Origin of the sequence: Aliiroseovarius sp. S1339 (assembly GCF_023195695.1) — a bacterium.
Classification (GTDB): Bacteria; Pseudomonadota; Alphaproteobacteria; order Rhodobacterales; family Rhodobacteraceae; genus Aliiroseovarius.
This window is the reverse complement of the sequence record NZ_JALPQG010000004.1, coordinates 1-54,967: the sequence shown is the minus strand read 5'-3', so window position 1 is coordinate 54,967 and position 54,967 is coordinate 1. Positions and strand designations below refer to the sequence as shown.

At 56.7% G+C, this 54,967-nt stretch carries 59 protein-coding genes and 2 pseudogenes (1 of these 61 cut by a window edge); 33 read left to right on the top strand and 28 right to left on the bottom strand.

Annotation, left to right across the window (positions count from 1 at the left end):
* Positions 1–276 carry the 5' portion of a GlxA family transcriptional regulator gene (locus tag MUY35_RS06915; protein WP_248364985.1) on the bottom strand. It extends 714 nt beyond the left edge of the window, so only the first 276 of its 990 coding nucleotides appear in the window; it begins with the start codon at positions 274–276; the stop codon falls past the left edge of the window.
* A gap of 238 nt (positions 277–514) precedes the next feature.
* Between MUY35_RS06915 and MUY35_RS06910 the strand changes: the two genes are divergently transcribed.
* Complete coding sequence (locus MUY35_RS06910; protein ID WP_248364984.1) at positions 515–1,888, top strand: 3-deoxy-7-phosphoheptulonate synthase class II; 1,374 nt, start codon at positions 515–517, stop codon at positions 1,886–1,888.
* Between the two features lie 104 nt (positions 1,889–1,992).
* Here MUY35_RS06910 and MUY35_RS06905 read toward each other — a convergent pair whose 3' ends face one another.
* Positions 1,993–2,877 (bottom strand): PAS domain-containing protein, encoded by an 885-nt coding sequence (locus tag MUY35_RS06905; RefSeq protein ID WP_248364983.1) that lies wholly within the window; start codon positions 2,875–2,877, stop codon positions 1,993–1,995.
* Positions 2,878–3,046: 169 nt separating this feature from the next.
* On the opposite strand from MUY35_RS06905, the gene MUY35_RS06900 reads away from it, so the two are divergent.
* From MUY35_RS06900 to MUY35_RS06890, 3 genes are read left to right on the top strand one after another with little or no spacing between them, the layout of a single operon-like run.
* Entirely contained in the window at positions 3,047–3,940 is an 894-nt protein-coding gene (locus MUY35_RS06900; RefSeq protein WP_248364982.1) for a YicC/YloC family endoribonuclease, read from the top strand.
* Between the two features lie 4 nt (positions 3,941–3,944).
* On the top strand, positions 3,945–4,601 hold the full coding sequence (gene gmk / locus MUY35_RS06895) for a guanylate kinase (protein WP_248364981.1): 657 nt from the start codon (positions 3,945–3,947) through the stop codon (positions 4,599–4,601).
* Entirely contained in the window at positions 4,598–5,125 is a 528-nt protein-coding gene (locus tag MUY35_RS06890; protein WP_248364980.1) for a gamma carbonic anhydrase family protein, read from the top strand. Before gmk ends, MUY35_RS06890 begins: the two co-directional genes overlap by 4 nt.
* A 10-nt stretch (positions 5,126–5,135) precedes the next feature.
* Here the strand turns inward: MUY35_RS06890 and MUY35_RS06885 are convergent, their stop codons facing one another.
* From MUY35_RS06885 to MUY35_RS06875, 4 genes and pseudogenes are all read right to left on the bottom strand, one after another.
* Entirely contained in the window at positions 5,136–5,846 is a 711-nt protein-coding gene (locus tag MUY35_RS06885; protein ID WP_248364979.1) for a hypothetical protein, read from the bottom strand.
* A 114-nt stretch (positions 5,847–5,960) separates the two neighbouring features.
* On the bottom strand, positions 5,961–6,506 hold the full coding sequence (locus MUY35_RS06880) for a peroxiredoxin (RefSeq protein WP_248364977.1): 546 nt from the start codon (positions 6,504–6,506) through the stop codon (positions 5,961–5,963).
* A gap of 174 nt (positions 6,507–6,680) precedes the next feature.
* The gene (locus MUY35_RS17165; protein WP_348984506.1) at positions 6,681–6,977 is read right to left on the bottom strand and encodes a catalase-related domain-containing protein; all 297 of its coding nucleotides are present in this window, start codon (positions 6,975–6,977) and stop codon (positions 6,681–6,683) included.
* A gap of 6 nt (positions 6,978–6,983) precedes the next feature.
* Positions 6,984–8,120 (bottom strand): annotated as a pseudogene (locus MUY35_RS06875) (catalase); the annotation flags it as partial.
* A 109-nt stretch (positions 8,121–8,229) separates the two neighbouring features.
* Here MUY35_RS06875 and MUY35_RS06870 point away from each other — a divergent pair.
* Together MUY35_RS06870 and lipA are read left to right on the top strand one after the other, a co-directional pair.
* Positions 8,230–9,165, top strand: a complete 936-nt coding sequence (locus MUY35_RS06870; protein ID WP_248364975.1) for a hydrogen peroxide-inducible genes activator — start codon at positions 8,230–8,232, stop codon at positions 9,163–9,165.
* Between the two features lie 80 nt (positions 9,166–9,245).
* Positions 9,246–10,196: a lipoyl synthase gene (lipA, locus tag MUY35_RS06865; protein ID WP_248364974.1), complete on the top strand. Its 951-nt coding sequence runs from the start codon at positions 9,246–9,248 to the stop codon at positions 10,194–10,196.
* A 12-nt stretch (positions 10,197–10,208) separates the two neighbouring features.
* Here the strand turns inward: lipA and MUY35_RS06860 are convergent, their stop codons facing one another.
* Together MUY35_RS06860 and hpt are read right to left on the bottom strand one after the other, a co-directional pair.
* The gene (locus MUY35_RS06860) at positions 10,209–10,382 is read right to left on the bottom strand and encodes a hypothetical protein (RefSeq protein WP_248364973.1); all 174 of its coding nucleotides are present in this window, start codon (positions 10,380–10,382) and stop codon (positions 10,209–10,211) included.
* A gap of 3 nt (positions 10,383–10,385) precedes the next feature.
* Complete coding sequence (hpt, locus tag MUY35_RS06855) at positions 10,386–10,931, bottom strand: hypoxanthine phosphoribosyltransferase (protein WP_248364972.1); 546 nt, start codon at positions 10,929–10,931, stop codon at positions 10,386–10,388.
* Positions 10,932–11,000: 69 nt separating this feature from the next.
* On the opposite strand from hpt, the gene MUY35_RS06850 reads away from it, so the two are divergent.
* Positions 11,001–11,465 (top strand): type II toxin-antitoxin system RatA family toxin, encoded by a 465-nt coding sequence (locus MUY35_RS06850; RefSeq protein ID WP_248364971.1) that lies wholly within the window; start codon positions 11,001–11,003, stop codon positions 11,463–11,465.
* A gap of 48 nt (positions 11,466–11,513) precedes the next feature.
* Here MUY35_RS06850 and MUY35_RS06845 read toward each other — a convergent pair whose 3' ends face one another.
* From MUY35_RS06845 to MUY35_RS06830, 4 genes are all read right to left on the bottom strand, one after another.
* Complete coding sequence (locus MUY35_RS06845; RefSeq protein WP_248364969.1) at positions 11,514–13,499, bottom strand: DEAD/DEAH box helicase; 1,986 nt, start codon at positions 13,497–13,499, stop codon at positions 11,514–11,516.
* Between the two features lie 170 nt (positions 13,500–13,669).
* Positions 13,670–14,608, bottom strand: a complete 939-nt coding sequence (locus MUY35_RS06840; RefSeq protein WP_248364968.1) for a site-specific tyrosine recombinase XerD — start codon at positions 14,606–14,608, stop codon at positions 13,670–13,672.
* Complete coding sequence (locus tag MUY35_RS06835) at positions 14,605–16,206, bottom strand: hypothetical protein (RefSeq protein WP_248364967.1); 1,602 nt, start codon at positions 16,204–16,206, stop codon at positions 14,605–14,607. The genes MUY35_RS06840 and MUY35_RS06835 overlap by 4 nt, the downstream gene beginning before the upstream one ends.
* Before the next feature lies 1 nt (position 16,207).
* Entirely contained in the window at positions 16,208–16,477 is a 270-nt protein-coding gene (locus tag MUY35_RS06830) for a hypothetical protein (RefSeq protein ID WP_248364966.1), read from the bottom strand.
* On the opposite strand from MUY35_RS06830, the gene MUY35_RS06825 reads away from it, so the two are divergent.
* Both MUY35_RS06825 and aroB read left to right on the top strand, forming a co-directional pair.
* A complete protein-coding gene (locus tag MUY35_RS06825; RefSeq protein WP_248364965.1) occupies positions 16,461–17,006 on the top strand; it encodes a shikimate kinase in 546 nt (181 codons plus the stop codon). The two genes, MUY35_RS06830 and MUY35_RS06825, sit on opposite strands and share 17 nt — an antisense overlap.
* A 1-nt stretch (position 17,007) precedes the next feature.
* Complete coding sequence (gene aroB, locus MUY35_RS06820) at positions 17,008–18,120, top strand: 3-dehydroquinate synthase (protein ID WP_248364964.1); 1,113 nt, start codon at positions 17,008–17,010, stop codon at positions 18,118–18,120.
* A 47-nt stretch (positions 18,121–18,167) separates the two neighbouring features.
* On the opposite strand, the gene ssb is transcribed toward aroB, so the two are convergent.
* Entirely contained in the window at positions 18,168–18,659 is a 492-nt protein-coding gene (gene ssb / locus MUY35_RS06815; RefSeq protein ID WP_248364963.1) for a single-stranded DNA-binding protein, read from the bottom strand.
* Between the two features lie 216 nt (positions 18,660–18,875).
* Between ssb and MUY35_RS06810 the strand changes: the two genes are divergently transcribed.
* Positions 18,876–19,484 carry a transglycosylase SLT domain-containing protein gene (locus MUY35_RS06810; protein WP_248364962.1) on the top strand — a complete coding sequence of 203 codons (609 nt, stop codon included), beginning with the start codon at positions 18,876–18,878 and terminating at the stop codon, positions 19,482–19,484.
* A gap of 37 nt (positions 19,485–19,521) precedes the next feature.
* On the opposite strand, the gene MUY35_RS06805 is transcribed toward MUY35_RS06810, so the two are convergent.
* The 4 genes from MUY35_RS06805 to miaA all read right to left on the bottom strand — a co-directional run bounded on the left by MUY35_RS06805 (position 19,522) and on the right by miaA (position 22,572).
* A complete protein-coding gene (locus MUY35_RS06805; protein WP_248364961.1) occupies positions 19,522–19,869 on the bottom strand; it encodes an antibiotic biosynthesis monooxygenase in 348 nt (115 codons plus the stop codon).
* 50 nt (positions 19,870–19,919) lie between these two features.
* Positions 19,920–20,465: a VOC family protein gene (locus MUY35_RS06800; protein ID WP_248364960.1), complete on the bottom strand. Its 546-nt coding sequence runs from the start codon at positions 20,463–20,465 to the stop codon at positions 19,920–19,922.
* Positions 20,466–20,662: 197 nt separating this feature from the next.
* Entirely contained in the window at positions 20,663–21,469 is an 807-nt protein-coding gene (locus MUY35_RS06795; RefSeq protein WP_248364958.1) for an AraC family transcriptional regulator, read from the bottom strand.
* Between the two features lie 203 nt (positions 21,470–21,672).
* Positions 21,673–22,572, bottom strand: a complete 900-nt coding sequence (gene miaA, locus MUY35_RS06790; RefSeq protein ID WP_248364957.1) for a tRNA (adenosine(37)-N6)-dimethylallyltransferase MiaA — start codon at positions 22,570–22,572, stop codon at positions 21,673–21,675.
* Between the two features lie 215 nt (positions 22,573–22,787).
* Here miaA and pyrH point away from each other — a divergent pair, with 215 nt between their 5' ends.
* From pyrH to lpxB, 13 genes are all read left to right on the top strand, one after another.
* Positions 22,788–23,477: a UMP kinase gene (gene pyrH, locus MUY35_RS06785; protein WP_248365688.1), complete on the top strand. Its 690-nt coding sequence runs from the start codon at positions 22,788–22,790 to the stop codon at positions 23,475–23,477.
* A gap of 155 nt (positions 23,478–23,632) precedes the next feature.
* Complete coding sequence (gene frr, locus MUY35_RS06780) at positions 23,633–24,199, top strand: ribosome recycling factor (RefSeq protein WP_248364956.1); 567 nt, start codon at positions 23,633–23,635, stop codon at positions 24,197–24,199.
* A 49-nt stretch (positions 24,200–24,248) separates the two neighbouring features.
* A complete protein-coding gene (locus MUY35_RS06775; RefSeq protein WP_248365687.1) occupies positions 24,249–24,998 on the top strand; it encodes an isoprenyl transferase in 750 nt (249 codons plus the stop codon).
* Positions 24,999–25,109: 111 nt separating this feature from the next.
* Positions 25,110–25,925 (top strand): phosphatidate cytidylyltransferase, encoded by an 816-nt coding sequence (locus MUY35_RS06770; RefSeq protein WP_248364955.1) that lies wholly within the window; start codon positions 25,110–25,112, stop codon positions 25,923–25,925.
* A 16-nt stretch (positions 25,926–25,941) separates the two neighbouring features.
* Positions 25,942–27,126: a 1-deoxy-D-xylulose-5-phosphate reductoisomerase gene (gene dxr / locus MUY35_RS06765; RefSeq protein WP_248364954.1), complete on the top strand. Its 1,185-nt coding sequence runs from the start codon at positions 25,942–25,944 to the stop codon at positions 27,124–27,126.
* Positions 27,127–27,161: 35 nt separating this feature from the next.
* Positions 27,162–28,502, top strand: a complete 1,341-nt coding sequence (gene rseP / locus MUY35_RS06760) for an RIP metalloprotease RseP (protein WP_248364953.1) — start codon at positions 27,162–27,164, stop codon at positions 28,500–28,502.
* Between the two features lie 132 nt (positions 28,503–28,634).
* On the top strand, positions 28,635–28,763 hold the full coding sequence (locus MUY35_RS17105) for a hypothetical protein (RefSeq protein WP_282569209.1): 129 nt from the start codon (positions 28,635–28,637) through the stop codon (positions 28,761–28,763).
* Between the two features lie 265 nt (positions 28,764–29,028).
* Positions 29,029–31,383 (top strand): outer membrane protein assembly factor BamA, encoded by a 2,355-nt coding sequence (bamA, locus tag MUY35_RS06755; RefSeq protein WP_248364952.1) that lies wholly within the window; start codon positions 29,029–29,031, stop codon positions 31,381–31,383.
* Positions 31,337–32,107, top strand: coding sequence for an OmpH family outer membrane protein (locus MUY35_RS06750; protein ID WP_248364951.1), 771 nt, complete (start codon positions 31,337–31,339; stop codon positions 32,105–32,107). Before bamA ends, MUY35_RS06750 begins: the two co-directional genes overlap by 47 nt.
* 84 nt (positions 32,108–32,191) lie before the next feature.
* Complete coding sequence (fabZ, locus tag MUY35_RS06745) at positions 32,192–32,656, top strand: 3-hydroxyacyl-ACP dehydratase FabZ (RefSeq protein ID WP_248364949.1); 465 nt, start codon at positions 32,192–32,194, stop codon at positions 32,654–32,656.
* Between the two features lie 3 nt (positions 32,657–32,659).
* Positions 32,660–33,469: an acyl-ACP--UDP-N-acetylglucosamine O-acyltransferase gene (gene lpxA / locus MUY35_RS06740; RefSeq protein WP_248364947.1), complete on the top strand. Its 810-nt coding sequence runs from the start codon at positions 32,660–32,662 to the stop codon at positions 33,467–33,469.
* A gap of 10 nt (positions 33,470–33,479) precedes the next feature.
* Positions 33,480–34,295 carry a UDP-2,3-diacylglucosamine diphosphatase LpxI gene (gene lpxI / locus MUY35_RS06735; RefSeq protein WP_248364945.1) on the top strand — a complete coding sequence of 272 codons (816 nt, stop codon included), beginning with the start codon at positions 33,480–33,482 and terminating at the stop codon, positions 34,293–34,295.
* The gene (gene lpxB, locus MUY35_RS06730; RefSeq protein ID WP_248364943.1) at positions 34,292–35,467 is read left to right on the top strand and encodes a lipid-A-disaccharide synthase; all 1,176 of its coding nucleotides are present in this window, start codon (positions 34,292–34,294) and stop codon (positions 35,465–35,467) included. Before lpxI ends, lpxB begins: the two co-directional genes overlap by 4 nt.
* Before the next feature lie 25 nt (positions 35,468–35,492).
* Here lpxB and MUY35_RS06725 read toward each other — a convergent pair whose 3' ends face one another.
* Both MUY35_RS06725 and mnmA read right to left on the bottom strand, forming a co-directional pair.
* Positions 35,493–35,981, bottom strand: coding sequence for a DUF2059 domain-containing protein (locus MUY35_RS06725; protein WP_248364942.1), 489 nt, complete (start codon positions 35,979–35,981; stop codon positions 35,493–35,495).
* Positions 35,982–36,084: 103 nt separating this feature from the next.
* Positions 36,085–37,239: a tRNA 2-thiouridine(34) synthase MnmA gene (gene mnmA / locus MUY35_RS06720; protein WP_248364941.1), complete on the bottom strand. Its 1,155-nt coding sequence runs from the start codon at positions 37,237–37,239 to the stop codon at positions 36,085–36,087.
* A gap of 125 nt (positions 37,240–37,364) precedes the next feature.
* On the opposite strand from mnmA, the gene MUY35_RS06715 reads away from it, so the two are divergent.
* Entirely contained in the window at positions 37,365–37,643 is a 279-nt protein-coding gene (locus MUY35_RS06715; RefSeq protein ID WP_248364940.1) for a DUF1153 domain-containing protein, read from the top strand.
* A gap of 99 nt (positions 37,644–37,742) precedes the next feature.
* The gene (gene ctrA / locus MUY35_RS06710; protein ID WP_248364939.1) at positions 37,743–38,456 is read left to right on the top strand and encodes a response regulator transcription factor CtrA; all 714 of its coding nucleotides are present in this window, start codon (positions 37,743–37,745) and stop codon (positions 38,454–38,456) included.
* A gap of 30 nt (positions 38,457–38,486) precedes the next feature.
* On the opposite strand, the gene MUY35_RS06705 is transcribed toward ctrA, so the two are convergent.
* Complete coding sequence (locus MUY35_RS06705; protein ID WP_248364938.1) at positions 38,487–39,395, bottom strand: pseudouridine-5'-phosphate glycosidase; 909 nt, start codon at positions 39,393–39,395, stop codon at positions 38,487–38,489.
* Positions 39,392–40,288 carry a PfkB family carbohydrate kinase gene (locus MUY35_RS06700; protein ID WP_248364937.1) on the bottom strand — a complete coding sequence of 299 codons (897 nt, stop codon included), beginning with the start codon at positions 40,286–40,288 and terminating at the stop codon, positions 39,392–39,394. The genes MUY35_RS06705 and MUY35_RS06700 overlap by 4 nt, the downstream gene beginning before the upstream one ends.
* 306 nt (positions 40,289–40,594) lie before the next feature.
* On the opposite strand from MUY35_RS06700, the gene rpsB reads away from it, so the two are divergent.
* A complete protein-coding gene (gene rpsB, locus MUY35_RS06695; RefSeq protein WP_248364936.1) occupies positions 40,595–41,401 on the top strand; it encodes a 30S ribosomal protein S2 in 807 nt (268 codons plus the stop codon).
* Between the two features lie 115 nt (positions 41,402–41,516).
* Positions 41,517–42,392: a translation elongation factor Ts gene (tsf, locus tag MUY35_RS06690; RefSeq protein ID WP_248364935.1), complete on the top strand. Its 876-nt coding sequence runs from the start codon at positions 41,517–41,519 to the stop codon at positions 42,390–42,392.
* Between the two features lie 464 nt (positions 42,393–42,856).
* Here the strand turns inward: tsf and MUY35_RS06685 are convergent, their stop codons facing one another.
* Positions 42,857–43,612 (bottom strand): LuxR family transcriptional regulator, encoded by a 756-nt coding sequence (locus tag MUY35_RS06685; RefSeq protein WP_248364934.1) that lies wholly within the window; start codon positions 43,610–43,612, stop codon positions 42,857–42,859.
* Entirely contained in the window at positions 43,613–44,062 is a 450-nt protein-coding gene (gene aroQ / locus MUY35_RS06680) for a type II 3-dehydroquinate dehydratase (RefSeq protein ID WP_248364933.1), read from the bottom strand. It lies immediately after the preceding gene.
* A gap of 1,091 nt (positions 44,063–45,153) precedes the next feature.
* Here aroQ and MUY35_RS06675 point away from each other — a divergent pair.
* Together MUY35_RS06675 and MUY35_RS06670 are read left to right on the top strand one after the other, a co-directional pair.
* A complete protein-coding gene (locus MUY35_RS06675) occupies positions 45,154–46,098 on the top strand; it encodes a LysR family transcriptional regulator (RefSeq protein ID WP_248364932.1) in 945 nt (314 codons plus the stop codon).
* Positions 46,099–46,222: 124 nt separating this feature from the next.
* On the top strand, positions 46,223–47,044 hold the full coding sequence (locus MUY35_RS06670) for a DUF481 domain-containing protein (protein ID WP_248364931.1): 822 nt from the start codon (positions 46,223–46,225) through the stop codon (positions 47,042–47,044).
* Between the two features lie 442 nt (positions 47,045–47,486).
* Here MUY35_RS06670 and MUY35_RS06665 read toward each other — a convergent pair whose 3' ends face one another.
* From MUY35_RS06665 to MUY35_RS06655, 3 genes are read right to left on the bottom strand one after another with little or no spacing between them, the layout of a single operon-like run.
* On the bottom strand, positions 47,487–48,533 hold the full coding sequence (locus MUY35_RS06665; protein WP_248364930.1) for a TniQ family protein: 1,047 nt from the start codon (positions 48,531–48,533) through the stop codon (positions 47,487–47,489).
* Positions 48,530–49,399: a TniB family NTP-binding protein gene (locus MUY35_RS06660; protein WP_248364929.1), complete on the bottom strand. Its 870-nt coding sequence runs from the start codon at positions 49,397–49,399 to the stop codon at positions 48,530–48,532. Before MUY35_RS06660 ends, MUY35_RS06665 begins: the two co-directional genes overlap by 4 nt.
* A complete protein-coding gene (locus MUY35_RS06655; RefSeq protein ID WP_248364928.1) occupies positions 49,396–50,994 on the bottom strand; it encodes a Mu transposase C-terminal domain-containing protein in 1,599 nt (532 codons plus the stop codon). The genes MUY35_RS06660 and MUY35_RS06655 overlap by 4 nt, the downstream gene beginning before the upstream one ends.
* A gap of 701 nt (positions 50,995–51,695) precedes the next feature.
* Between MUY35_RS06655 and MUY35_RS06650 the strand changes: the two genes are divergently transcribed.
* On the top strand, positions 51,696–51,980 hold the full coding sequence (locus MUY35_RS06650; RefSeq protein WP_248364927.1) for a hypothetical protein: 285 nt from the start codon (positions 51,696–51,698) through the stop codon (positions 51,978–51,980).
* Between the two features lie 50 nt (positions 51,981–52,030).
* Here MUY35_RS06650 and MUY35_RS06645 read toward each other — a convergent pair whose 3' ends face one another.
* Both MUY35_RS06645 and MUY35_RS06640 read right to left on the bottom strand, forming a co-directional pair.
* Positions 52,031–52,276, bottom strand: coding sequence for a type II toxin-antitoxin system prevent-host-death family antitoxin (locus MUY35_RS06645; protein WP_248364926.1), 246 nt, complete (start codon positions 52,274–52,276; stop codon positions 52,031–52,033).
* 86 nt (positions 52,277–52,362) lie between these two features.
* On the bottom strand, positions 52,363–52,935 hold the full coding sequence (locus MUY35_RS06640) for a recombinase family protein (RefSeq protein WP_248364925.1): 573 nt from the start codon (positions 52,933–52,935) through the stop codon (positions 52,363–52,365).
* Between the two features lie 245 nt (positions 52,936–53,180).
* Here MUY35_RS06640 and MUY35_RS06635 point away from each other — a divergent pair, with 245 nt between their 5' ends.
* The 3 genes and pseudogenes from MUY35_RS06635 to MUY35_RS06625 all read left to right on the top strand — a co-directional run.
* Complete coding sequence (locus MUY35_RS06635) at positions 53,181–53,807, top strand: LysE family translocator (RefSeq protein ID WP_248364924.1); 627 nt, start codon at positions 53,181–53,183, stop codon at positions 53,805–53,807.
* A complete protein-coding gene (locus tag MUY35_RS06630; RefSeq protein ID WP_248364923.1) occupies positions 53,788–54,336 on the top strand; it encodes a hypothetical protein in 549 nt (182 codons plus the stop codon). The genes MUY35_RS06635 and MUY35_RS06630 overlap by 20 nt, the downstream gene beginning before the upstream one ends.
* A 359-nt stretch (positions 54,337–54,695) precedes the next feature.
* Positions 54,696–54,967 (top strand): annotated as a pseudogene (locus tag MUY35_RS06625) (IS30 family transposase); the annotation flags it as partial.

Below are 54,967 nucleotides of genomic sequence, written 5' to 3'. Positions count from 1 at the left end.
GATTTGCACATCAACGCCAGAGCAAATTATGACCGTGTCGTCGCGCCGAAGCTCGTCAAGATCGCTGTCCAGATGAAAGGATGGTCCTGCCGAGGATGTGACGGTCTGGCCGCCTTCACCCATAATGACCCAGTCATAGACCTTGCGACCGGCGGCGCGGTTGGCGATGCGCAAAGCGTCGACCGCGCCGGCAAAGCTAAGCAGCGTAAACCCTTCGACCAAAACAAAAACAAAGCGTCGCGGTGCGGCGCTTGTCAATGTGGGTTGTTCTGTCATCCGAGTCACCTCGTTTCGGTGGTGTGCACTGTGGTTGGCGGTGACCACAGCAGGTTTGTGCGCCTGCGACAAGGGTGAAACTACCTCTGGTATGCACCGCATGACAGGACTGGCACATCAAGACAGTATCCGACCACACGCCGGTCACATAACTGTATTTGCACGTTAGCGCTGACCGCGCTATTAGGAAGGCCCATAACCCGCGCGTGCGGGACACCATGATTTACGGAGCAAAGACATGACCGAGTGGGACAAGTCGACCTGGCGCAAGAAGCCTCGGGTGCAGATGCCTGACTATACTGACGCGGCCGCACTGGCTGAGGTTGAGGCACAGCTTGCAAAGTATCCCCCGCTGGTCTTTGCGGGCGAAGCGATGCGCCTGCGTGAACAGCTTGGTCGCGCCTCGCGCGGGGAAGCCTTTTTGTTGCAGGGCGGCGATTGTGCCGAAAGCTTCTCGGATTTCTCGGCAGATGGTATTCGCGACACGTTCAAAGTGATGCTGCAAATGGCGATGGTGCTGACCTTTGGTGCGAAGGTGCCGGTGATCAAGGTTGGTCGCATGGCCGGGCAGTTCGCCAAGCCGCGTTCCGCTCCCACTGAAACCGTGGGCGGGGTCGAGCTGCCCAGCTATCGCGGTGACATCATCAACGAACTTGATTTCACCGAAGCCGCGCGCTTCCCTGACCCGCAAAAGATGTTGCAGGCCTATACGCAGGCGGCAGCGACGCTGAACCTGTTGCGTGCCTTTTCGACCGGTGGTCTGGCGGATGTGCATCAGGTGCACGGCTGGACCCTTGGTTTCACTGAAACGGACGAGGCCGAGAAATATCGCGCCATGGCTGAACGCATTCAGGATACGCTTGATTTCATGCGTGCCGCTGGCGTGGATAGTGATCGGGCACATACGTTGCAGACCGTGGACTTCTACACTTCACACGAAGGTTTGTTGTTGGAGTATGAAGAGGCGTTGACCCGACTTGATGCAACCACGGGCAAAACCGTTGCGGGTTCTGGTCACATGTTGTGGATCGGTGACCGCACCCGTCAGCCCGACGGTGCGCATGTCGAATTCTGCCGTGGCGTGGTGAACCCGATCGGCCTGAAATGCGGCCCGACAACGACAGCGGACGATCTGAAGGTTCTGATGAACAAGCTGAACCCGAACAATGACGCTGGGCGTTTGACCCTGATCGCGCGTTTCGGGGCAGGGAAGGTGGCCGAACACCTGCCGCGCCTGATCCAGACCGTGAAGGAAGAAGGTGCCAATGTCGTCTGGTCCTGCGATCCGATGCATGGCAACACCATCAAATCGGCCACCGGCTATAAAACCCGACCCTTTGATGCGGTGCTGAAAGAGGTGCAGGAGTTCTTTGCTGTCCACAAAGCCGAAGGCACAATCCCCGGCGGTGTGCATTTCGAGATGACGGGCGCAGACGTGACCGAATGCACCGGCGGCGTGCGGGCCGTCACGGACGAAGATCTGTCAGACCGGTATCACACCGCCTGCGATCCGCGTCTGAATGCCAGCCAATCGCTTGAACTGGCTTTCTTGGTGGCAGAAGAACTGTCTTCGATGCGCAGCGAAGATGCTGCCGCAGCAAAGGCAAGCTGAGCCATCTGCCAGTGCTGACAAAAAGAAACCCCGGTCCAATTGGCCGGGGTTTTTTCTCGCATTGCTTGAGCGTTGCTGCGCAAGCGCCGGTCCAGCGCTACATGCTAGTCCTGCGGAACGATGCGTAAATGACCGCCGGGTCGCGCCAACGGACCCGCCCGCATGGAATCTGGCGTGCCGTGAAAGCTCGCCGCAAGTTCAGCCATGCCGGGCACCGGAATGCCTCTGTCGCCCGCGTCACCCGATGGACGCATGATATGCCCGTCTGTCTTGCGGTTTTGCCGGTCACCTGTTGGGCGGATATCGACACGGGTGACATCTGGTATTGTGCGATCGGTCGCCTCTGAGGTCGGCGCGCCGCGCATATCCCAATATCCGGGCCGTTTCATCTCCTGTTGTTGGCGATGTTCAGCGTCGCGGGTTTTCTGTGCGGCGGTCTGGTCGACCGTCAGCGGGCGCGCATCAAGCGTGCGGATGTTGAAACGAAGCGGCGCACGCGTCAGTTTGCCGTCGACCTGAAACGCGCCGAGCACGCGGGTGACGCGGCCTTCGCGATCCTTCAGGGGCAGCAGGATCATCTGCGCATCCAGAGATTTCTGGAATATACCAGACTCGCTTTGCAGGGTCAGATTGACCTCGGCGGGCATATCAAACACGCTTTCCAGCGCGTCCTGCACCTCTTGGCGGGCTTGTGGCGTGAAAAACGCGCTGATCGGCATGCCGCGCACTTCCATCGACAAAATGTCACTGACATGCTGACCGGCCAGACGAATGCGGGCATGGCCCGGTGCGATACGTTCCAGAATAAAGGCGTGGGCTAGATTGTCTCCGATACCACGCGGGTCCACATCGTGGCGCGTTGGCATCAGTCGCCCATTGCGCAACCCGTGCCAATAGGCTTCGATCTGTGCGATGGCAGGAAATTTCCGGTCGCGCCGGGCCGAAGCCAGAGCGACCACATTGCCATCTTTTAGGTATTCAATTTTCATTTTCGCGTCCCAGATTTTGAAACGATTTTAATAAAATAGGATGTAAGTAGCGAGCTTGTTCAAATTGTGACCGTTTGTTAACGATTAAAAGTGTATTCCTTACTGAAGTCTTAATATGCCACATTGTAACTGAAATTGGCATAAAAACTTAGCAAATGGTTAATTCGACATGCCAAATTCCATGACAGGCTTTGCCAGCGCCTCGGCCGAAGAAGCCGGATACAGCTGGTCTTGGGACTTACGATCGGTCAATGCGCGCGGCCTGGACATCAAAATCCGGGTGCCTGACTGGCTGGATGGACTTGAAGATACGCTGCGCAAAACCCTGAAATCATCGGTGGCGCGGGGCAACGTCACCGTAAGTCTGAAAATCACCCGCCGGGAAGAGTCGGGATCGCTGTCGATCAACCCCGACGGGCTGGCCCGTGCACTTGGCCAACTGGCCGCCATCGCCGCCGAGGCGGAAACGCGCGGGCTGCAAGTTGCATCGGTGCAACCCACTGAAATTGCTGGTATGCGCGGCGTTTTGGAACAACGCGCCATGACAGACGAAGACGCCGCCCCAGTTTTGGCGGCGCTTACAGCGCAGGTTCCAGCGTTGGTCGATCAGTTCCTATCCTCGCGCGCCCTGGAAGGGGCCGCGATGATGCAGGTTTTGTCTGATCAGATCGACGAGGTGGCGCGCCTTGTGACGGCTGCCGAAGCGCTGGCGGATGCGCGCCAAGAGGCTCAGGTTGCAGGGCTGCAATCGGCCTTGGCGCGGGTGATGGATAACACCGACGGCGCCGACCCCGACCGGGTTGCGCAAGAACTTGCCATGATCGCCGTGAAAACCGACATCCGCGAAGAAATTGACCGCCTGAAGGCGCATATCGACGCCGCAAAACAGCATCTGACCTCGGATCAACCTGTGGGCCGCAAGCTCGACTTTTTGATGCAGGAATTTAACCGCGAGGCCAACACCCTGTGTTCAAAGGCGCAATTCAAAGAGCTGACCGCCATTGGGCTTGACCTGAAGCATGTCATAGATCAGATGCGCGAACAGGTTCAGAACGTGGAGTAGAGACATGAGCGCCCAGAACAATCAGCGACGCGGCCTTCTTATCATCCTGTCTTCGCCATCGGGCGCAGGCAAATCCACTCTGGCGCGGCGGCTGATGGACTGGGATCCGACGCTCAGCTTCTCGGTCTCGGCCACCACCCGCGCGCCGCGTGAGGGCGAGGTGGACGGGCAGCACTATCATTTCGTGGACGAGTCCAAGTTTAGGGACATGGTCATTCAGGGCGAGATGTTGGAGCACGCCCACGTTTTCGGCAATTTCTACGGCTCGCCGTCTGAACCCGTACGCAAGGCAATCGAAACCGGCCGTGACGTGCTGTTCGACGTGGACTGGCAGGGCGAGGTGCAGATCCGAAACTCCTCGCTTGCCTCGCATTCGCTGTCGATCTTCATCCTGCCGCCCTCAATCAAAGAGTTGCGCGCACGGCTTGAGGGGCGCGGGCAGGACGACCCGGCCACGATCGCCAAGCGGATGCAGAAAAGCTGGGACGAGATCAGCCATTGGGGCAGCTATGATTACGTGCTGATCAACGACGATCTGGAAGAAACGGCGCAAAAACTGATCACAATCGTTGAAGCCACACGCCAACGCCGCAACCAGCAACCCGGATTGTTGAACCATGTCCGTAAGTTGCAGGCCGAGTTTGAAGAGGGAAATGAATGATCTACGACTTGGACGGAGTTTCACCTGACATCGCCGACGACGCGTTCATCGCGCCGGATGCCAACCTGATCGGCAAAGTGCGCATTGGCGCACGCGCCTCGGTCTGGTTCGGAAGCACGTTGCGCGGCGATAACGAGTTGATTGACGTGGGCGCGGGCACAAACGTGCAGGAAAACTGCGTCTTTCACACCGATATGGGCTTCCCGCTGACCATCGGTGAAAACGTTACGGTCGGCCACAAAGTGCTTCTGCACGGCTGCACCATCGGCGACGGCAGCCTGATCGGCATGAACGCGACCGTGATGAACGGCGCGGTGATCGGCCAGAACTGCCTGATCGGGGCAGGGGCTTTGGTGACAGAGGGTAAAGTGATCCCCGACGGGTCAATGGTTCTGGGCGCACCGGGGAAAGTTGTGCGGGAGCTGGACGAGGCCGCGATCAAGGGGCTTGAGGCGTCGGCTGTGCACTATCAGGAAAACGCGGCGCGGTTCTTGAAGGGGTTGAAGGTGGGTGGCAGCAAATAGACATCGAAGCCTAAGCGATGCCTTTCATCAATTTGGCCAGCTTCTCAGCGTTAGTAAAATCGTCAAGCCGTTCAACGTCTTTGAACACGAAGTTCGGGTATTCGTTCATGTGTAGTATGATGTTTCTCTTGATCTTTAGATAACGTGGTCGCCGTTTATGTGTGTTGTATGAAATCAACGCTTCTAGTGTCCCATTGTAAGTCGATCGTTCTTTTAGAGGCTCATCAATGATGATTTCAGCATCGACGAAGTCGTGGATCGTTCTTCCTCCTATTTCGCCTCCACGGTTTTCATAGGTTGGTGCAGGATTAACCCGTCCTGCGAAAGATGTTCGAATATACTCGACTTTATATCGAAACAAATGATCGGAGGCGTTTTCGATAAAAAAGCCAATGTTGACGGACTGGAGAATCTTAGGTCCATCTGAGGCGGTTTTCACACCTAAACGTACAATCACTTTATGGAAATAGAGACGCGAGAACTGCCGATAAGTTTTAATAAGGGAATTTGCGAACCAGATGATTCCTAAAGACAAGAAAACTGTGAAAATAGCAATCAACCAAATCTCTAAAGCTGTAGAGTCTTGCAAATACGCAAGAACTGCCGACGTTGCTGTCAACATAACAGATATGATTAATGTGGTGGGCCACCAATCCCACAACCCTTGAAGCATCTCCAACAAGGTGTAGTTCTTGAATAGCTTTCTAAACAAGCGGAGCATTTAAGCTTCCTATAGACTTGGCCGTATGTTGCCCAAACCTTCGTTGAAAGGGGTCGATTAGAAAACAAAAAAAGAGTCGCCCATGGGCGACTCTACTTCCTACAAGTCGGTTTTTTACGCGACCTTTTCGCCAGCCTCTTTCAGCCAGGTCAGCACGTTTTCCGGGGCGCTTTCGCCGTATGGGTCTTCGCCGTGGTTGTCGCAGCGGCCCGGCTCTTCGAACCATGCCTCGACCACACCGTCATTGATGACAGCGGCATAGCGCCACGAGCGGGCGCCGAAGCCCAGGTTGTCCTTGTTGACCAGCATGCCCATGCCGCGCGTGAACTCGCCCGAGCCATCGGGGATGACTTTGACGTTTTCCAGTTCCTGGTTGCGGGCCCACGCGTTCATGACGAAGCTGTCGTTCACGGACATGCAATAGATCTCGTCGATGCCTTGGGCGCGGAAATCGTCAGCGCCGTTTTCATAGCCGGGAAGCTGATAGGTTGAACATGTGGGCGTGAACGCACCGGGCAGCGAGAACAGAACAACGCGTTTGCCGGCAAAATAGTCGGCGGTTGTCATGTCCTGCCAGCGAAATGGGTTCGGACCCTCGATGCTGTCGTCACGGACGCGGGTTTTAAAGGTGATATTGGGAACGCGAACGCCAGTTTGCATGTTGAAAATCCTTTTTATTGAGGTGCGCGCAGAGAATCGCGCGACGCTGTTGCGACACTGGTTAGAACGATTCCAGATCGGTCTCAACGAGGATTTTGGAAGGGTGGCAAAAGGGCGCATGGGTCGGGGCGCGGCGTGGACCGCACCCCGATTGGTTTTCGACGATACGGACCTTTACGCGCCGCTGGCCAGTGCCGCGCGCGCCGCACGAATACCATCGCCATAGGCCTGACTGATAAGGTCGTAATGGACCAGCACGCGGTCAATCACGTCATCTGGCACACCGTGCATGGCAGCCGCCGTGTTGCTGTAAAGACGGGCCTGTTCAGCAGCGTTCATCAGGTCGTGCAGAGCACGCGGCTGGGAATAGTCGTCATTGCCCACCCGGTGATCATACCGCGCCGCATCGCCGGATATGCGCAAGGGCGGCTCCAGCGTGGTCGGATCTTCACGCGCGGCGTCCTCATACATGTTCGGCTCGTAATACGCGTCGGGATGGCCCGTTTTGGGCCCCATGAAGTTCATCTGGCCGTCCTTGTGATAGTGATGCATTGGGCAGCGCGGGGCGTTCACCGGCAAGGCCTCGTAATGGGTGCCCAGACGATATCGGTGGGCATCGGCATAGGAAAAGACGCGCGCCTGCAGCATCTTGTCGGGGCTGTGGCCGATCCCCGGAACGGTGTTGGACGGGCTGAAGGCGGCTTGCTCGATCTCGGCGAAGTAATTGTCCGCGTTGCGGTTCAGTTCAAATTCACCCACGTCGATGACGGGGTAGTCGCCATGCGGCCAAACTTTGGTCAGGTCAAACGGGTTGTAGGGCGTCTTTTCCGCGTCCGCTTCCGGCATGATCTGCACCTGCATTTTCCAGCGCGGGAAGGTGCCGGCCTCGATCGTGCCAAACAGTGCCTCTTGATACCCCTCGCGGGTCTGACCGATCAGGGCGTTGCCTTCTTCGTTGGTGTAATGCGCGTGGCCTTGCTGGGTTTTGAAGTGGAACTTCACCCAGAACCGTTCACCCGCGTCATTCCAAAGCGAATAGGTGTGGCTGCCATAACCGTTCATGTTCATCGGCGTTTGCGGCAGGCCGCGATCCGACATCAGGATCGTCACCTGATGCAGCGCCTCCGGGCTTTGCCCCCAGAAATCCCACATCGCCGTAGGGCTGCGCATGTTGGTGCGCGGGTGGCGTTTTTGGGTGTGGATGAAGTCGGGAAACTTCAACGGGTCGCGCACAAAGAAGACCGGAGTGTTGTTGCCAACCAAATCCCAGTTGCCTTCTTCGGTATAAAACTTCAGAGCGAAGCCGCGCACGTCGCGTTCGTGGTCCGCAGCCCCCAATTCGCCCGCCACGGTCGAAAACCGCGCCAACATCGGCGTCTCAGTGCCGGGTTGCAGGGCTTTGGCACGGGTGTATTTTGACAGATCGCCCGTGATTTTCAGTGTGCCAAACGCGCCCCAGCCCTTTGCGTGCACCACACGTTCGGGGATGCGTTCGCGGTTTTGGTGGGCCAATTTTTCGATCAGTTGATAGTCCTGCATCAAAACCGGACCGCGTTCACCTGCCGTGATGGAATTTTGGTTATCGGGAACCGGAGCACCGGCAGAAGTGGTCATGCGTGTCTTGGACATATCAGTCTCCCTTTCATAATATCTGGGGGCAGTTTGCCCATTGCTGTCGATAAAGAGAAATTGTAATTACTTTGCGTGGTGATAACGTCAGATTATGAATATTACTTTGCGGCAACTGTCATATGTCATCGCACTGGCCGAAACGCGCCATTTCGGGCGGGCGGCCGATCAGTGCCACGTCACGCAACCCGCCTTGTCCAACCAGATAAAGGAGTTGGAAGTGCGGCTGGGCACGCCGCTTTTCGTACGCGAGCGGAAGGGGGTCGAACTGACGTCGTCAGGCCAGGATGTCTTGGCGACCGCCAAACGGATCATGGCCGAACTGGAACGGATGGAGGATGCAGTCCATTGGCAACGCGGCCTGACCGGGCGGTTGCGCCTTGGTGTCATCCCGACCGTTGCGCCCTATCTGCTGCCCGTTGCCTTGCCGCTGATCCGGGGGCAGACGACGGGGTTGGATCTTAGGTTGCGCGAGGCGCAAACCGCTGATCTTATTTCGGATTTAGAGGATGGCCGCTTGGACGCCGCCATTATTGCACTGCCGTCCGGTGTGTCGGGAATGGTGGAAACACCTCTGTTTCGCGACCGTTTCTTGTTGGCTGGAACCGCTGAACATATTGTCGACATTACCCAAAACCACCCGGTACTGCGCCCGGATGTAATCGACCCCGATCAGTTGCTCTTGTTGGATGAAGGCCATTGCCTTGCTGATCAGGCGTTGGAGGCCTGCGGATTTCCACGTGGCGGTCGGCGGGTTGATCTTGGCGCGGCCTCGCTTGGCACATTGTGCCGTCTGGCGGCAGGCGGGCTTGGTGTGACCTTCCTGCCGGAAATGGCGCGCCATGATGAACAGAAGGCAACACCTGATCTGTCTGTTGCCCGATTTGCTGACCCGCAACCCAGCCGACAGATCGGTTTGGTGCGCCGCAACCTGTCGCCGCATATCGAATGGTTCAACACGTTGGCGGGGCTGTTGAAGACGGCGGGCAGAGCGGTTGCAAGCCCTTCGGGCCATGCGTCAGGCTCATAGCAGCGTTGCGGCTTTCAAGGTGACTTGCTTGCCAGATGACGTTATATATTGCTGAACCGATTTTGGCGCGGAGGAAAGCCATGCGTGATCTGAAAATTCCGGAAAGCCGCCACCCTGAAAAGGCGCATCGTCCGGACAATGCCCAGCCGAAAAAGCCCAGCTGGATTCGGGTGAAAGCGCCCGGCGGCAAGGGCTATGCGGAAACGCATAAGATCATGCGCGAAAACAACCTGTCCACGGTCTGCGAAGAAGCGGCCTGTCCGAACGCCGGTGAATGCTGGAGCCAAGGCCACGCCACCATGATGATCATGGGCGACATCTGCACACGGGGCTGCACCTTCTGCAACGTGGCCACCGGCCGTCCCGACGATCTGGATGCGTTCGAGCCGGGGCGCGTGGCAAATGCGGTCAAAAAATTGGGTCTGAACCATGTCGTGATCACCTCGGTTGACCGCGATGACCTGAAAGACGGTGGGGCCGACCATTTCGCCCAGACCATTCGCGCCATTCGCCACCAGTCGCCAGACACGACAATCGAGATTCTGACGCCGGATTTCCTGAAATGTGATCCATCCGTGCTGGAAACTGTGGTCGAGGCGCGCCCGGACGTGTTCAACCACAACCTTGAAACGGTCCCCGGCCTGTATCCACAGGTGCGCCCCGGCGCGCGGTATTTTCATTCGCTGCGCCTGTTGCAGCGGGTGAAAGAGATGGACCCCTCGATGTTCACCAAGTCGGGCATCATGGTTGGGTTGGGCGAAGATCGTCAGGGCGTATTGCAGGTTATGGATGACATGCGCGCCGCCGACATTGATTTTCTGACCATCGGTCAATATCTGCAACCCACGCCGAAACACCATGCGGTCGAACGGTTCGTGCATCCTGATGAATTCAAGGATTACGAGACGGCAGCCTATGGCAAGGGCTTCCACATGGTGTCGTCAACGCCGCTGACGCGTTCGTCTTATCACGCCGGTGATGACTTTGCGCGGTTGCGTGCGGCACGTGAAGCTAAGCTTGCAAGCCTTTGATCAAGAATACAATTAAGGTCTGAAGCGCAATCGCTCAAGTTGCATCCAGTCTGGCGTTCCGAACAGCTTTTCGATCGCGACCAGCACCAGACAGATCGCGATGACCGCAAAAACCAACCTCACCCGGCTGGCCGAAGGCGGTTTTCGTGCCCATTTGGACATGCGCATGAACCAACGGGGGTTCATGACTTAGCTTTCGTCTAGAAACCGAACCTTGCCAATATGGGGCAGGTTGCGGTCGCGTTGCGCGAAGTCGATGCCGTAGCCCACGACAAATTCGTCGGGGATCTCGAACCCGATCCAATCCGCGCGGATGTTCACCTCGCGCCGCGATGGCTTATCAAGCAAGGCGATGGTCTTCAGTTTGCGCGGTCTTTTGGCTTTCAAAAGGCCGACAACATGCTTCAGCGTGAAGCCCGTGTCGACGATGTCTTCCACGACCAGCACATCGCGCCCACCAATTTCGCCTCGTAAGTCTTTGAGAATGCGTACTTCCCGGCTGCTTTCGGTGGAATCACCGTATGAAGACGCCTCAAGAAAATCGACCTCGACCGGCAAATCGAGCTCTCGCACAACGTCGGCGATGAACACAAATGATCCGCGCAGGAGCCCGACGACGACCAGCTTATCGGTGCCGTTGAACTCGTCATGGATTTCCTGCGCAAGCTCTTCGACCCGGGCCGCGATCTGTTTGGCCGAGATCATCGTGTCGATGACATATGGACGCTGTGCCATGTCTTCCCCCTTGATTTCCGGTCGTATTCCTAGGACATGTGCAGGCAAGTTAGAAGGGAAAACGTCGTCATGCCGACACATGGGGAAAAACGCATCCTGCCATATACGGCCGAACAGATGTATAATTTGGTCGCAGATGTTGGCCGTTATCCCGAATTTCTGCCATGGAATTCAGCCGCCCGCGTGCGCCGTGTGACGCCGCTACCGGACGGGCGACAGTTGATGGACGCCGATCTTGTGATCAGCTTCAAAGTGTTTCGCGAACGTTTCGCCAGCCGTGTTTGGCTTGACGAGGCCGGACGCCGGATTGACACAGAATATCTTGATGGACCTTTCAAGTATCTGAAGTCACACTGGATTTTTCACCCCAATGACACCGGATGCGAAGTGGAGTTCTTTGTCGATTTCGAATTCAAAAGCGCGATCCTGCAAAAGGTGATCGGCCTAGTGTTTAATGAGGCGATGCACCGCATCGTCGCGGCATTCGAAAAACGCGCCGAACAGCTTTATGGAACGCAACAACCAACCAGCTGATCGTTCAGGGCGCGCAATATGATCCGTTCGCCTGCACGCCCTTGTGCCTTACCCCTTGCGGCGCTTCGGAGCGGAATCGCCGCCCTTGGCCTTTGCCACGACTTTCGCCGCCGCGCGGGCGCGGTTTTTCTTGCTAGAGGTCTTGCCCTTGGGTGGGGGCGGCCCCTTTGTTGCGTCGTCAGCCGGGCGTTTGGCTCTGGGCTTGTCGCCCGCAGGTTTCGGGCCCTTGCGCGGCTTGCGGTCGTCGTCTTTTTGCTTAGCATAGGCTTTAACCGGACGATCACTGTCTTTGTCGTCCTTCCACTTATGCTTCGGGTTTGGCTTACGTTCGCTGGGCGCATCCCCTTTGGGCGGACCCTTGCGGTGCGGTTTGCGCTCGCTTCTGTCGTCGTCATGCCGGGGGCGGTTGCTGGGCTTGTCAAACTGACGCGGCTTGCCACGTTGTGGCGGCTTGCTGCTGCGGGCCAGATCAGGGGCGGTCGCAAGTTGCTCGACAGCAAATTTTTCGATTGTCATGCCATTGCCGAGGGATTTAAGGAACCCGTCGAGTTTTGCGGCCTTCACCTCAAAATACGACTTGTCATCCTGAAGGCGGATCGCTCCGATATCAGCGCGTGTGATGTTACCGGCCTTGCACAGCATCGGCAGAAGGTGACGCGGGTCAGCCCCTTGATTGCGCCCTTTGGCAAGGGTGAACCAAACGCTCGCTCCAAAGGGTTCGCGCTTTTCGGGTTTGGCATTGGCCGCCGACAGCTCTTCCGGCGCAGCGTGCGCGGTGTGATAAAGCTGTAGGTAGGCGGTTGCCAGTTGCGCCGGGGTGAATTTCGCGACCAGTTCTTCGGCCAGTGCGGCCTCGTTCGCGGTTGGCTCTTGTGTCCACACCTCGTCGGCCAGAATGCGTTTCTGGTCTTCGGCCTGAACCTCTTGCGCCGAGGGGGCGGGGGCCCAAACGGCGGTCAGTTTGGCAAACCGCAGCAGGCGCTCGGCCTTATTGCGTGCCGATGGTGGCACGATCAGAGTGCTGACGCCCTTGCGTCCTGCGCGCCCTGTACGGCCTGACCGGTGCAACAATGTCTCATGGTTGTTGGGCAGTTCAGCATGGATCACAAGATCAAGCTTTGGCAGGTCGATCCCGCGCGCCGCGACATCGGTCGCCACACAAATCCGCGCACGCCCGTCGCGCATGGATTGCAGCGCGTTGGTGCGTTCGTTTTGGGTTAGCTCGCCTGATAGGGACACAACCGAAAAGCCTCGGTTGGACAAGCGTGTTGCCAAGCGGTTGACCATCGCACGGGTGTTGCAAAAGACAAGGGCGTTCGGTGCCTCAAAGAACCTGAGCACGTTGATGATCGCGTTTTCCCCGTCGCGCGGAGCCACGGACATCGCGCGATATTCAATATCGATGTGTTGGCTCTTTTCGGCGACTGTGGTGACGCGCTCGGCGTTTTTTTGATAGCGGGCGGCAAGGGATGCGATGCTTTTCGGGACTGTCGCGGAAAATAGCAGCGTTTGGCGATCCTTGGGCGTTTCATCCAGAATGAACTCAAGGTCCTCGCGAAAGCCCAGATCCAGCATTTCGTCCGCTTCGTCCAGAACCACACTGCGCAGTGCCGACAGGTCGATCGATCCGCGCATCACGTGGTCACGCAGGCGACCCGGTGTTGCGACAACGATATGTGCGCCGCGCGCCAAGGCACGCCGTTCGTCGCGCATGTCCATTCCGCCCACGCAGGACGCAACGACCGCGCCGGTTTTTGCAAACAGCCAGATCAGTTCGCGTTTGACCTGCAGCGCGAGCTCGCGGGTTGGGGCGATGACCAGACCCAGCGGGCTTTGCGCGGGGCCAAACTGGTCCTCTTCGCCCAACAGGACAGGGGCAATGGCAAGACCGAAACCCACCGTTTTGCCAGATCCGGTCTGCGCTGACACCAGAAGGTCGGCACCTTCAAGTTCGGGTTTGGACACGGCGGTCTGGACTTGGGTCAATGTTTCATATCCGCGCTCGGCGAGCGCGTCAGAGATAAGCTGTTTCACGGGCGATCAATTCTGTTGTTTCGATGGGCACGCACACCCACGCTCTGACCTTTAGGGCCGAAAACCGTCAGGCCAAACGCGCCTTTGCGTTTCGTGCCTGTGGGGATGCATCAAGATAGGGGGCAATAGCCTGCCTGAAGCAAAATGTATAGCGCAATAACGCATAGCCGCTAGTCAGTGTCCGCCAAGGGGTGGTGGGTCAGAACAAGGTCTTTCAGGCGTTCTTCCAGCACATGGGTGTAAATCTCGGTGGTCGAGATGTCGGCATGGCCCAGAAGCGTCTGGATCGAGCGTAGATCGGCCCCATGCGCCAGCAGATGCGTCGCAAACGCATGGCGCAACCGGTGGGGTGTCACCACCGAGGGCGAGACGCCGGCGGCCACGGCAATCTCTTTGATCAGCCCATAGAAACGATGCCGGGTTAGATGGCCACTTTTTCCGGTAGATGGAAACAAAAAAGGCGACGGCTTGGTGCCTTTGTTGGCGCGCGCGCTGTCCTCGGCACCGTCGCGCGCTTCAAGCCACTCAACCAGCGCATCGCGGGCGGGGCCGGACAGGGGCACCATGCGTTCTTTGCCGCCCTTGCCTTTGACCAGCAGCATATGCGGATCACCACGGGTGGCTGCAACGGGCAGGGTGACAAGCTCGCTGACCCGCATCCCGGTGGCATAGAGCAGTTCCATCAGGCAGGTGTTGCGCAACCTGCCGGCGGCGCTTCGCCCCTGGGTGCGGGCCGTGGTCAGCAACGCGTCAACCTGATCTTCGCTGAGAATCTTTGGCAGCGATTTTGACCGTCCGGGGCCTTTGATTTTCAGGGCGGGGTTGTCCTTGCGCCACGTCTCTTCATAGGCAAAACGGTACAATTGTTTGATTGCCGACAGGCGGCGCGCGCGCGTGGATTGGGCCAGCCCCATTGTGTCGCAATCGACCATGAAGGTTTCAATGTCCGCGCGGGTGACGTCCTCAAATGCCAACCCTTTGTAATCCGCGAATTCGGCAAAGCCTTTCAGGTCGCGTCCATAGGCCAGCAACGTATTTTCGGACGCATCAAGTTCCGCCGCCTGTGCTTCCAGAAAGGTCGAAATCCAGCGGGCGTGATCGGCGTTCATCCGCGCCTCTCAAGGATCAGGAACTCAATTGCTGCTTGGCGCGCGACCTGTTCCAGCCCGACTTGCCGGAAAAACGCAAGCGCGTCGGTCAGCTCGTCCAGATCGCCATTGCTGCCGCTGGTGAACAGGGCGACGGCGCGCAAGATCGCCTCGCCCAACCGGTCCTGTTCGACAAGCGAGTGCAAACGTACGGGCAGGGAGTTCGCTGTGAAGCCTTCCAGAACCGCGCGGGTGCGGTCATCCATTGGCGTCAATTCTTCAGTTTGGCCGCGCGCGATACCAAGAAGGAGATTGGTCAGCGGGTCATCGGGGTCCGCGCTGGCGGCTTCTGCCACGGTCTCATATTGTTCAGACAGCAGTCCCAACCGAAGCCCGATGTCGCCCGCGGTGCCCGGCAGGTTGCGCGCAGCAATATCTGAGCCGAAGATCTGTGCGAACACCACTTCCAGCCCGCTTGCCTCCAGATGGGCCCAAAGGTCTTCGACTGTGCGCGCAAGTTTGGCGTCGTCGCCCGACGCGAGCGCCTGTTCGACAGCTTTCACCGCGCTCATCCGGTCCCAGATACCACCAGAGGCGGCTGGTTTGCGTTCGGAGTAGAGGCCCAATAGCTGGTTTTCGGTCACAGCCCCCACACGGGCCAGCCGCTCGCCCGCCTCGGCGCGGGCTTTCCAGCCGATATTGGCGCGCAGATCAGATTGGGCGAAGGCCAGCGGCAAGGATGACGTGTTGATATGCAGCCCGATGGCTTCGAACATGCGAAATGTCAGGGGCGAGGGATGATCGGGGCGTTGCAGCTCCGGCTCATCCTCAAACAGGTCAGGATCAAGGAACCGCGCCAGCAGGGCGTCGTCTTCGTCGCTGATATATCCAAGCGCCCGGCCGGTTTCGAGTGTCAGAACGGCGGCGTCCCAATCGCCACTGCGCGCCAGACAAAAGACGCGGGCGGTGAAGGTCGGGCTCAGGTCGGGTGTGGCGCGCAGGGTCGTGCATTGCTGGTCTTCGTTGCCCAACAGCAAGGCGGTGTCAAAAGCCCGGCGAAACACGCGTGGGTTCACCGACCCGGCGCGGGCCAGAAGGGCTTCGGCCTGATCCAACGCGCCCAGCGACAACAGTCGGTCAACGCGCGCCAGAAACAGTCGATCCTCGGCGGCGCTCGACCCTTTGGGGGGATCAAGCTCGGCCAGCATCAGGCGCAACAGAAAGTTTTGCATGGCGGGCAACAGGTCCAGTTCAAGCGCCGAAATGCGCCGCGCCAGATCGTCGGGCCGTGACATGCCCCAAAGATTGCGTGGCAATCCGGTCACGATATGCGGCAGCAGACCGACCGCATCCAGAACGGGCGTTTCCAGCAGCGTCATCGTGACCTCGGCAACCGAGGCCCCGGTGCTGGTCGCGGGCTCATTCAGTGCAGGCGGAAGAATCGCGCTGTCAGCCGACGGCGGCGGCAACGCGATGCTGTCGGACAACCAGTCGATTGCCGACAAAGGTCTTGTCCCCTGCGCAGACTGCGCATGGGCGGCGGGCACCAACCCACCCAGAACACACAAAACCGCGCCAGCCAGACAGGCCACGCGTTTTTGTCGTCTGCGCAATGGCATATCAGCCGCCATCTAACGTCACGGTGCTGCTTTGCGGCGCGGTTCGCGGTGCCATATCACCGAAAAACGAAAAGCCGGTCAGGCCGATCAGGCCTACAACTGCCAAGAAAAGTACGAGCTTGATCAAGCGGATCAGCATATCATTCCACCTATTTTCTGCCTCAAGTGGTATTTTGTCTGATTTATATATGGCATTTCCCGTAAGATCACGCCATTCAGGAAAGAAATCTTTATTTGGGCAGGTGAGCGCCGCTTTGGCATTCAAGGTCAAGAAATCCATCGTCATGGTGGGCATGATGGGTGCGGGTAAAACCGCGGTCGGGCAGGCTGTTGCCAACCGGCTGCAAGTGCCGTTTCTGGACAGCGACGATGAAATTGTGCGCGCCGCCAACATGTCCATTGCCGAGATATTCGCGCGTGACGGCGAAAACTTCTTCCGCAAACGCGAAACGGAGGTGATCGGCCGTCTTCTGGACACCAAACGCGCCGTTCTATCCACCGGTGGCGGCGCGTTCATGTCAGACCGCAATCGCGAAATGATCGCGGCGCGGGGCGTTGCGGTGTGGCTTAAGGCTGACCTTGACCTGCTGTGGGCGCGCGTAAGGCACAAAGACACGCGCCCTTTGCTGCGCACCCCTGATCCAAAAGCCACGCTGACCGAAATTTACGACGCCCGCGTACCGATTTATGCAACGGCGGATTTGTCGGTCGAGGCTCAGCGCGAATTCTCGATTGCCGATATGGCCGATGCGGTGGTGCGGGCGCTTCTGACCCGCTCCGATGTGCTAGAGGAGATTTGAGATGACCACTGTCCATGTGCCGCTGGATGACCGCGCCTATGATGTGCGCATCGCGCCGGGTCTTCTGGCGCGGGCAGGGGTCGAGATTGCCCCTTTGCTGAGCCGCCCCAAGGTTTGGATCGTGACGGAAGAAACCGTGGCAGGGCTGCATCTGACCACACTGCAAGACGGTCTTGCGGCTGAGGGCATCACGTCCGAGGCGCTGATATTGCCGCCTGGCGAGTCCACCAAAAGCTGGCCGCACCTGATGCACACGGTTGAATGGTTGCTGGAAGAACGGGTCGAGCGCAAGGATGTGGTGATTGCCTTCGGAGGCGGCGTCATAGGTGATCTGGTGGGCTTTGCGGCTGCAATGTTGCGCCGTGGCGTGCGGTTTGTGCAGGTGCCAACGTCGCTTCTGGCACAGGTCGACAGCTCGGTCGGGGGCAAGACGGGCATCAATGCGCCGCAGGGCAAGAACCTGATTGGCGCGTTTCACCAACCCTCGCTGGTGCTGGCGGATATCGACGTGTTGGGCACGCTTGCCCCTCGCGATTTTCTAGCCGGCTACGGCGAGGTCGTGAAATACGGCGGACTGGGTGACGGCGCGTTTTTTGAGTGGCTTGAGGTCACCGGCCCCGCGCTGGCGGCCGGTGACATGGTGCTGCGAGAAGAAGCCGTGCGCCGCTCGGTCCAAATGAAAGCCGACATCGTCGTGCGGGACGAGACCGAACAGGGCGACCGTGCCCTTTTGAACCTTGGTCATACCTTTGGCCATGCGCTAGAGGCGGCAACCGGCTATTCTGATCGTCTGCTCCACGGTGAAGGGGTCGCGATTGGTTGCGCGTTGGCGTTTGAAACCTCGGCCCGGTTGGGGTTGATCAGTCAGGAAAGCCCCTCGCGCTTCCGTCAGCACCTGTCAGCGATGGGCATGAAGAAAGACCTGTCCGACATTGCAGGCGATCTGCCCGACACCGATGGGCTGATGGTCCTGATGGGGCAGGATAAGAAGGTTGAACAGGGCAAGCTGCGGTTCATTCTGGCCCGCGCCATTGGTGATGCCTTTGTGGCGGACGACGTGGATATGGGTGTGGTGCGGTCGGTTCTGGATGAAGCACTGGCAGGGCGGAAATAAAACAGCCGCCCAATCGGACGGCTGTAATCGTTGAATTTCTTGTTTTCTCAGAACGGGATTTCGTCGTCGAAACCGCCGCCGCTGCCACCAGCGGGCGCCGGGCCAGAATCGCCGCCACCATAACCACCTTGGTTGCCGCCACCGTAGCCACCGCTTTGACCGCCGCCGCCTTGGCCGCCGCCATCGCCACGCCCGTCAAGCATGGTCAATGTGCCGTCAAATCCTTGCAGCACAACCTCGGTTGAATAGCGATCCTGGCCTGACTGGTCTTGCCATTTGCGGGTTTGCAGTTTGCCTTCAACAAAAATCTTGGAGCCTTTGCGCAAATATTGTTCGCAAATGCGCACCAAACCTTCTTGGAAGACAGCAACCGAATGCCATTCGGTTTTTTCACGCCGCTCGCCCGTTTGCTTGTCTTTCCAAGTCTCTGACGTTGCGATGCGCAGGTTGCACACCTTGCCACCGTTCTGGAATGTGCGCACTTCCGGGTCAGCGCCCAGATTGCCGATGAGCATGACCTTATTAAGCGAACCCGCCATCCGTCGTCCTTCCGATTCTGTAATTCGACCCCATGGTTACACCATGTGGTGGGCCAGATGAAATCGGAAAAACCAGTCGTCCCAGCCAGGTGAGGCAGGCCAGAGACTACAGTTTTTTCTGGCCCGGCGCGCACGCTTGCTGCGAAATTCATGCACCCTCTTTCCCAAAATCGGGAACTTGCGTATATTGCAGGCGAGGGTTTTCGGGGGACAGGCATGTTGCGCAAGTTTTTTTCGACCACATTGGGCTGTATTTTGGGCCTCGCGACAAGTGTCGCACCGATTGGGGGGGCTGCTTTAGCGGATAACCTCTTTTCAAGCTCTGGTGGACGTGCCGCTTTCGCATCGCAGACACGTGTGCTCGATAGCCGCGCGGCCCAGCAATACGCGGCCAGCACCCGGCTGACGCCGAACAAGGGGGCCGAACCGACCTATGGCATCCCGTCGTTCAAAGGAAAATACAAAGGCAAGTTCTTGGCGTTGGCCAAATCGGCCGCGCAACGCCACGGCATTCCGCAAGACCTGTTCTTGCGCCTTGTGCAGCAGGAAAGCGGATGGAATCCACGCGCGCTGAGCCATGCGGGGGCTATTGGTTTGGCGCAGCTTATGCCGTTCACCGCGCGCAAGCTGGGCGTGAACCCACATGATCCGGCGCAGAACCTTGAAGGTGGTGCGCGCTATCTGCGCCAGCAATATGATCGGTTCCGGTCGTGGCGTCTGGCACTGGCGGCTTATAATGCCGGGCCGGAAGCGGTGCAGAAACATTCTGGCGTGCCGCCTTATAAGGAAACGCGCGGCTATGTGCGCGCGATTCTGGGCAGTTAAGCTGGCGCCGCGTACATGTTGACCGTCTGACTGGCCGTTACAGGTGGCGGCCTTCCGGCCCCTCATAGGCGCGTTCAACCTTGGCGACGCGCAGCGTGTAATGCGCATACCAGCGATCTATGCCATGTTTTTGCGCGACCATGTGGTCTGAAACGGCCTTCCACGCGCGAATCGATGCTTCGTCTTTCCAATAGGACACAGTGATGCCAAGACCTGCGCCATCGCGGGTGCTTTCTGCGCCCAAATATCCGGGCTGGGCCTGAGCACGTTCGAAAATCTGGTCTGCCATCGCCTCGTAGCCCGGCGCGGGATCGGCCAGCTGGTTGGTGAAAATCACCGCGTAATAGGGTGGGGTTGGCAGGGGGGCAAAACGTTCCGGTGTCATCTGGACGCGTCCTTCTTAAGATCGCGCCCAGATTAGAGTGGTGATCGTTCCTATTCTACCCCGGACAGCTCTTTTTTATGCAGCCATTCGGCATGTTTGGGCGCACGCTTGGTCTGTGACCATTCATTCAACATGTCCCATTTGACTTCGTCCATCCGGGCCAGCATCGCCTCCTCTTTGGGGTCGGGGCAGGCCAGTTCGACGCGGTGGCCGTTGGGGTCAAAGAAATAGATCGAGTGGAACAGCGAATGATCGGTGACGCCCAGAACCTCGACACCTTCTTTTTCAAGATGTTCTTTGAATTCAATTAACTCTGCGCGGTCTTTGACCTTGAACGCGATGTGCTGGACCCAAATCGGCGTGTTGGGATCGCGACCCATTTCGGGTTTGGTTGGCAGTTCGAAGAAGGCCAGCACGTTGCCATTCCCGGCGTCCAGAAAAACATGCATGTAGGGGTCAGGTTCGTGGGTCGATGGCACATGGTCTTCGGCGATCGCCAGAACGAAGTCCATGTTCAGCATTTTACCATACCATTCAACGGTTTCCTTGGCGTCCTTACAGCGATAGGCGACGTGGTGAATCTGTTCAATTTTCATGATGTTCCTCCAGTTTCGGTGTTAACTATCATAATGTCGTTGCAAATGCAACGATTTGACACAAGTGTCCAAAACAGGTGAAATCTTCTTTGATGGGGCGAAAGAAAGGACGTTGGCGCGGATCATGATGACCGCGCTTGGGATCAAGGGCCAGATCACACTGTCACCCGGCGATCTCGACGACATGACCGGATCGTTTAGCCGCCTTTGCGGAACGCCGAAGGGGTCGCGCCGGTTTGCTTTTGGAAAGCACGGGTAAAATAGGCGGCCGAGGCAAAGCCAAGCGATTTGGCGATGTCTTTGATGGGAATGTGAGTTTCCGTCAACAGGCGACGTGCCTCGTAATGGATGCGGTCTTGCAGGATCGCCGAGGCAGGGCGCCCACAAGTCTTGTTACAGACGCGGCTAAGATGGGTGGGCGTCACGCCCAGTTCCGCCGCATAGTCGCGCACGGTTTTGTCTGTGTGGAAGGCCTGTTCGACCAGGGCGGTGTAGGCGTTGACCAGACGCCCGGTGGCGTTGATCGCGGTCTGGTCGACCTTTGTGTCGGCCAGTTGACGTTCAAGCCACACCGACAGCAGGCCCGCATGGCACATCATGGCGCGACGTGCGGTGTCAGAGCCTTTTTCCATTTCGCGGTGCAGGTCGTCGACCAGCCCGTTCAAAATCATCTGTTTGTCCGTTTCGCGCAGGCGCAGGTGGACGGCCTCGTTGGGCAGGGCAAGTTCGTCTTCGCTGCCTTGCGGAAAGACCACGATGGTTCCGTTAACCTGACTGGACATTTCGAACCCGTGCATCGTACCGGCGGGCAGGAACAGGCAATTATGCGGACCATAGCCGGCCGTCACGCCGTTTACTGTGATCCGGCCTTGCCCGCGTGTGAACCACAACAGAACCGGCGCGCCATAGGACCGCATCGCTTCGGTGCGCCAGCGGCCACCACTTCCCAACCGGGCAAGCGGCATGACACGAAAGGGCGAGGAAATAGCGGTGTTTTTGGTCATTTGTTCTAAGTCTGGTCACATAATCAGGCATAATTTCTCAACGCACTATGGGTATCCTAAAAATCCGGGCCTGTCTCACGATTTTTTCTCAAGGCGAGTTATCCACAGCTTGTTCACAGGGTTTGGGCGACAAATGTGGCTATTTCGGCGGATTGATGCGGAAATTCAGACGGTGATCGTGTGAAATATCGCGTGCCTTGTGATCAGGGCAGGGGAATCACCTGCCACTTGCGCATCCGTTTTCGAAACCACGTCCGTTGCCGCTTGGCATATTGCTGCGAGGCAATGATGGCGCTTGCGCGTGCCTCGTCCAGTGTCAACTCACCATTCAGATGCGAAATCAATTCGGGCGCACCGATGGCCTTGGCGCTGGGGTCTTTGGGGTTCCAGTTCGCAAGGTTGGCGCGCGCCTCGTCCAACGCACCTTGATCCAGCATCAAGTCGAAGCGGCGCGCGATGCGACCGCGCAGCCAGTCACGGTCAGGCTCAAGCACGAAGGCGCAGGCATTCGGCAGCGGCAATAGCGGGGGCGGGGTATCATCCTGCCAGCTTGCCAAACCGCGCCCGGTGCTGCGCTGCACTTCCCATGCGCGCGCCACGCGGGCCGGGTTCTGCTGGTCAATCCGCGCCAGTGTGTCCGGATCAAGGGCCGCCAGCAGGACGGGCGGGCCATCTGTGGCAAGCAATGCTTCACCTTCTGCACGGATATGGGCGGGCGTTGGGGGAATGTCGGCCAGCCCTTCGGTCAATGCCGACAGGTTCAACCCGGTGCCGCCGACGATGATCGGACGTGCGCCACCCTGCAGGATAGGGGCGACGTCACGCAGCCAATGGCCCACGGAATACTCCTGATCACCGGGGATGTGACCATAAAGAAGGTGCGGCGCGCGGGCTTCGTCTGCCTCTGATGGGCGCGCAGTCAGTATCCGCCAATTGGAAAAGACCTGCAGTGCGTCACCATTCACGATCACACCGCCCGATGCCTCGGCGATGGCTAAGGCCAGCGCGGATTTCCCCGAGGCCGTCGGCCCAGCGATCAGAACCGGTTGATGGGCGGGGACGCGATCTGCGATTTTCAGAATGTCATCGCCAGTATCCGGCATCGGCTCCTCACTTGGGTTGCGCCTTGATTGCTTCTTTTTTGCCGCGCATCCGGGATCGCGCATTGAATAATCTGCTTTGATCAGGCATCTTGCGCGCCAACACAATCACGACAACCAGAGAGTGGCAACCGATGAGTGATCAGGCCTCAGTGGTTACGGGCGCAGGCGCTTCGCAAAGCGACACCGACATCCCGCAACCAACCTATAAACGTGTCATGTTGAAAATTTCAGGCGAAGCGCTGATGGGTGATCAAGGCTTCGGCCTGAACCCCCCAACCGTTGAACGCATCGCGCAAGAGGTCAAGTCGGTCCACGATATGGGCGTCGAGATCTGCATGGTGATCGGCGGCGGCAATATCTTCCGGGGGCTGCAAGGCTCGGCCCAGGGTATGGAGCGCACGACCGCAGATTACATGGGGATGTTGGCAACAGTGATGAACGCGCTGGCGATGCAATCGGCCCTTGAAGGGCTGGGGGTGTATACCCGCGTGATCTCGGCCATTCCGATGGATCAGGTGTGTGAGCCTTACATCCGCCGTCGCGCGGTGCGCCACCTTGAAAAAGGACGGGTCTGCATCTTTGCCGCGGGCACCGGTAACCCGTATTTCACCACAGATACAGCGGCAACTTTACGAGCAAATGAAATGGCTTGCGAAGCGATCTTTAAGGGAACCAAGGTCGATGGTGTCTATGATATGGACCCGGTTACCAACTCAGAGGCCGTGCGTTATGATCAGGTGTCCTATGATGATGTGCTGGCCAAGCGGTTGGGGGTCATGGATGCCTCGGCCATTGCGCTGGCGCGTGACAATAACCTGCCGATCATCGTCTTTTCACTGGACGAGCCCGGCGGCTTCAAAGGCATTCTGTCTGGCGAAGGCACGTATACGCGCGTCGGTAACTGAAACAGCCTGATATCTTGGGGCGATTTTTCGCCCAAGATTGAAACAACGCGCATCGTCAGGGGAACCGGACCTATACATTTGATGGGTGGTGGCGCTATACCGGGCCAAAGACGCTCGGTTTGACAAGCGAGAAGAAGACAAGGGGAAGCCATAAGATGGCCAACGAAGAATTTGAACTGGATATGGGTGATCTGGAACGCCGCATGGATGGCGCGATTGCCTCGTTGAGAACTGAATTTGCGTCGCTGCGCACCGGACGCGCGTCGGCATCGATGCTGGAGCCGATTATGGTCGAAGCCTATGGTCAGCGCACACCGATCAATCAGGTGGGCACCGTGAACGTGCCCGAGCCGCGCATGGTCACGATCAATGTCTGGGACAAAAGCATGGTGAATGCCGTTGAAAAAGCCATCCGCGAAAGTGGTCTTGGCATCAACCCGCAGCTTAATGGCACCATTATCATGCTGCCGATCCCGGAGTTGAACGAGGAACGCCGCCGCGAACTTAGCCGCGTTGCCGCGCAATACGCCGAACACGCGCGCGTATCGGTCAGAAACGTGCGTCGTGATGGCATGGAACAGCTTAAAAAAGCGAAGAATGATGGAATGAGTGAAGACGATCACAAATTCTGGCATGATGAAGTGCAGGGCCTGACAGACAAATTTGTTGGTAATGTCGACAAGGCTCTTGAGGTAAAACAAGAAGAGATCATGCAGGTTTGACCCCGAAACGGGGCGATCTTTGATCTTAAAAGTAGAATTGGGCATGTTGATGGGCACCAAAGCCGTGGACAAAGCAGAGAAGGCGCAAAAAACGCCGGCTCATGTCGCCATCATCATGGACGGCAATGGACGCTGGGCAAAAAGGCGGGGCAAACCTCGGCTATTTGGCCACCATGCCGGAGCCAAACGTGTTCGTGAGATTGTCGAGGCTTGCCCGGACCTGGGTGTGAAATACATAACGATTTTCGCCTTTTCGACAGAAAACTGGAAGCGTACCCAGACCGAGGTTGCGGGCCTGATGAGCCTGTTTCGCCGCTATATCCACAAAGAGGCCCGTGCGTTGTTCAACGAAGGCGTGCGCGTGCGGTTCATTGGCGACCGTAATCGGCTGGACAAAAAGCTTATCGCCTTGATGCACGAGCTTGAAACGCTGACCGAAGGCAATGATCGCGTCCATCTGACCATCGCCCTGAACTACGGTGGCCGGGACGAGGTGGCGCGCGCCACTCGACGGATGGCAATGGATGTGGCCGCAGGTCAATTGGATCCTGAAAGCGTAGATGAGCAAACGCTGACAAGTTACTTGGATACATGCGTTTTACCTGATCCCGACCTTGTGATCCGAACATCGGGTGAGGCGCGAATTTCAAACTTTCTGCTGTGGCAATCCGCTTACGCGGAATATGAATTCATCGACACGCTTTGGCCCGATTTTTCGACCGAGGTGTTTGCCGAGGTCGTGGATCGCTTTGCCGGGCGCGAACGGCGCTTTGGCGCGGTTGAGACGGCGGCAGAATAACCCACCATTCTGCCCAAACGTGGCGCGACATTTGCGCCACGTCGCGATCTTGCCCCATGCCCGCATGATCAACCGCTTGAGGGCCGGGCGTGTGAGTGCCATAAACCCGTCATGAAAATCAGTAATCCTTCCACCAATTGGTCCGATCTGGCACCCCGCGTGCTGTCTGCCATTGTCCTGGCGGCGATCGCGATTCTGGCGATTGCCCTGGGCAATCCGATATATCTGATCTTGATTGCCGTCGCGATCGGCTTGTGTGTGGGTGAATTTGCGCGGCTTTTGCAGCCGTCCACGCCAAAAATCTCTGTCCTACTTGGCGGCCTCGCAACGCTTGCCGTTTTCGTTGCGGGTTCTGGCATTAACGGCGCCGATCCGGGCAGGGGTCTGGTGACGGCGAAAACGCTGACGCTGTTGATCCCGCCGCTTCTTGGCGCGGTTTTGATCAAAGAACACCGGCTGTTGTTCCTTAGTTATTGCAGTCTGATCATGTTGGCCGGTCTGGGCTTCATTGCGATGGGCCCGGGGCCGGTTCTGATCTGGTTCTTGATGATTATCATCATGTCGGATGTCGCAGGATATTTCGTCGGGCGCACGATGGGCGGGCCGAAGTTCTGGCCGCGCATCAGTCCCAAAAAGACGTGGTCTGGCACTGTTGCGGGCTGGGTCGGAGCGTTATTGATCGGCCTGCTTGGCGCAACGCAGGGCGTTTTTACGCCCACAGAAGCGTTGTTCGCCCCGCTGATCGCATTTGCTGGCCAGATGGGCGATATCGTTGCAAGCGCAATCAAGCGGAAGGTGGGCGTGAAAGACAGCTCAAACCTCATTCCGGGTCACGGCGGGATGCTGGATCGCTTTGACGCGATGATTGGCGCGGCGGGTCTTCTGATGGTGTTGACCGGGGCTGCGTCTCTTTTCGTTTCAACATGAAAACAGGGCAGGGCGCATGACACCGACATCGCAGCGACGGGTCTCGATCTTTGGGGCGACGGGGTCGGTTGGGCAATCCACCATCGACCTGATCGCCCGTGATCCAGATGGATATGATGTTGTGGCCCTGACGGGTGGGCACAATGTGGCCCTGCTGGCGCATGATGCGATCCGGCTGAAAGCGAACGTTGCCATTACTGCACATGAAAAAAACCTGCCCGCCTTGCGCGAAGCGCTGGCTGGGTCGGGGATAGAGGCAGCCGCTGGTGACGCCGCCATGGAAGAAGCCGCCATGCGTCCCGCCGATTGGGTGATGTCTTCAATAGTAGGTGCCGCAGGGCTTCTGCCCGGTCTGCGGGCGCTTGAGGCGCGCGCGACCTTAGCTTTGGCCAACAAAGAGAGCCTTGTCACGGCAGGCCCGCTGATCATGGCCACCGCCCAAGCTCACCACGCACGCATTCTGCCCGTGGACAGCGAGCACTCCGCCGTTTTTCAGGGGCTTGTGGGTGAAGATATAGCCTCGGTCGAGCGCGTGATTATCACCGCGTCGGGCGGGGCGTTTCGTGACTGGCCGCTTGAAAAGCTAGCGGGTGCTACGCTGGCTGAGGCCAGTGCGCATCCGAACTGGGATATGGGGCAACGGATCACGATAGACAGCGCCTCGATGTTTAACAAGGCACTGGAAGTCATAGAAACAAAAGAGTATTTCGATATCCGTCCAGAGCAGATCGAGGTTGTCGTTCACCCCCAAAGCCTGGTCCACGCGCTGGTGGGGTTCAATGACGGCGCGCTGATGGCGCATCTGGGCGCGCCCGATATGCGCCATGCGATCGGCTACGCCCTGCATTGGCCCGACCGTCGCGCATTGCCGGTCGACCGGCTGGACCTTGCCAAGATCGCCACGCTGGAGTTTCGCGCGCCGGACGAGGTCCGCTATCCCGCTCTGCGCCTTGCACGCGAGGTGATGGCGGCAGGCGGAATGTCCGGTGCCATCTTCAACGCCGCCAAAGAGGTCGCTCTGGATGCGTTCATCGCCGGTCAGATCGGTTTCATGGATATGGCGGGCATTGTTGAGGAGACCTTGACCCGCCTTGACGGCGATGCGTCTTTGGCGCATGGCGCAATGACCCTTGATAATGTGCGCGCGGCCGACCAAATGGGACGCAACACCGCACAACGCGTGATCGACACCCGCCCCTAAGCGGCAAAAACAATAAGAGCAGGAGTGACTCCCCCATGGAACTAACCGGGCTGCTTCCCGATTTTGGCAACCTTGCCTTCACGATCTTGGCGTTTTTGGCTGCCCTGACGGTGATTGTCGCGGTGCATGAATATGGCCACTACATCGTGGGACGTTGGTCCGGGATCAAAGCGGATGTGTTTTCAATCGGGATGGGGCCAGTGGTGTATGCCCGTGAAGACAAGCACGGAACCAGTTGGCAGATCGCGGCCTTTCCCATTGGCGGATATGTGAAATTTCACGGTGATGCGAATGTCGCTTCAGGCAGCGCAGATGACGACGCCATGGCCGTGATGAGCGATGAGGAACGTCGCCACACCATGCACGGCGCCCCGCTGTGGGCGCGCACGGCCACCGTTGCGGCGGGCCCTGTGTTCAACTTCATTCTGTCGATCATAGTGTTCGCCGGGCTGGCCTTGGCGACCGGTGTGGCGCGCGATCCGTTGTCGGTTGCGACCCCTCTGAACGTGCCAGGGATGGAAGACGGGCTGCGCGAGGGCGATGAAATCCTGTCGATCGCCGGCTATGAAATGCCCCCACTGGCCGAGTTTTATACGATTGTTGAGAAATTACCTGAAAGTGCGCTCGTTGACTATCAGGTGCAGCGCGACGGGCAGGTCATCAGCCTGACCGCCACGCACCCGTTCCCGGCCCTTGTCGGGTCGGTCACCCCGAAATCTGCGGCAATCGACGCTGGTCTGAAAGAGGGCGATTTCATTGCCTCGGTCGACGGCATGCCGGTGCCGACTTTCAACGCCTTGCGCGAGGTTGTGGTGAATGGCGATGGCGGGGCAATGACCCTTGGCATCCTGCGTGATGGCACCCCGATGGAGGTCACCCTGACCCCGCGCCGTCAGGATATTCCCAGCGCTGATGGCGGGTTTGAGACGCGGTGGCTGATTGGCATCACTTCGGGCATGGTTTTTGAACCAGCCACCCGCACGCCCGGTCTGTGGGAAAGCGTCGCTTCGGGGGCCGAGCGGGTGGTGTATGTCATCACGTCCAGCCTGTCGGGGCTTTGGCATATGATCACAGGTGCGATTTCAAGCTGCAATCTGTCCGGCCCGTTGGGTATTGCGCAAGTGTCGGGGCAGGCGGCGTCGCTTGGCGCGACAAGCTTCATCAGTTTCATCGCGATGCTGTCGACGGCCATTGGTCTGTTGAACCTGTTTCCCATACCGGTTCTGGACGGCGGGCATCTGGTCTTCTTCGCTTATGAGGCCGTCACCGGCAAAAAACCGTCCGATAAGGTGTTGAATGTGATGCTGGCCATTGGTTTGGCGCTGGTCTTGGCGCTGATGGTGTTTGGTCTGACAAATGATCTGTTCTGTCCGTAGGTTGGTGGGTTGAAACGTGGACAGATCCCGTTTTGCCCCAATTTTGCCTCATTTCTGAAAAGGTCGCGCCGCAATCTTTCGTTAATGTTTGGCAAGGGTCACACGGAGTGACTCGTTGCAGGAGGCGTAATAATGGACCGGATGGATCGCGGAACACATGGGCTGGCCGTACTGGTTGACCTGAACTGGGATCGCTTCTTGTACGCAGGTGCCATCATGGCCGCACTTGGTCTAAGCGTGGCATTGCATACCATCATGTAAATGCAATCTGACAGGCTCGGTGCCTTTGGGGCCGGACGTCTGTGCAACCCGCCGCAGTCTGGCTGTGCGCGGGTTTTTTGTGGTGTGATAGCCTTTCGGGCCGCTCCAGTCTTGCGCCCTGAATGCGTCATCCTTGACCTGTTGGGCGTTGTGTCGCGATTGGCATCGCTTCGCCCCCCTTCGAAAGTCTGGTTTCGCGCTTTGACAAGCCCGCCCCAACCCCTTATCCACATTGGCAATCAGGTGTCTGGGGAAAGAAAACACGATGGCATTAAAAACGGGGTTGAGCAGCAACCATTTCAATAAAGCAGGACGAGGTGCCAAAGGTGTTTTGACTGGCGGCGGACTGGCAATTTTTCTAGCAATTTCCGGGGTTACCGGGGCGGTGCCTCAAGTTGCGGTCGCGCAAGCCTACGCATTCCAAACGATCGAGATCGAGGGCACGCAGCGCATTGAGGCCGCGACCATCTTGTCCTATCTGGGAATCGCCCAAGGCGAAACCGTATCGGCCGCCCGGCTGAATGACGGGTATCAACGCCTTGTCGGATCGGGTCTTTTCGAAGATGTGCAGATCCTGCCACGCGGCAACACCTTGGTCGTGAAGGTCCGCGAATTCCCGACGATCAACGTCGTGTCGGTGGAAGGCAATCGCAGGGTCAAAGACGATGTCTTTACGCCGCTGCTGAAATCCCAACCACGGCAGGTCTATAGCCCCGCCAATGCCGAGCTGGATGTGCAAACCATCACCGAACTGTATCAGGCACAGGGTCGGTTGGCCGCGCAGGTTACACCGAAGATCATTCGTCGTTCTAACAACCGCGTCGATCTGGTTTTTGAAGTTGTCGAAGGCAAGAATGTCGAGGTCGAGCGTCTGTCATTCGTGGGCAACCGCGTGTTCTCGGACAGCCGCTTGCGCCGCGTTCTTGAGACCAAGCAGGCAGGCATCCTGCGTGCATTGATCCGGGCCGACACCTACGCGCCCGAACGGATCGAATTTGACAAGCAGGTGTTGCGCGACTTCTATCTGTCACGCGGTTATGTTGACTTCAAAACCACCGGCGTCACAAGCGAGTTTTCGCGTGAACGCGATGCGTTCTTCATTACCTTCAAGGTGCAGGAAGGGCAGCAATTCCGGTTTGGTAATATCACCAGTTCGTCCGAGATTAATAATGTGGATGCCGCCGAATTCCAGGCAGCCCATAAACTGCGCTCGGGCGTGGTTTACAGCCCGGCGCTGATGGAAAACGCGATTGCGCGTATGGAGCGTTTGGCCATCCGCAAGGGTCTGGATTTTCTTCGGGTTGAGCCACGCGTGACACGCAACGATCGTGCCCGCACGCTGGATATCGATATGGTCTTGGTGCGCGGCCCGCGTATCATTGTCGAACGGATTGATATCGAAGGCAACGCCACGACCCTTGACCGGGTGGTGCGCAATCAGTTCCGAGTGGTAGAGGGCGACCCGTTCAACCCACGCGAAATTCGCGAAGCCGCCGAACGTGTGCGTGCGCTTGGCTATTTCTCGAATTCGAATGTTGAGGCTCGTGAGGGGTCCGCGCCCGATCAGGTGGTCATTGACGTTGACGTCGAAGAAGCCCCGACCGGATCGCTGAGCTTTGGCGGTGTTTACAGCCTTGAAAACGGGTTTGGTCTGAACGTTGCCTTTCAGGAACGCAACTTCCTTGGTCGTGGACAGTTCCTCAGCGCCAGTTTCCAAAGCGGCACGGATTCGTCGAGCTTCTCGTTCAAATTTGCGGAACCCAATTTCCTGGATCGTGATCTGGAATTGGGGCTCGAGGCTTACTATCAGGAAACGTCGTTTGCCTCGTCGTTCTTCAATACGCGGTCGCTGGCATTGCGGCCGTCGATCTCGTTCCCGATCAGCGAATATTCCCGTCTTGGATTTAGGGTCTTCGGGGATGGTGCGGAAATCACCGGCGTTGACCCGGGCAGCTCGCAGATTCTGAAAGATGAAAGCGCGCGCGGCCGGCAGGTCGGCGCAGGTCTCGGGTTTACGCTAAGCTATGACACACGGCGCACAGGATTGGATCCGAACAGGGGCTATCTGCTTCGGTTTGATGGCGACGTGGGCGGATTGGGCGCGGACTATAAATATGCGCGCGCGACTGCTTTGGCACAGGCACAGACCAAGGTCTGGAACGATCAGGTGACCCTGACCGCAACGGTCGAAGGTGGCATAGTCGAGGGTCTGGATGGCGGCTCGTCGCGCGTTACAGACCGTTTCCGCCTTGGCCCGTCGAAACTGCGCGGCTTTGCCACAAACGGGATTGGTCCACGGGATTTGACGGCGATCAACCAAGACACGCTGGGCGGCAACAAATTTGCGGCAGCGCGGCTTGAAGCGCAGTTCCCCGTTGGTCTGCCAGAAGAATATGGCATCACCGGCGGTGTGTTCCTGGACGCCGGCACCCTGTGGGGGCTTGATGACACATTGGGCGGCACGATTGACGACGGCGCTCATTTGCGGTCGGCTATCGGTGCCTCGATCTTTTGGGATACGCCCATCGGCCCGTTGCGTTTCAACTTCTCGCATGTGTTGGCCAAGGAAGAGTATGACAAAGAAAACAACTTCGAGCTCACAATCTCGGCGCAGTTCTGATCGCTCAACGGTGATGATGCCGCAACGCGCCTTGCGCAGGTTGCGGCGTCGTGCCGCCTTGGTTCTGCATCCAGTTGGGCTTGCTGCGGGGCTTGCATTTTTGTCATTGTCCGCGCCCCTCGCGGCGCAACAGACAAGCAGTGCGGTTTCGCAGATCGTAACGATTGACCGTCAAAGCCTGTTTTCCGACACGCAGTATGGCCGCCGCGTCGTGGAATCGGTCGAAGCAGAGCGTGTGCGGTTGGCCAACGAAACCCGCAAGGTCGAAGAGGCGCTGGTCAAAGAAGAACGCCAATTGACCGAGCAACGCGAAACCATGTCGCCCGAAGCCTTTCGCGAGATTGCAAAGGCCTTTGACGCCAAAGTGCAGGCGTTGCGGTCTGAAGGAACCGAACGCGAGCAGGAATTCGTTCGCACGCTGGAAAGTGAACAAGCCGCGTTTTTCGAGCGTATCGGGCCGATCCTCGGGCAGCTTGTGCGAGAGCTTGGGGCGGTGGTGATTTTGGATCGCCGCGCCATTCTTTTGACCACCCAGAATATCGATATCACCAAACTGGCCGTTGATCGTATTGATCAGGTTCTTGGCGACGGCAGCGACTTACCCGAAAGTGTGCCCAAGCAGCCTGAACGAGGAACACCGCCGACAGGCGAAACCCCGCCTGAATCACCGGTCTTTCCGTTGGATGATACCACCATCCCGGATGGCGTTTCGTCGGGTAACTGATAGCAATTGTTTCGTCTGATCCAGACTGATACTCAGGTAAGGCAAAGCCCCAAAGAGGGCCCATGAAATGAAGGACGCGAATATATGTCAGATGTGCCCGCCACCGCAGATATCCAGTTGATCCAGCAATGTATTCCCCACCGCTATCCGTTCTTGTTGGTGGACCGGGTCGAAGATATTCGCGCCAAGGAGTTCGCCAAGGGCATCAAGATGGTGACGATGAATGAACCCCATTTTCAGGGGCATTTTCCCGGCCTTCCAATCATGCCGGGTGTGACGATTATCGAGGCGATGGCGCAGACCTCGGCGGTGATGGTGTCCTTGTCGCTGGGCCTCGTCGGGTCAGGGGCCGTGGTGTATTTCATGGGTATCGACAGCGCGAAGTTCCGTCGCAAAGTGGTGCCGGGCGACGTGCTAGAGCTGCATGTGACCACCATTCGTGGCGGAGCAAAGGTTTGGAAGTTTGACGGGCGCGCCATGGTCGGGGATGAACTGGCGTGCGAGGCGACATTCATGGCGATGATCGACGTGACCGCCGGGAAGGGCTAACCGATGACAGCCAACGGGGGCGTTGATCCCACCGCTCAGGTCCATGCCAGCGCGATCGTTGACGACGGCGCGACGATCGGTCGAGATTGCCGGGTCGGGCCGTTTTGCGTGATCGGTCCGCAGGTAAAGCTTGGGGCCGGGGTCGAGGTGAAATCGCATGTGGTGATCACCGGCGACACCGAAATCGGCGATCATACCGTGATCTTTCCTTTCTCGGTGATCGGAGAGATCCCGCAGGATCTAAAATTTGCCGGTGAAGACACCAAACTGGTGATCGGCAAGCGTAACCGTATTCGCGAGCATGTCACTATGAACACCGGAACGGCCGGTGGTGGTTACGTCACCCGGATCGGAGATGACGGCTTGTTCATGGCAGGCTGCCACGTCGCCCATGACGCCCAGATCGGCAACAACGTGATCCTGGTCAACAACGTCGCGGTCGCGGGTCATGTGGTGATCGAAGACGATGTGATTGTGGGTGGCTTGTCTGGGTTGCATCAATGGATACGGATTGGTCGCGGTGCGATCATCGGCGCGTTGTCGATGGTGACAGCGGATGTGCTGCCCTTTGCATTGGTGCAGGGGCCACGGGCTGAACTCGACGGATTGAACCTTGTCGGTTTGAAACGGCGTGGCGTGGCGCGGGCCGATATCTCGGCGTTGCGCGCGGCGCTCAAGGTTTTGAAAGATGGCGACGGATCGTTCCGCGACCGTGCCGCCGGACTGGCTGGTGGAGCGGATAGCCAATATGTTCGTGAGTTGGTGACTTTCATCACAGGCGACAGTGATCGCGGATTTCTGACCCCAAAATAAGCGAGCCGCAATGACAGATCGCCTTGCCATTATTGCCGGAACCGGGGACTTGCCGCATCGGATTGCCGCCAGCAATCCGGGTGCGCTCTTTGTCACGATCAAGGGCGTCGAAGTCGCGGCCCCCGATGGCCACGATTTGGTTGAAGCGAGCTATGAAAAGCTGGGCGCATTGTTCAAATCCATGCGCGGGGCAGGGGTCGAACGTGTGGTTTTTGCGGGCAAGGTGGACCGACCGAAGCTGAACCCCTTGCGGATGGACCGTGTCACATTGGGCCTGTTTCCACGGGTCAAGGCGGTGCTTGGCAAGGGCGACGATGCCTTGCTGCGGCTGATCGCCGAGGTTTTTGAAGAGCAGGGGTTTCAGGTCGTGGCGGCTACAGACGTGGCGCACGGGCTTAGCCTTGACGTGACCACCATCGGTCGCACACCAAGCGCGCAGGACCGCGTGGATGCGGATCGCGCATGGTCCATTCTGGATACGCTGGTCCGCGAAGACCTCGCCCAAGGCGCAGTTGTTGCGGGTGGGCAGTGTCTGGGGATTGAAACCATTCAAGGCACCGACTCGCTGTTGCGGTTCGTGGCTGAGACGCCCGAGCATCTGAAACAAGGCGCACGCGGTGTTTTTGTGAAACGCCCCAAGCCGGGTCAGGACGAACGCATGGACATTCCGACCATTGGCCCCTCGACCATCGAGGCGGTGGTTCAGGCCGGTTTGGGCGGCATCGTGATCCCGGCGGGCGGCGTGATCGTCATGGACCAGGATCAGGTCGAACGCTTGGTACGCGAATATGATCTGTTTTTGGATGTGCGCGGGGCGGGCGCATGAAAGTCTTTCTGATCGCAGGTGAACCTTCAGGCGACCGGCTTGGGGCGGCCCTGATGGCGGGACTGAAAACGTTGGTCGATGATGTGGAGTTTCTGGGCATTGGTGGCACGGCGATGGACGCTGAGGGTCTGCGTTCGCTTTTTCCCATGTCCGAATTGTCAATCATGGGCATTGCCGAGGTCGCGCCGAAATACTTCCATCTCAAACGCCGTATCCGCGAAACGGCGGATGCCGTGATCACTGCCAGCCCTGATGTGCTGATCACCATCGACAGCCCGGATTTCTGCCTGCGCGTCGCCAAAATCGTGAAAACGGACGAGGTTGAGGGGCTGACCTTCGGACGCGACATTCCGACGGTGCATTATGTCGCGCCGTCAGTCTGGGCCTGGCGCGCGAAACGGGCCGCGAAGATGGCACAATGGATCGACCATGTGCTGGCGCTGTTGCCGTTTGAGCCACCGTATATGGAAGCCGCCGGCATGGGCTGCGATTTTGTGGGGCATCCTGTCGTGGCCGAACCCATCGCGACCGACGCCGAGGCGCAGGCATTCCGCGAGCAACACCAAGTTGGCGAAGGTCCATTGGTGCTTGCGCTACCCGGATCGCGCAAGGGGGAAGTCACGCGGCTTGCCGACCGGTTTGGCGAAACGCTGGCCCGTGTGAAGCGCAGCCATCCCAACATGCACGTCGTGTTGCCCGTGGCGCAGGGGGTCGATGCGTTGGTGCGCGAGGTCACCGCAACATGGCCGGTGCAACCGATCCTTATTCCGGCGGACCAGGCCGACATGAAACGCACAGCGTTTCGGGCAGCCGATGTGGCACTGGCAGCATCTGGCACCGTGTCGTTGGAGCTTGCCGCATCATCGACGCCGATGGTCATCGCCTATGACATGAATTGGCTCAGCCGAATCTTGATCGGGCGGATGTTGAAGGTTGATACAGTGACCTTGGTGAACCTTGTGTCTGAAACCCGCGTGGTGCCCGAATTTCTGGGGGCGGACTGCACCCCGGACAAGATCGCGCCCGCGCTGCTTGCCACTCTGTCTGACCCGTCCGCGCAAAAGGCGGCGATGGACATCACGATGCAGCGTTTGGGCAAAGGCGGCGAAGCGCCCGGAATAAGGGCGGCTCGCGCGGTTATGGATGTGATCGCACAGGCCAACGCCGGCTGACGGCGGCGGCAAGGACAGGCGCGCGTTACTGCGCCGCTTCGCCTTCGCTTAGGATTTCCTGAACCTTGGGAATGATCTGGGGCATCTTTTCCTGCACCAACTTCAGCACCATCGGCGTCTGTCGTTGCGTCACCTGCGGCAGCTTGGTCATCGCAGCCCGGCCAAGATCGGTGGCATAGAAATCGCGAATGGCCTTGATCTCATCAAAGGTGAAAAGATCGGCCATGACCGCAGCCTGATCGCGCATGATCTGGACCATCGGGCCAGTCATTTCATCCTGATACAGCTTGTCGATCTTCGCAATCTGTGCGTCATTGAGCGGGATACCCTTGGCCTCAACATCAGCGACAAGAGGTTGCCACATCGTCTTGATCATTTCATTTATGTCGATATCTTCAAGTGTGGCTTCGATATATCCTGTGGCGACCGTAAGACGCTGTTCATACGTTTCTTCAGCCAAAGCAGGCGCGCCAAGAAATGCGACGGTGACGAGGGCGGGAAGAACTCTGCGCATGTATACTATCCTTTTCGATGTCTGTTTGCCGAATGATCGGCCCGATTCCCGTCTGCCGCCATTGCAATAGTCAAGTCCGGGCGGGAAATAACACCCCGATGGGTCAGCCGCGCCAAATCCAGCCGCCACCAAAGACACGCGGGCCGTCAGTTTCAAAAAACACGCAAGCCTGTCCGGGGCTAACGCCTTCCTCCGAGGTCAAAAGCTCTACCTCAGCTTCGGTGTCCGAGATCGGGCGGATGATCGCCTCGCGCGGGGGGCGGGTCGAGCGGACTTTGACGCCCATGTGCCATTCCTTGCGTGAGGTGAACGGCTCGTCGCCCAACCAATTGATCTCGCGCACCGGGACAGTGCGCGTGGCCAGCATTTCTTTCGGCCCAACCACGACCTGCTTGGCATCAACGTCCAGCCTCACCACGTAAAGCGGGTCCGCCAGTCCACCGATGCCCAGCCCACGACGCTGGCCGATGGTGTAATGAATGACGCCCTCATGCGCACCCAGCACCCGCCCATCAGCATGAACGATGTCACCGGGTTCAGCGGCACCGGGGCGCAGTTTTTCGATCACCGCCGCGTAATTTCCATCAGGCACGAAGCAGATGTCTTGGCTGTCGGGTTTGTCGGCGACCTCCAGCCCATATTTACGGGCAAGCGCACGGGTTTCGTCCTTGGTCTTCAGGTGCCCAAGGGGGAATCGCAGATAATTCAACTGCTCCGGCGTGGTTGAGAACAGGAAATAGCTTTGATCACGAGCCGGATCAGCGGCGCGATGAAGCTCTGGCCCGACAGAGCCATCAGCGCGTTGGATATAATGCCCGGTCGCCATGCAATCGGCACCCAGATCGCGCGCGGTTTCAAGCAGGTCTTTGAATTTCACCCGCTCGTTGCACCGAATGCAGGGGACGGGCGTTGCGCCACCCAAATAGCTGTCTGCGAATTCTTCAATCACCGCGTCTTGAAAGATGTTTTCATAATCGAGCACATAATGAGGAAACCCCATGCTTTCAGCGACATGGCGGGCGTCGTGAATGTCGATACCTGCACAGCAGGCACCCTTTTTGGCCAGCACGGCCCCGTGATCGTAAAGCTGCAAAGTCACGCCAATCACGTCATAGCCTTCTTCGGCCAGCATTGCGGCCACGACCGAGCTGTCGACGCCACCAGACATCGCGACCACCACGCGCGTTTCGCTGGGCAGCTTGGCGAAGCCCAGCGAATTCAGCACTGGCGCGTCTTGGGTTTCTACGGTCGCAGGCATGACCAAATCCTTTTCAAAAGAGATACGGAATATATGAAAATTCGAATGAACAACAAGGGGCAGCTTCACCTCTCTTTAAGTGTAACGGCCGAAAATTGCTTCAGACACAAAAGCGAGGTCTGGAAATGTATCTGAAGAAAGTAGAAGGGCCGCGTGCGGTGACCCTTCCTGACGGGTCAATCATGACGCGGGCGGACCTGCCGCCAAAAACCACACGGCGTTGGGTTGCCAGTCGCAAGGCGGCGGTCGTGCGCGCGGTTCAGTCTGGGTTGATTTCCGAAAAGGACGCACAAGATCTGTATGCCTTGTCGGAGGAGGAGCTGGACGAGTGGATTCGGGCTGTTTCGGATCACGGTGAAGCCGCATTAAAGGCCACGTCGCCACAAAGGTATCGACAACCCTAGATTGTTTTCGCTAAAAGTTCTATGTGGGTAACCGGTGATTAACCATTTCACGAGATGCTGCTTGCAATCGTTAGGAATTTTTTGCGGAGAACCCGAAATATGCGTATCCTTTTGGTGGAAGACGACCCGACTACATCGCGCAGCATTGAACTGATGCTGACCCATGCAAACCTGAATGTCTATGCCACTGACCTGGGTGAAGAAGGCATCGATCTGGCGAAGCTATATGACTATGACTTGATCCTTCTCGATCTGAATCTACCAGATATGAACGGGCATGAGGTACTGCGCCAGCTACGTATGGCGCGGGTCGAAACGCCCATTTTGATCCTGTCGGGCGCAGATGACACAGAAAACAAGATCAAGGGGTTCGGGTTTGGTGCAGACGATTACATGACCAAACCGTTCCACCGGGAAGAGTTGATTGCTCGCATCCACGCCATCATCCGGCGGTCGAAAGGGCATTCGCAATCGGTTATCAAAACCGGGCCAATAGCTGTCAACCTTGACGCGAAAACAGTTGATGTGGATGGGCGCACGGTTCATCTGACCGGCAAGGAATATCAGATGCTTGAGCTTCTGTCCTTGCGCAAGGGCACAACCTTGACCAAAGAGATGTTTTTGAACCACCTTTATGGCGGTATGGATGAACCGGAGTTGAAAATCATCGACGTGTTTATCTGCAAATTGCGCAAGAAATTGTCGACGGCCACCGGTGGTGACAATCACATCGAAACCGTCTGGGGCCGCGGCTACGTGTTGCGCGACCCCGAACCCGTTGAACTAGATGCCCAGATTGCGATGGGGGCTTAGGCCGTCAGACCAGCCTGCGTCTGGCGATCCTCAAGCTGAAAACTCGCTGGCAATGCGCGCTGCAAGGCGCGCATTGTTCTTAACCAGCGCGATATTTGCAACCAGTGAAGCACCATCGGTCGCGTGATAGATACGATCGAGCAGATAAGGCGTGACGGATTTTGCGGCGATGCCGTCCGCTGTTGCGGCCGCCAGTGCCTCTTCTATCACCGGGTTGATCATGGAGGACGGGATCTCGTCCGCTTCTGGGATCGGATTGGCGACCAGTTGACCGCCCTCAAGCCCCATTTCGCCCCGCAGCACCATTGCCTTTGCGATATCGGCAGGATTATCCATCGACAGAGGTGCCGGAAGGCCCGAGCTGCGCGACCAGAAAGCCGGAAAATCAGCCTGTCCATAAGCGATCACCGGCACGCCCAGCGTTTCTAGCACTTCAAGCGTTTTGGGCAGGTCCAGAATGGCTTTTGCACCTGCGCCAACCACGGTAACTGGGGTCTTTGCAAGTTCTTGCAGGTCAGCGGAAATGTCGAAACTGGTGTCCGCCCCGCGATGCACGCCGCCGATCCCGCCGGTGGCAAAGACGTGGATGCCAGCCAGATGCGCCGCGATCATCGTGGCGGCGACCGTGGTTGCCCCGGTGCCGCCGGTCGCCATACACGCTGCCAGATCGGCGCGCGACAGTTTCGCGACGTCTTTTGCTTGCCCCAATGCGTCAAGCTCGCCGTCCGTCAGACCAATGTGCAAACGGCCATCGAGCACCGCGATGGTCGCCGGGACAGCCCCATTTCCGCGGATCACCGTCTCGACGTCGCGGGCGGTTTCCACATTCTGCGGCCATGGCATTCCGTGGGTGATGATCGTGCTTTCCAGCGCGACAATGGGAAGGCCGCGGGCGCGCGCGTCGGAAACTTCGGGCGAGAAATGCAGGTCTATGGTCATGTGTCGTCTTCTCCGGATACATAATGGGCTGCGGTTTGCTGGGCGTGAGCTAAGGCGTCGATCCGGTTTTTACCGGCAGTTTCGGCGGCGATATGGGCGGCCATAAACGTATCGCCTGCACCGGTGATACGCCGCACGCGCACAGCGGGGCAGGGGGTTTGGATAACATCGCCCGCTTTGCTACCGTCTGCTGCAAAACTGCCGCCATCCGTGACCAATACCCGGTTGGCACCTGCGGCAAGCAGCCCCTCGGCGGCCTCCAGCGCGTTGTCGAATGCTTTGCCTGCCAGATATCCGGCTTCTTCACGGTTTAGATAGAGCGTTGCGCCGGGATGCGACATCAGCGGCAGCAGGCGGCGCGCTTTGCCGGGGCTGGCCGGGGCGACGCGCAAATCCGCCGCCGCAAAGCTGGGCCGTTTGGCAATATCGGTCAGCAGCGGAGCCGTCAGATTGCCATCAAGCGCGATCATTCCCGCAAATGGCGCGTCGGTCGAACCCAACGTGCCATCCTCTAACGGGGTCAGGATCGCATCGCCAGCAGCTTCCAGCGAATGCGCATCTGCGAGAGCGGACACAAGCCCCTGTGGACCTTCGATGGCCATATAGATATCCGTCGGCAGACCAGAAGGGCGATAAACGTATGACGTGATAATCCCGCGCGCGCTGCATTCGGTCATCAGCTCTTCGCCTTCGGCGTCACGTCCGATGGCGGTCAAAATAGCGGGGCGCAGGTTGAACCGCTGCACCGTCTTGGCGATGTTCATCGCGACACCGCCCGGCAGGCGGGTGATGCGACCCGGCTCGTCCGAGCCTATATCCATCGGCTGTTGTGTGCGCCCGATCACGTCCCACAGAACGGACCCGATGCAAAGAATGTCGTGCTTCATGTTCATATCCCTGTTCTGCCGAGGATTACGAAGCGATACAAGAGTGGATGCGTCTTTCAATCCGCACGACCCAGCGCGCCAGCAAAATATGGGCAAAACCTTGTTTTTTGGGCTTGTCAGGGCGGGGGCGGGCGTCTATACGCGCCCAATCAAACCACAGGCGGGGTTGGGCCGATGGGGGAGACATCCCCAAAGGTCCGCCGGTTGAGCCGAGGAATGACCACGAAAAGGCAGTTGTGAAAACGACGTCTTTTCAAGGACATGAACCGCTCGTATGGCCCCGTCAAGGTAGAAACCGGAAAGGAAAAGAACATGGCACTGCCTGATTTTTCACTGCGTCAACTTTTGGAAGCTGGCGTTCACTTTGGTCACCAGACCCAACGCTGGAACCCCCGTATGGGCCCGTTCATCCATGGTGAGCGCAACGGGATTCACATCCTCGACCTGACACAAACCCTGCCGATGCTCGACGCCGCCCTGAACGCGGTGCGCGAAACGGTTGCCAAGGGCGGTCGTGTGCTGTTCGTCGGCACCAAGCGTCAAGCCGCTGGTGCAATTGCTGAAGCTGCCGAGAAATCGGCCCAGTATTACATGAACCACCGTTGGCTGGGTGGCACGCTGACCAACTGGCAGACCGTGTCCAAGTCGATCAACCGTCTGAAAGAATATGACGAGAAACTTGAGAACGGTGCTGAAGGCCTGACCAAGAAAGAACGTCTTGGCATTGAACGCGAGCAGACAAAATTGCAGGCGTCGCTGGGCGGCATCCGCGAAATGGGTGGTGTGCCTGATCTTCTGTTCGTCATCGACGTGAAGAAAGAAGCGCTGGCAATTGCTGAAGCCAACAAGCTGAATATCCCAGTTGTGGCTGTGGTTGACACCAACTGCCCGCCGGAAGGTGTGGACTATATCATTCCGGGCAACGACGACGCGGCCCGCGCGATCGCACTTTACTGCGATCTGGTTTCGCGCGCAGCACTTGACGGCATGTCGGCGCAACTTGGCGCGGCTGGCGTTGATCTGGGCGCTATGGAAGAAGCACCGGTTGAAGAAGCCGTTGCGGAAACCACCGAAGAAGCGGCGGCCAACACCACCGAAGAAGCTGCTCCGGCCGAGTAACGACCGCGCACATGCGGGGCAGGGCGACCTGCCTCGCGCTTTTGTCACAGAATTGATACGGGGGTCGGTGCGTCACCGCGCCCAAAACTCCCCCGAGATACCAAGGAGCTGAGATATGGCAATCACTGCTGCACTCGTCAAAGAACTGCGCGAATCCACCGGCGTTGGCATGATGGACGCGAAAAAAGCGCTGGTCGAAACGGATGGCGACATGGAAGCCGCCGTCGACTGGCTGCGCACCAAAGGTCTGGCGAAAGCCGCCAAGAAAGCTGGCCGCACGGCTGCAGAAGGTCTTGTGGCCGTCGCAGTTGCCGATGGCAAAGGCGTCGCCGTCGAAGTGAACTCTGAAACCGACTTCGTCGCCAAGAACAGCGAATTCCAGGAAATGGTTTCGTCAATTGCGTCGGCTGCATTGACTGTGTCCGACGTTGACGCGCTGAACGCTGCTGATCTGGGTGGCAAATCTGTCGCCGACACGATCACCAACAAAATCGCCACCATCGGCGAAAACATGTCGCTGCGCCGTATGGCGTCAGTCGAAGGTGAAACCGTTGTGACTTATGTTCACAACGCCGCAGCTGATGGTATGGGCAAAATTGGTGTTCTGGTTGCTATGAACGGTGGTTCGCAAGATTTTGGTCGTCAAGTCGCCATGCACATCGCCGCAGCCAATCCGCAGGCTCTGAACGAAGCCGTTCTGGATCCGGCCATTGTCGAAAAGGAACGTTCGATCTTGACCGAGCAGGCCCGCGAAAGCGGCAAGCCGGAAAACATCATCGAAAACATGATCAAAGGCCGCATGAAGAAATTCCTGGCCGAAGTGACCCTGTTGGGTCAGGACTTCGTGATCAACCCCGACCTGACCGTTGAGGCCGCCGCCAAAGAAGCCGGCGCTGTCGTCACCGGCTATGTCCGCATGGAAGTCGGCGAAGGCATCGAAAAGGAAGAATCCGATTTCGCGGCCGAAGTTGCTGCTGCCGTTCAAGGCTGATCACGCTTCCAAATCGTTTGAAAAGGGGCCGGCTCGACCGGCCCTTTTTTATGCCGCTGTGTCCTGCGATCAAACATTTCGTCCTTGGTCCAGGGGTCCCAAAAAGCGAAGCGGCACCAACGGGAAGGTTGACGCCGCCAGGAAATCACACGGGACAGGTGCGTTTCTGCTTAGATTTCCGGATATTTAGGTTGCTGGTGTCATGGGCTAAAATACACCCTCAACACCAGCTCCCGGTTTCCCGGAAGAATGAGACGTTGTCTGAAATCACAGTACGTCCACCCCTTCAAGTTCCAACGGCTACAAAGCCACCACTCACGGAACAACTTCATAATGCCTCAAAAGGCTGGCAAATGGAAGTCAGGGTTTCCGTACCGTAAAGTAAAAAAAATGTGATTTTTTGTTCGCGACTGATCGACAATGTTGCAGAATATTCGCTTATAAGATCACTTCGCTCAACTCGATCAACCATTCGGCGAATGAATCTGATTCAGATAGGAAATCTTCAAAATAGCCTGCGCGGTCGTGTCGACCCCCAATTTGGCCCGAGCGATTCGCAAATGCTTTTCGACCGTGGCGGCCGAAACGCCAATGATGGTGGCGATATCCTGATTGGTTTTACCGCTTCCGACCCATTCCAACACCTCGCGTTGTCGTCCGGACAGCTTTGCGCGGTCCGTTTGCTGGGGCAGGGACATGATCTTCAGATGTGCGACATGGTTCATCGCCTCAATCGTCTTGCCATCCCGCGTCCAAATTTGGTCCACGTCATCCTGCGACAATCCCTTTTGCGCCGTCAACGCCATGACACCACGGGCACGTTTTGCGGTTTCGGGAAACGAAATCGTATAGCCCGCCGTGACATCCATCTTTCGGTTGATGGCTCTGACCTGACGCGCGCCGTCGCTCAGCTTGTCCACGTTTTCGTGCACCCATGACCAACTGCATGCACCGCTGTTCTTGGATGCCCATTGGATCATTGGAGAATGGCGATACAGTTCGTCTTCGTCATAAAGCAGCCGCATGTATTCGGGCACATGCGAGTAAAGAATGAGCGAGTCTTCGCGCGGGCCAAGCGACGTCGGCGTCATGAAATGCGTGAACCCATAGACCAGCCGGTCAAAGCCGAACGCCTTCATGGCATGGCAATGCGTATCCCACAGTTCGGCAATCGAACGGCTTTGACAAACCTGAGCCATGTAGTTGAGCAGTCGATCCATTCAGGGTGCCTTTGCCTCGTTGATATGGGCGATCAGCGCATCAATGGCCAACACGTAGCCATGTGCGCCGAATCCGCAGATCTGCCCGACGGCCACCTTGGACAGATAGCTGGTGTGCCGGAACGCCTCGCGGGCATGGATATTGGACAGATGCAGCTCGATCGTCGGAACATTTGCAGATGCCACCGCATCCATAATCGCGATTGAGGTGTGGGTGTAGGCACCAGCGTTCAGGATGATCCCATCATATGCGCCATGCGCCGCGTGAATCTGATCAATCAGAGCGCCTTCGTGGTTGCTCTGAATGATCTCCAGGGCGACTTCGCGGGCGTTCGCGTGTTCGCGACACATAGCCTCAATTTCGGGCAATGTGGTGCGCCCGTATACGTCAGGCTGACGTATGCCCAACATATTCAGGTTCGGTCCGTTCAAAACGAGTAACGAAGTCATCGTCTACTTCCTTCTCTCACGCGCATTCTGTTCCGCAATTGCATGAATTGTCGAGGGAGAACAGGGTTTAGGCAAAAAACCATGCTGCGATGATAAGAGTGAGGTTTTAGAATAACAGGCCTCAGAGAACTGTGGGGCGGTTCGCGGAAAGATTTGGGGTGCACTAATGCAGGGGGTCAAGGTTCGTTGATTATGAAAACAGCACTTTATCAAATGTTTAGTCGGTTTTCCTAATGGGTCTACGATCTTTCTCACGACCGATGGTTACATAATACTGATTATACGATTATTTAATGTGTAGAAGTGCGCGTGTCGGAGTACGTAAATAATGAGACTGAATTAATGAGACTCGTCTCCCCTAAGTTTCAACAACTTAAGTTTTTTGTTCTTTTTAGAAGTTCCCCCTGATCCGGGCGCTACAAGCCGATGTCAATTTACGGTGTAGCGTTCGCCGGCATTGGCACGTGTTGTGGGTACCACTAAGAGCTTAAATTGCATTCTGGTATTCTGAGTAATGGACAGAGGCTCACTCCCTTGGACCTGGTTGACCAAAAGAACACCCTGCCCCAAACACTAACGGCCCATTCCGGCCATTCATCGCATTCGTTTGCACCTCAGTACAACTTCCCAGGAGCCGACATTCGTCGACAGAGCTGCACTATCAGGTGTCTGTTGACCGCAACGCAAGACGAAGCCACCGTTTCTGCATCGTCGGACTCGGGCTGGAACAACGATCGCACAGCGAACCAGTCCTACATGAGATGTTTGCAACTCAGAAGCTCGGCCGCGCGCAAAGCGAACAGCCGAATTGCACGAAACCTCGGCAGAGCCCCATAGTCGACCAAGTAATCGGCCAAGAGGTAAGTTCGGTCGGGAAACCCGGTCCAGAACGAGTCTGAGTGCTTAGATTGATCATGCACCAGCGGCTCTTGTTTTATCACGTTGTTGAAGACTTCCCTCAGCGAATTCTTCACGGAAAGTAGGCGCGAGTAGTCATTTCTATTCTATCGCGGACATCAAGAGATGCAGACAGAGTGACGATAGCTAGCTACAATTATGGTTAATCGCAGTATTTCTTATGGGTGCCTGTCATGGATATCACTCTCATTCGTACGTTCCTAGAGGTTGCCGCAAGCGGCTCTTTCGTGAATGCCAGCGAACGTCTTCTGGTGACACAGTCTGCGGTCAGTCTGCGCGTGGCGCGTTTGGAGGAAAGTTTGGGTAAACAGCTTTTCATGCGATCCAAAGCTGGCGCAGAACTCACACCCGCCGGGCGTGAGTTTGAACGCTATGCTTTGTCACTTATCAAGATCTGGGAAGAAGCGCGTCAGCAAGTTGGGGTGCCCGAGGGCTTTAACAAGTCGCTTAGCATCGGTGCCCAGTATTCATTGTGGCCGCGGCTGGGGTTTCCTTGGATCGACCTTATGCAGGACAGCATGCCAACCCTCAACATTCGTGCGGAACTTGGTATGCCCGACCGAATTATGCGATTTCTGGTTGAGGGGATTGTTCAGATTGGTCTGATGTACAGCCCGCAACTGCGCCCAGGACTGACTGCGCGAAAGATCCTTGACGAAGAACTTGTTCTTGCCGCGTCGTGGCAGGCCAGTCTTGACGACATTTCGGATCACTATGTGTTTGTGGATTGGGGGCCCGAATTCGTCCACGCCCACGCGCTTGAAATGTCACAACTGACCAATTCCGGAATGACAATGTCGCTTGGAGCATTGGCGGCTGACTATGTACGGGTGCGCAAGGCAGCGGCATATCTGCCAGCGCGATATATCAAACGTTACCTCGACCGGGGCGAACTGCACCTGGTGCCTGATGCACCGATCTTTCCATATCCTGTCTGGTCGGTTTGGCGCGACGACCTGGAAGACGACATTCGAGCGGTCGCCGAAAGCGCACTTGTTGCGATTCAGTCACAAATTGACGGCGATCAAAACGCTGTAATCGTCGAACTCGCACAGATTAGCGAGGGCGAAAGCGTCGAAGTTCTTGGGAAGTATGACGAATTTCCTAACTATAAGTAAATATCGTTTTATAGGTGATTATTTTGAATTGTTCTTAAGTTAAGCGGTTCTCTATCTGCTCTCTCAGCAGCAATGCTCCCGTCCTTTTGGGTCGGGTCATACTTTTTGGGGAAAGGATAGACCCATGAAAAAACGTAATGTGCTGGCCGCATCGGCCCTGGCGCTTCTCGTGGCTGCCCCTGTATTCGCGCAGGGCGCTTTGGTTGGCGTTGACACTCTGGATGATCGTATCGACGACATTCAAGAAGACGTCGCAGATGATCTGAACAATGCAGATAAACGCGACCGTCTGAGCAACCAATATGCGCAAGGCTGGACCGGTAGCGTCGCGCTTGGCTTGTCGGCGACATCGGGAAACACTGACACCGCCGATCTCGATCTTGCTGGTCGTTTCCGCTATGGCAACGGCCCTTGGAACCATACTTTTGGCTTCGCGGCTGAGTTCGCTGAAGACAACGGCGTGCGCAACAAGGAAGAGATTTACGCGACTTATGACGTGAACCGCTATTTCAACGAACAGTTCTATCTGTTTGGTCTGGGCTCGGTCCGTTATGACAATTTCGACGCGAACAAGATCGACGCGTTTCTGGGCTTTGGTCCTGGTTACCGCGTGATCAACGAACCCAACATGAGCTGGCGCGTACAGGCTGGCCCCGGCGTTCGTTATGTCGAAACTCAAAGTGGCGTAGGCTCGACTGAAGTGGCTGGCATCGTGTCGTCGCGTTTCTACACCGACTTCACAGAAACGGTATCTCTGTCGATGGACACGGATGTGCTGTTCTCGGACGCGGACACGACTATTACCAATGATCTTGGTGTGAACTTCAAAGTCACCGATCGGATGTCGACACGCGTGTCATATCGCACAGAATGGAACAGCGATCCACTGCCCGGCTTCGAAAGTGCTGACAACTCGTTGGGCGTGTCCCTCGTGTACGGCTTCTGACCTAGCCTGTTTTCCCTCAAGACTTGGGGCGGAGCAATCCGCCCCTTTTTTTTGAAGCGGCCCGTGGGGTTAAAAAGTAGACTGCACATCGGGATGTTGCGAAGGTCGAGAAACTAAGTAAACAGCCCTCGCACGAAGGTTCTTACGCCACCCTACTTTCCAGCCCTTACCTGTCGATGTTCACGACTCCCTTTGACAATGGTGCTGCTCGTCGAAGCGGCCTCTGGTGCATCATGCGGTATGCACTCATTGTCACTTTGGAAGCGTTGGAGGCAGGCATCGACTTGCAAGCCCATGTAGCCAAAACAGCAGAAGCTACAATGCAGCGAAAATCTCCGCTAGTGCAGATCTCACTTCTGGAGTTCGAACTTGAGTGTCTGCTTCTGACGCGTAACTAATTGCGTTTCGCACTTGCAGCGAAAGTCTGCTTCCCGCCTAAACCTCAGAACCACTTAGCCGGAAACATCAGCAATAGCTGATCAAGCTCATCATTTTGTTCTGGTTCGAGTTGGGAGCGGAGTTCTTGCATCGTTGGGTCCCTGCCCCATCTTCTCTCGTGCACGCCTTTGATAGAAAACAGAGTCACTCGGCGCTTTAGTAGCGCTGCCAGGAAGCCATGTGTTTTACGGCGTACTGATATGGAGGACGCGCGGTAAGGTCGGTCCATTGACGTAATGTTGCGAGGGTTGGGTCGCGCTGGGAAGGCGACACTAGAAAAGAGGTCGATCGGTGCGCGATCATACGGATTGGCTTTCATAAGGATATTTGCGAACGCCAAAATGAAATTCTGAAATTCTCGCTTGTTTTTGGTCTTTGACCGCTCAGACAGGCTCTTCTCAAGTTCCATTTCTAATTGGATCGCACCGTTCCAAGCAATCTGCACACGGCGGTTGTCGCGCAGTTGTATGGTGGTTGATGCGGACATATCAGGGAGCCCGAGTTGGGTTCCATAGGGGGAACCACATGCACTACAAGCGAGTATGACGTTGCTGCCGTCAAACACAAATGTCGGTCCTGCCTCGCGATCATTGCAGGCCAAACAATGCGTCGTAAGCGGCCTTCTATGCCTCAAACAGAACGTCCGAGTGATGAGCCGCCACGACAAACGCAGAAACTGATCGTGACCGTTGAGTTGGTCCATGAGTAGACAGCGCGGGCACCATGCGAAGAACGGAACCTTGCTAAAATGATCGCCGCCCATATTGCACCCCCCTGCCCGTCTCAGCCACTTCGTATGAACGCCGGGTTTAGCCGTTGGAAATGTAAGCAACTCCAGCCTGCGTTTGATGGGGTCCAGCGCATCATTAAGGCCGGCTAGAACAACACCGTGATCCAACGCATCCAGATCCTCAGGCAACGCAATCGGGTTCATGTAGTCATCAGACTGGAAAAGGCTTCGAAGGTATGAGCGGTAATCCATGGAGTTCATGGCCGCCGCACGACTTATGAATGATGTTAGGCTTTCCATGTCATAGGGCGTGACCTTCATACGGGCAGGTCCTGGTCGCGATATTTTAGCCAGGTGTCGAGATCCAAACGCTCACTGCCAGACACGATTGCGTAAATCGCAAAGCCAGTAAGAACCTGCATCACGGTTTTGCAGATGCCATGCGTTTTGGTGATGATGGCCTTTCTCAGTTTGGGGTCACTGGATAATCCCCCCTCCTCCTTGACTGGGCACCATCGCTCGAACCCTTCTAGAAATTCGATGAAGTCATCTTCTGCGGGTGTCCATGCTCGATACTTAAGCTGAAGAGACCGCCCGAGAATTTGCTCGTCTTCCATCGCCCATCGCCAAATGCGTGGTGCTCCCGTTAGGACAACCCGGATGTCATATTTGGACATCAGATAGTGGACGTAGTTTTGATACGAGATTCTATGTTTTTTCTCGAAGCTGTTGATACGATGAAAATCCTCCAGGATAACGATACGTGTGCCCACATGGCCGAGAAGTTCGAGAGTTTTCGAATATGATGTTTGGCGAACGAGTGGTCCATATCCTGGGATTTTGAGTTCGGCGCGGAGCGCGTCGCAATAGTCGATGATATCACCACTCGGATGAATGAGTTCATTTACGACGGGGACTACTTGTCTTCCGCTTGGCCCGTTGGTCGTCTGAGGGTGCTGTGATGCGAACTCCTCTAGAATGCGTGTGAGGCCCATCCCCGATGGCGCGGTTATGAACACAAGCTTGTTGTCGCAATCAGACGGGGCTTGAACCAATTCGTCGAGACGGCTTCGAAACGCACGCCTTGCTGACGTATCGAAATAGGCGCCCTTACGGATGTAGTGAATGCGCTCCGGGACCGATGCCTTCGACATGTCGGGAAAGTGCTGCGTAGGGCCCCTGCTCATGACAATTTCCCCCGCTCAGAGAAACCTCGAAACCCGCCGAGATCACGAATATCGCGACCTTGCGGCAAGGAGCTCATTTCAGATGAGGTTGCAGCTTTCTTGCGTTTGCGCGCGTCTGCCAGGATCTGTTTTCGGAAGTCATGCGCCTCCGCAGCGTCTGGAACGCTCAGAGAAGCATTTAGCCGTTCTTCCCGTGTTTTGCGCAGTTTTTGGAACTCATCGACCGACAACGGGTTACGCGGAAAGTGTTCACCTCGCGCTTCGTAGTATGTTTCGTTATCAGCGCTGAACTGAACTATGCGAATGTCGGTTGGATCATATTTGATAGTGATGTTTTGAACACCGCAGTTTTTCATCTTCTGAAGGTGTTCTGAGCGATAGAACATCCCGAACAGCTCCAGCCCTTCCCGCTGGATATTGCGGTTCTCGAAAGGTAAAAAATCAAGACGGAAACGTTCTGGATCAGATGGTAGATGCGGCCGAGACTTACTCTCCCGCCATCTGACGTTCCAGGCGTTCATTGGCGAAGTCAGCAAGCGGCGCTTTCTGTCGTGAACGTAGTCCCGAAGAATAAATTCGAGCAGGAGTCTTTCAACGTCACGTAAGGAGAGCGTCGCCTGCTTTTCAGGCTGATAGGTTCCCTTTTTTTCGATGTTTGAGAATGTGGTTCCGGGAAGGGTGTGAACAAAGGTTTGGATTGTTCCGATGAAACGCTCGACATGCCCACCTAAATGTGGCTGTGCCACAGGGCGGAAAATATGCTCAACACCGTACTGTTCCAACCCCCAGTTAAAGGCTTCTGATTTGAGATCGGTCCCGTTGTCGCTGCTGATCACAAGTGGCAGCCCATAAACAGGCCATTCATAGGGGATTCCCAGTTCAGCGAGGTATTCCGCCTTGGGAAAAACAGATCGATGAAAGGCTTTCATGAGATTGATTGCCGATGGTGCATTCATCGACAGGTAAATTCCGGTTGGCATCCTCGTCGCGATATCAAGCAGAACCGTTAGATATGGTCGTCCTATGCATTCACATGTGTCTGGGTCGACAACCATTATGTCCAACACTGTGTGATCAATCTGAACAACAGCAAGCGGGTCTTTCACTACATATCTGCCTCGGATGATCTGATAGGCTTGCCGAGCTGCCGTCCCGCCATGACGTTTTAGCTTAAGCACTCGGTCTGGGATCGTTTCAATCCGGTTAGTTAGAGCTGTTTTTGAAATCCCTGGGAGGCCCAAATCTGATAATTCACCGTTGATCTGCTTGAGAGCCTTTGCAACGGAGATCTTGTTTCGCTTAAGGAACACCTTGCGAAGGTAGTCATAGACGACTTTCTCAGTCTCATCGCAGAACCTGATACTCATCTTCTTGGGGCCGGGTTTAGAACGTCTAAGGGCAGCAGCACGGTCATTGGCGCGTAATCGATTCAGCAACCGATAAGCGGACGATTTTGAGATTTCATGTGCCCTGCAAAAATCCTTCACAACTGCGTTCGACTGAAAACCGGTATGAATGTATGGGGCTAGGTCTTTACGAAGAGCAAACGCCCTTGCCCATTCGCGCTCATCGCGCGCAATGTCGTTCTTCGACATGATCGTCGCCCTGACAACAAGGCACATCGACAGGCTCGAAAAACCGAGTGACAGCCTTGACTTTGAAGTTTGATTGGAGATGATCGAGAAGACTGGATTGAAAAGTCACTCGATCTTGTGGAAACCTATGTGTTGGAGCACATGGGTTTTTGCTTTTTCAGGGCCAGGTCATGTCGCACCTCCCTCTTGCCTATAGCGATCGGGCCAAAGCAATTCGGGTGTCGTATTCAAGCGATCGGCGATAGCCTGCTCAATACGCTTTGACCGTCTGGCTCCTCGAGCAACGTCCGTGACGGCGGTGTGCGACACTCCAACATCACGTGCGATGGATCTGAGCGTAACACCGGCGGATTTTAGGTCTGCCTTCAGATCGGAATACGAAATGACCATCTTGAACTCTCATAGCTTCTGTGCAGAGTGAAAGCTTCCAATGGATTCGAGTCAAGACTTTGTTATTAAACGATATTACAATATCGTGGCTCGCGTTATAATACCGTGACAAGCTTCCTTCGATTGTTCGGTGAAAAGTATTCCGACGGGAAAACGCATCGTCGATTCCGCGAAGCGACCCCCAATTTACAAACCCAAAAAAAGAGGATGAGGCTTTCCCAAAATACATCACCCCACAACACGGTTTGGCACTCGTGAACCTAGAGCTTCACGGTTGTGTAGACGTCAATGGCGCGAATTACCTTTGCGACATGGGCTTCATCTCGCCCGCTCTGATCACTTGCACAGGCATTCGCGGCCGCACTCTAAACTTTCAGGCGGTCCAACGAGAATTGACTGCGCATATCGAAACAGGAAGAATGCTGGCTGCATTGGCTGTTGAACACCCGTTTATCCTCGAAGCCAGGGAACGGATGAACATCGATCAGTTCCGTTCTCAGGATGCGGTCGTGTTTGATGAAGGCCACCTGAACAAGCTGTCCCCCACAGAACTGATAGACGCAATCAAACGCTCCGCGACAAGTTGGCGACCATAACATTTACATTTTCTGATTGGCGACGAGTAGTGTTCAAGTGATGTGTTCCGCTACTCTACTGTCTCGCCGGGATTTCCCGCAAGGCTGGCTTCGAGCATCGCCAAATGCTCTGAAGGCATTTCTTCGGCAGAGAAAACCCGCAAGTCATCTTTCCGGAAAAGCTGTTCATACTCCCGGACGGTCATCAGCACAAAACGAGGCTTCTTATGCCTGGTGATTGCAACTGGCCCCTGTCTGGCAGCCTCAAGAACATCGCCTAGTGTTTGTTTCAGTGCAGTTGATGAGAAAAAACGCATTCGACACCTCATTTGTCCAAAATAGACATTATAGACAAAACACGTGCGTACAACTCGGAGCATCGTTTGGCTGCAAGCCTGTGCGATCAGATGGATGGCTCATCACGCTTTAATGCCCGCTGTAGAGTGCTGCGATTTACACCAAGGATTTCTGCCATTCCGGACACGGTTTCGCGTTTTGCTTCGATAGCGGTCTTCGCGTGCTGGATTTGCGCCAGCGTTAGCGCCGGCGGACGCCCAAGTCGTTTGCCCCGCTTCTTGGCGGCACGCAGGCCCGCCTTCGTCCGCTCCTGGATCAGATCACGCTCAAACTCAGCCAAGGCGCCCATGATATGAAACACCAGCCGTCCACCTGCGGTCGTCGTGTCGATCCCGTCTGTCAGGCTGCGGAATTCGATACCAAGGTCGCCGAAGAGCTTCAGTAGGTGGATCAGGTCAGCGATGGACCGCCCTACCCTGTCCAGCTTCCAGACAACCAAAACGTCACCCTCACCCAGCAACTCCATAGCCTCGGAAAATCCAACGCGGCTCTCTGCTGCCGTTGCACCGCTCTGCGCTTGGTCTGTGATGATACGGTCGCATCCGGCTTCGGTCAGCGCCTCGATCTGTAGATCGAGGTTCTGTTCCTCTGTAGACACCCGTGCATATCCGATTTTCATCTAAACATTTTGCATGGGGTTTTTGCGGCAGTCCAGCACTTTCGGATTCAATGACTTAGCAACAGCTGGAAAATTGCTGCAAAAAGGGTCCTTTTCGCGGCACAGATGTCGAAACAGTCGTTCATGATTGGCGCGGCGAAAGAGGAAAAAGAGCCCATCTTGACCAATGCTGCAATCGACACGTATGTCTGGTCCGGCGAAGTAGCTTATACTGGCATTTCGATTTTTACTTTAAGAAACAACACATGATCGACTTTAATACTCTTCTCATCTTCATACCCATCGCACTCGCGCTGAACCTTACACCGGGCGCGGATATGCTCTTTTGTTTGGGCCAAGGGGTGAAGTCTGGTCCAAGGGCAGGAATTGCAGCGTCGTTGGGCATTGCGACGGGTTCATTCATTCACGCACTAGCAGGAGGTTTAGGACTAGCTGCGCTGATCGCAGCGAACCCAGTTGCTTTTGAAATCATCAGGTGGGCTGGGGTGAGTTACCTATTATATCTTGCCTACAAGGCATTTACCTCTTCAATTGGCGCTTTGGAGCCGGCGAGGTTGGGCTTCTCTCAGAATTGGCAAGCATGGAAAGATGGGGTTTGGGTTTGCCTTCTGAATCCAAAGGTCGCCATTTTTATGCTGGCGTTGGTCCCACAATTTGTTGATCCCGATAAAGGGTCAGTTCTCGTTCAGTTCTTGGTTTTTGGTATGATCCTAAACATCGGCGGAACAGTGATAAACGCATTGATCGGCGGGTTTGCGGGTGGGATCGGTAAATTCTTGGCCCAAAACAAGAGAGCTGCCAGCGGCCTGCAATATCTCACAGGCTTCGTTTTTGTGGGATTAGCAGCAAAGCTTGCCTTTGATCGACGCTAAAATGAAGCTGGTAGTCGTAACTGATATTTTTGGTAAACCATCACTTCGCGATTGTTTATCTGCAAACCTGACTGAGCTTGAAGAAGTTCAGCGGTTTTCACTCGGGGATTTGTGTCACCGTGCCTATCTATCGGGCGAAGAGCTGCACCATCATTTGTTTACTGAAGGGGGCATAACGGTAGCTGCGTCGGCACTGCGCAACCTAATTTGTGATGGAAGTTTTGGGTTGGGATACAGCGCCGGTGGTACTGCGCTGTGGCAAGCAGTCATCAGTGGAATGCCGTTGGCAGGCCTCACATGCGTATCTTCGACAAGACTACGAAATGAGAGGGCCGCTCCAGTTCAAACACATACATTTTTTGGAGCATTGGACAAAGGCCAGCCGTCCACAGACTGGTTAACAACGGTCCCAAACACATATAAAGTTTTCAGTGGCTTAGAACACAGTTTTTACCTCGATCATGTCGATGATAAGGCGCTAAAGGCGCGTTCTGCTATCTGCGCGGCCATAATGTCGATGGCTGGGTAAGTAAAATGTCAGTAACGGCCTTTTTGATAATTGGCATCGCGAACCAGACATTGGCGCAGCTGCAGCGAATGCTCACTTCGTCCCGCATGTTACCAGTTCGTGCGCCGCGCCGCGAAGGTCTGCTATGGCCCCTGCCCCAGTCTCATTAATGAAAAATGCTAAGTGATTGTTCTCATTGCAGGGGCAGTCTCATCATTAAAGGACTCCGACAGCGCGCTACTTTGAAGTGCGACTCCTATTAGAAAACAACGCGTTATCTAATGGGAGGAATATCGCATGGGAACGGTTTACACGCAACTGAGCTTACAAGAACGCCGCAGAATTGAAGACTGGTGGCTCGCAAAGTCCCTGTCGTCGAGATGGCGCGTGTTCTGAAGCGCCACAAATCGACGATCTTCCGCGAGATCAAACGCAATTTCTGGGCCGATGATGCGTTCCGCAAAAAGTACGCTGGATACTTTGGAATGGCCGCGCACCAGCGCACGCAGCAACGCCGTTCGACGCAACGCAAGCTGATCCGACATCCGGAGCTGTGTCAGAGCATCGTGGCCCGGCTGAAGAGCGGCTGGACTCCCGAGCAGATCGGTAACCGCATGATCCATGAAGGTGCAAAACTGCGGGCCTGCCAAGA

Excerpts from the sequence above, each read along its gene's own strand:
- MUY35_RS06810 (WP_248364962.1), top strand. The coding sequence starts at position 18,876 with ATGTTGCGCAAGTTTTTTTCGACCACATTGGGCTGTATTTTGGGCCTC.
- aroB (WP_248364964.1), top strand. The coding sequence starts at position 17,008 with ATGACCACTGTCCATGTGCCGCTGGATGACCGCGCCTATGATGTGCGC.
- hpt (WP_248364972.1), bottom strand. The coding sequence starts at position 10,931 with ATGGCACAGCGTCCATATGTCATCGACACGATGATCTCGGCCAAACAG.
- MUY35_RS06860 (WP_248364973.1), bottom strand. The coding sequence starts at position 10,382 with ATGAACCCCCGTTGGTTCATGCGCATGTCCAAATGGGCACGAAAACCG.
- aroQ (WP_248364933.1), bottom strand. The coding sequence starts at position 44,062 with ATGACTTCGTTACTCGTTTTGAACGGACCGAACCTGAATATGTTGGGC.
- lpxI (WP_248364945.1), top strand. The coding sequence starts at position 33,480 with ATGACAGATCGCCTTGCCATTATTGCCGGAACCGGGGACTTGCCGCAT.
- MUY35_RS06910 (WP_248364984.1), top strand. The coding sequence starts at position 515 with ATGACCGAGTGGGACAAGTCGACCTGGCGCAAGAAGCCTCGGGTGCAG.
- MUY35_RS06670 (WP_248364931.1), top strand. The coding sequence starts at position 46,223 with ATGAAAAAACGTAATGTGCTGGCCGCATCGGCCCTGGCGCTTCTCGTG.
- bamA (WP_248364952.1), top strand. The coding sequence starts at position 29,029 with ATGGCATTAAAAACGGGGTTGAGCAGCAACCATTTCAATAAAGCAGGA.
- MUY35_RS06835 (WP_248364967.1), bottom strand. The coding sequence starts at position 16,206 with ATGCCATTGCGCAGACGACAAAAACGCGTGGCCTGTCTGGCTGGCGCG.
- MUY35_RS06675 (WP_248364932.1), top strand. The coding sequence starts at position 45,154 with ATGGATATCACTCTCATTCGTACGTTCCTAGAGGTTGCCGCAAGCGGC.
- MUY35_RS06650 (WP_248364927.1), top strand. The coding sequence starts at position 51,696 with ATGGGCTTCATCTCGCCCGCTCTGATCACTTGCACAGGCATTCGCGGC.
- lpxB (WP_248364943.1), top strand. The coding sequence starts at position 34,292 with ATGAAAGTCTTTCTGATCGCAGGTGAACCTTCAGGCGACCGGCTTGGG.
- MUY35_RS06685 (WP_248364934.1), bottom strand. The coding sequence starts at position 43,612 with ATGGATCGACTGCTCAACTACATGGCTCAGGTTTGTCAAAGCCGTTCG.
- MUY35_RS06880 (WP_248364977.1), bottom strand. The coding sequence starts at position 6,506 with ATGCAAACTGGCGTTCGCGTTCCCAATATCACCTTTAAAACCCGCGTC.
- MUY35_RS06900 (WP_248364982.1), top strand. The coding sequence starts at position 3,047 with ATGCCAAATTCCATGACAGGCTTTGCCAGCGCCTCGGCCGAAGAAGCC.
- lpxA (WP_248364947.1), top strand. The coding sequence starts at position 32,660 with ATGACAGCCAACGGGGGCGTTGATCCCACCGCTCAGGTCCATGCCAGC.
- MUY35_RS06645 (WP_248364926.1), bottom strand. The coding sequence starts at position 52,276 with ATGCGTTTTTTCTCATCAACTGCACTGAAACAAACACTAGGCGATGTT.
- MUY35_RS06660 (WP_248364929.1), bottom strand. The coding sequence starts at position 49,399 with ATGAGCAGGGGCCCTACGCAGCACTTTCCCGACATGTCGAAGGCATCG.
- MUY35_RS06700 (WP_248364937.1), bottom strand. The coding sequence starts at position 40,288 with ATGAACATGAAGCACGACATTCTTTGCATCGGGTCCGTTCTGTGGGAC.
- ctrA (WP_248364939.1), top strand. The coding sequence starts at position 37,743 with ATGCGTATCCTTTTGGTGGAAGACGACCCGACTACATCGCGCAGCATT.
- rpsB (WP_248364936.1), top strand. The coding sequence starts at position 40,595 with ATGGCACTGCCTGATTTTTCACTGCGTCAACTTTTGGAAGCTGGCGTT.
- MUY35_RS06905 (WP_248364983.1), bottom strand. The coding sequence starts at position 2,877 with ATGAAAATTGAATACCTAAAAGATGGCAATGTGGTCGCTCTGGCTTCG.
- mnmA (WP_248364941.1), bottom strand. The coding sequence starts at position 37,239 with ATGCCTGCGACCGTAGAAACCCAAGACGCGCCAGTGCTGAATTCGCTG.
- miaA (WP_248364957.1), bottom strand. The coding sequence starts at position 22,572 with ATGCCGGATACTGGCGATGACATTCTGAAAATCGCAGATCGCGTCCCC.
- MUY35_RS06715 (WP_248364940.1), top strand. The coding sequence starts at position 37,365 with ATGTATCTGAAGAAAGTAGAAGGGCCGCGTGCGGTGACCCTTCCTGAC.
- gmk (WP_248364981.1), top strand. The coding sequence starts at position 3,945 with ATGAGCGCCCAGAACAATCAGCGACGCGGCCTTCTTATCATCCTGTCT.
- MUY35_RS06870 (WP_248364975.1), top strand. The coding sequence starts at position 8,230 with ATGAATATTACTTTGCGGCAACTGTCATATGTCATCGCACTGGCCGAA.
- MUY35_RS06775 (WP_248365687.1), top strand. The coding sequence starts at position 24,249 with ATGGGCACCAAAGCCGTGGACAAAGCAGAGAAGGCGCAAAAAACGCCG.
- rseP (WP_248364953.1), top strand. The coding sequence starts at position 27,162 with ATGGAACTAACCGGGCTGCTTCCCGATTTTGGCAACCTTGCCTTCACG.
- MUY35_RS06805 (WP_248364961.1), bottom strand. The coding sequence starts at position 19,869 with ATGACACCGGAACGTTTTGCCCCCCTGCCAACCCCACCCTATTACGCG.
- MUY35_RS06640 (WP_248364925.1), bottom strand. The coding sequence starts at position 52,935 with ATGAAAATCGGATATGCACGGGTGTCTACAGAGGAACAGAACCTCGAT.
- MUY35_RS06890 (WP_248364980.1), top strand. The coding sequence starts at position 4,598 with ATGATCTACGACTTGGACGGAGTTTCACCTGACATCGCCGACGACGCG.
- MUY35_RS06665 (WP_248364930.1), bottom strand. The coding sequence starts at position 48,533 with ATGAAGGTCACGCCCTATGACATGGAAAGCCTAACATCATTCATAAGT.
- lipA (WP_248364974.1), top strand. The coding sequence starts at position 9,246 with ATGCGTGATCTGAAAATTCCGGAAAGCCGCCACCCTGAAAAGGCGCAT.
- MUY35_RS06750 (WP_248364951.1), top strand. The coding sequence starts at position 31,337 with ATGACAAAGAAAACAACTTCGAGCTCACAATCTCGGCGCAGTTCTGAT.
- frr (WP_248364956.1), top strand. The coding sequence starts at position 23,633 with ATGGCCAACGAAGAATTTGAACTGGATATGGGTGATCTGGAACGCCGC.
- MUY35_RS06795 (WP_248364958.1), bottom strand. The coding sequence starts at position 21,469 with ATGACCAAAAACACCGCTATTTCCTCGCCCTTTCGTGTCATGCCGCTT.
- tsf (WP_248364935.1), top strand. The coding sequence starts at position 41,517 with ATGGCAATCACTGCTGCACTCGTCAAAGAACTGCGCGAATCCACCGGC.
- pyrH (WP_248365688.1), top strand. The coding sequence starts at position 22,788 with ATGTTGAAAATTTCAGGCGAAGCGCTGATGGGTGATCAAGGCTTCGGC.
- MUY35_RS06840 (WP_248364968.1), bottom strand. The coding sequence starts at position 14,608 with ATGAACGCCGATCACGCCCGCTGGATTTCGACCTTTCTGGAAGCACAG.
- MUY35_RS06705 (WP_248364938.1), bottom strand. The coding sequence starts at position 39,395 with ATGACCATAGACCTGCATTTCTCGCCCGAAGTTTCCGACGCGCGCGCC.
- MUY35_RS06885 (WP_248364979.1), bottom strand. The coding sequence starts at position 5,846 with ATGCTCCGCTTGTTTAGAAAGCTATTCAAGAACTACACCTTGTTGGAG.
- fabZ (WP_248364949.1), top strand. The coding sequence starts at position 32,192 with ATGTCAGATGTGCCCGCCACCGCAGATATCCAGTTGATCCAGCAATGT.
- MUY35_RS17105 (WP_282569209.1), top strand. The coding sequence starts at position 28,635 with ATGGACCGGATGGATCGCGGAACACATGGGCTGGCCGTACTGGTTGAC.
- MUY35_RS06800 (WP_248364960.1), bottom strand. The coding sequence starts at position 20,465 with ATGAAAATTGAACAGATTCACCACGTCGCCTATCGCTGTAAGGACGCC.
- MUY35_RS06850 (WP_248364971.1), top strand. The coding sequence starts at position 11,001 with ATGCCGACACATGGGGAAAAACGCATCCTGCCATATACGGCCGAACAG.
- MUY35_RS06635 (WP_248364924.1), top strand. The coding sequence starts at position 53,181 with ATGATCGACTTTAATACTCTTCTCATCTTCATACCCATCGCACTCGCG.
- MUY35_RS17165 (WP_348984506.1), bottom strand. The coding sequence starts at position 6,977 with ATGTATGAGGACGCCGCGCGTGAAGATCCGACCACGCTGGAGCCGCCC.
- MUY35_RS06655 (WP_248364928.1), bottom strand. The coding sequence starts at position 50,994 with ATGTCGAAGAACGACATTGCGCGCGATGAGCGCGAATGGGCAAGGGCG.
- dxr (WP_248364954.1), top strand. The coding sequence starts at position 25,942 with ATGACACCGACATCGCAGCGACGGGTCTCGATCTTTGGGGCGACGGGG.
- MUY35_RS06770 (WP_248364955.1), top strand. The coding sequence starts at position 25,110 with ATGAAAATCAGTAATCCTTCCACCAATTGGTCCGATCTGGCACCCCGC.
- MUY35_RS06725 (WP_248364942.1), bottom strand. The coding sequence starts at position 35,981 with ATGCGCAGAGTTCTTCCCGCCCTCGTCACCGTCGCATTTCTTGGCGCG.
- ssb (WP_248364963.1), bottom strand. The coding sequence starts at position 18,659 with ATGGCGGGTTCGCTTAATAAGGTCATGCTCATCGGCAATCTGGGCGCT.